This is a genomic window from Neoaquamicrobium sediminum, from assembly GCF_040970315.1.
GTDB classification, from domain to species: Bacteria; Pseudomonadota; Alphaproteobacteria; order Rhizobiales; family Rhizobiaceae; genus Aerobium; species Aerobium sediminum.
Genome location: NZ_JAZHFV010000008.1, coordinates 1 through 57671, shown reverse-complemented (window position 1 = coordinate 57671; position 57671 = coordinate 1). Strand labels below are relative to the sequence as shown.

At 61.0% G+C, this 57671-nt stretch carries 51 protein-coding genes and 2 pseudogenes (1 of these 53 running past the window's edge); 29 read left to right on the top strand and 24 right to left on the bottom strand.

Annotated elements, in window-relative coordinates; all coding sequences use genetic code 11:
* Positions 1-302: the beginning of a thermonuclease family protein gene (locus tag V1479_RS21950; RefSeq protein WP_368804752.1), read on the bottom strand. Its footprint begins 367 nt before the window's first position; the window shows 302 of its 669 coding nt (coding positions 1-302); its start codon is at positions 300-302; its stop codon lies off the left edge, out of view.
* A gap of 77 nt (positions 303-379) precedes the next feature.
* Entirely contained in the window at positions 380-982 is a 603-nt protein-coding gene (locus V1479_RS21945; RefSeq protein ID WP_368804751.1) for a hypothetical protein, read from the bottom strand.
* 25 nt (positions 983-1007) lie between these two features.
* On the opposite strand from V1479_RS21945, the gene V1479_RS21940 reads away from it, so the two are divergent.
* The 13 genes from V1479_RS21940 to V1479_RS21880 are packed head-to-tail and all read left to right on the top strand — an operon-like array spanning position 1008 to position 13858.
* Positions 1008-2003, top strand: a complete 996-nt coding sequence (locus V1479_RS21940) for a lytic transglycosylase domain-containing protein (RefSeq protein ID WP_368804750.1) — start codon at positions 1008-1010, stop codon at positions 2001-2003.
* A 51-nt stretch (positions 2004-2054) separates the two neighbouring features.
* Positions 2055-2351: a TrbC/VirB2 family type IV secretion system protein gene (locus tag V1479_RS21935; RefSeq protein WP_368804794.1), complete on the top strand. Its 297-nt coding sequence runs from the start codon at positions 2055-2057 to the stop codon at positions 2349-2351.
* Between the two features lie 2 nt (positions 2352-2353).
* Positions 2354-2653 (top strand): VirB3 family type IV secretion system protein, encoded by a 300-nt coding sequence (locus V1479_RS21930; protein ID WP_368804749.1) that lies wholly within the window; start codon positions 2354-2356, stop codon positions 2651-2653.
* Positions 2654-2655: 2 nt separating this feature from the next.
* Positions 2656-5070, top strand: coding sequence for a VirB4 family type IV secretion/conjugal transfer ATPase (locus V1479_RS21925; RefSeq protein WP_368804748.1), 2415 nt, complete (start codon positions 2656-2658; stop codon positions 5068-5070).
* Positions 5067-6143 carry a lytic transglycosylase domain-containing protein gene (locus V1479_RS21920; RefSeq protein WP_368804747.1) on the top strand — a complete coding sequence of 359 codons (1077 nt, stop codon included), beginning with the start codon at positions 5067-5069 and terminating at the stop codon, positions 6141-6143. Before V1479_RS21925 ends, V1479_RS21920 begins: the two co-directional genes overlap by 4 nt.
* A gap of 15 nt (positions 6144-6158) precedes the next feature.
* Positions 6159-6857 (top strand): type IV secretion system protein, encoded by a 699-nt coding sequence (locus tag V1479_RS21915; protein WP_368804746.1) that lies wholly within the window; start codon positions 6159-6161, stop codon positions 6855-6857.
* Positions 6857-7075, top strand: coding sequence for a hypothetical protein (locus V1479_RS21910; protein WP_368804793.1), 219 nt, complete (start codon positions 6857-6859; stop codon positions 7073-7075). The genes V1479_RS21915 and V1479_RS21910 overlap by 1 nt, the downstream gene beginning before the upstream one ends.
* A gap of 9 nt (positions 7076-7084) precedes the next feature.
* Complete coding sequence (locus V1479_RS21905) at positions 7085-8095, top strand: TrbL/VirB6 family protein (RefSeq protein WP_368804745.1); 1011 nt, start codon at positions 7085-7087, stop codon at positions 8093-8095.
* A 44-nt stretch (positions 8096-8139) separates the two neighbouring features.
* Complete coding sequence (locus tag V1479_RS21900) at positions 8140-8835, top strand: VirB8 family type IV secretion system protein (protein WP_368804744.1); 696 nt, start codon at positions 8140-8142, stop codon at positions 8833-8835.
* On the top strand, positions 8832-9644 hold the full coding sequence (gene virB9 / locus V1479_RS21895; protein WP_368804743.1) for a P-type conjugative transfer protein VirB9: 813 nt from the start codon (positions 8832-8834) through the stop codon (positions 9642-9644). Before V1479_RS21900 ends, virB9 begins: the two co-directional genes overlap by 4 nt.
* Complete coding sequence (gene virB10 / locus V1479_RS21890) at positions 9641-10864, top strand: type IV secretion system protein VirB10 (RefSeq protein WP_368804742.1); 1224 nt, start codon at positions 9641-9643, stop codon at positions 10862-10864. The genes virB9 and virB10 overlap by 4 nt, the downstream gene beginning before the upstream one ends.
* Positions 10845-11876: a P-type DNA transfer ATPase VirB11 gene (virB11, locus tag V1479_RS21885; protein WP_368804741.1), complete on the top strand. Its 1032-nt coding sequence runs from the start codon at positions 10845-10847 to the stop codon at positions 11874-11876. The genes virB10 and virB11 overlap by 20 nt, the downstream gene beginning before the upstream one ends.
* Entirely contained in the window at positions 11873-13858 is a 1986-nt protein-coding gene (locus V1479_RS21880) for a type IV secretory system conjugative DNA transfer family protein (protein ID WP_368804740.1), read from the top strand. Before virB11 ends, V1479_RS21880 begins: the two co-directional genes overlap by 4 nt.
* Positions 13859-14212: 354 nt before the next feature.
* Here the strand turns inward: V1479_RS21880 and V1479_RS21875 are convergent, their stop codons facing one another.
* Together V1479_RS21875 and V1479_RS21870 are read right to left on the bottom strand one after the other, a co-directional pair.
* Positions 14213-16405: a relaxase/mobilization nuclease domain-containing protein gene (locus V1479_RS21875; protein WP_438620804.1), complete on the bottom strand. Its 2193-nt coding sequence runs from the start codon at positions 16403-16405 to the stop codon at positions 14213-14215.
* 227 nt (positions 16406-16632) lie between these two features.
* Entirely contained in the window at positions 16633-17028 is a 396-nt protein-coding gene (locus V1479_RS21870) for a plasmid mobilization protein (RefSeq protein WP_368804738.1), read from the bottom strand.
* Positions 17029-17298: 270 nt separating this feature from the next.
* Here V1479_RS21870 and V1479_RS21865 point away from each other — a divergent pair, with 270 nt between their 5' ends.
* The 4 genes and pseudogenes from V1479_RS21865 to V1479_RS21850 all read left to right on the top strand — a co-directional run.
* A complete protein-coding gene (locus tag V1479_RS21865) occupies positions 17299-18000 on the top strand; it encodes a ParA family protein (protein WP_368804737.1) in 702 nt (233 codons plus the stop codon).
* Positions 17997-18350, top strand: a complete 354-nt coding sequence (locus tag V1479_RS21860; RefSeq protein ID WP_368804736.1) for a hypothetical protein — start codon at positions 17997-17999, stop codon at positions 18348-18350. The genes V1479_RS21865 and V1479_RS21860 overlap by 4 nt, the downstream gene beginning before the upstream one ends.
* A 176-nt stretch (positions 18351-18526) precedes the next feature.
* Positions 18527-19030 carry an XRE family transcriptional regulator gene (locus V1479_RS21855; RefSeq protein ID WP_368804735.1) on the top strand — a complete coding sequence of 168 codons (504 nt, stop codon included), beginning with the start codon at positions 18527-18529 and terminating at the stop codon, positions 19028-19030.
* 236 nt (positions 19031-19266) lie between these two features.
* Positions 19267-19515, top strand: a pseudogene (locus V1479_RS21850) (WGR domain-containing protein); the annotation flags it as partial.
* 50 nt (positions 19516-19565) lie between these two features.
* On the opposite strand, the gene V1479_RS21845 reads toward V1479_RS21850, so the two are convergent.
* The 7 genes from V1479_RS21845 to V1479_RS21815 form a co-directional block, all read right to left on the bottom strand.
* The gene (locus tag V1479_RS21845; protein WP_173194210.1) at positions 19566-19877 is read right to left on the bottom strand and encodes a DUF736 domain-containing protein; all 312 of its coding nucleotides are present in this window, start codon (positions 19875-19877) and stop codon (positions 19566-19568) included.
* Between the two features lie 748 nt (positions 19878-20625).
* Positions 20626-21555, bottom strand: coding sequence for an ArdC family protein (locus V1479_RS21840; RefSeq protein WP_368804734.1), 930 nt, complete (start codon positions 21553-21555; stop codon positions 20626-20628).
* 275 nt (positions 21556-21830) lie between these two features.
* Positions 21831-22016, bottom strand: a complete 186-nt coding sequence (locus V1479_RS21835; RefSeq protein ID WP_368804733.1) for a hypothetical protein — start codon at positions 22014-22016, stop codon at positions 21831-21833.
* A gap of 509 nt (positions 22017-22525) precedes the next feature.
* Positions 22526-22780: a type II toxin-antitoxin system prevent-host-death family antitoxin gene (locus tag V1479_RS21830; RefSeq protein WP_368804732.1), complete on the bottom strand. Its 255-nt coding sequence runs from the start codon at positions 22778-22780 to the stop codon at positions 22526-22528.
* A 105-nt stretch (positions 22781-22885) separates the two neighbouring features.
* Positions 22886-23473, bottom strand: a complete 588-nt coding sequence (locus tag V1479_RS21825; protein WP_368804731.1) for a hypothetical protein — start codon at positions 23471-23473, stop codon at positions 22886-22888.
* 630 nt (positions 23474-24103) lie between these two features.
* Positions 24104-24634, bottom strand: a complete 531-nt coding sequence (locus V1479_RS21820; protein ID WP_368804730.1) for a UCP036055 family protein — start codon at positions 24632-24634, stop codon at positions 24104-24106.
* 14 nt (positions 24635-24648) lie between these two features.
* On the bottom strand, positions 24649-26385 hold the full coding sequence (locus V1479_RS21815) for a ParB/RepB/Spo0J family partition protein (protein ID WP_368804729.1): 1737 nt from the start codon (positions 26383-26385) through the stop codon (positions 24649-24651).
* Positions 26386-26789: 404 nt separating this feature from the next.
* Between V1479_RS21815 and V1479_RS21810 the strand changes: the two genes are divergently transcribed.
* Together V1479_RS21810 and V1479_RS21805 are read left to right on the top strand one after the other, a co-directional pair.
* The gene (locus V1479_RS21810; protein WP_368804728.1) at positions 26790-27140 is read left to right on the top strand and encodes an antitoxin Xre/MbcA/ParS toxin-binding domain-containing protein; all 351 of its coding nucleotides are present in this window, start codon (positions 26790-26792) and stop codon (positions 27138-27140) included.
* 2 nt (positions 27141-27142) lie between these two features.
* The gene (locus tag V1479_RS21805; protein ID WP_368804727.1) at positions 27143-27643 is read left to right on the top strand and encodes an RES family NAD+ phosphorylase; all 501 of its coding nucleotides are present in this window, start codon (positions 27143-27145) and stop codon (positions 27641-27643) included.
* A gap of 13 nt (positions 27644-27656) precedes the next feature.
* Here the strand turns inward: V1479_RS21805 and V1479_RS21800 are convergent, their stop codons facing one another.
* The 5 genes and pseudogenes from V1479_RS21800 to V1479_RS21780 form a co-directional block, all read right to left on the bottom strand.
* Positions 27657-32759: a helicase-like domain-containing protein gene (locus V1479_RS21800; protein WP_368804726.1), complete on the bottom strand. Its 5103-nt coding sequence runs from the start codon at positions 32757-32759 to the stop codon at positions 27657-27659.
* A gap of 87 nt (positions 32760-32846) precedes the next feature.
* A pseudogene (locus tag V1479_RS21795) lies at positions 32847-33243 on the bottom strand (DUF3085 domain-containing protein).
* An 8-nt stretch (positions 33244-33251) separates the two neighbouring features.
* Positions 33252-33854, bottom strand: coding sequence for a DUF1419 domain-containing protein (locus tag V1479_RS21790; protein WP_368804725.1), 603 nt, complete (start codon positions 33852-33854; stop codon positions 33252-33254).
* 127 nt (positions 33855-33981) lie between these two features.
* Positions 33982-34944, bottom strand: a complete 963-nt coding sequence (locus V1479_RS21785; RefSeq protein WP_368804724.1) for a DUF3991 and toprim domain-containing protein — start codon at positions 34942-34944, stop codon at positions 33982-33984.
* 627 nt (positions 34945-35571) lie between these two features.
* The gene (locus tag V1479_RS21780) at positions 35572-35880 is read right to left on the bottom strand and encodes a hypothetical protein (RefSeq protein WP_368804723.1); all 309 of its coding nucleotides are present in this window, start codon (positions 35878-35880) and stop codon (positions 35572-35574) included.
* Positions 35881-36074: 194 nt separating this feature from the next.
* Here V1479_RS21780 and V1479_RS21775 point away from each other — a divergent pair, with 194 nt between their 5' ends.
* Together V1479_RS21775 and V1479_RS21770 are read left to right on the top strand one after the other, a co-directional pair.
* Positions 36075-36671, top strand: a complete 597-nt coding sequence (locus tag V1479_RS21775) for a helix-turn-helix domain-containing protein (RefSeq protein ID WP_368804722.1) — start codon at positions 36075-36077, stop codon at positions 36669-36671.
* Positions 36664-37899, top strand: coding sequence for a type II toxin-antitoxin system HipA family toxin (locus V1479_RS21770; protein WP_438620790.1), 1236 nt, complete (start codon positions 36664-36666; stop codon positions 37897-37899). Before V1479_RS21775 ends, V1479_RS21770 begins: the two co-directional genes overlap by 8 nt.
* 120 nt (positions 37900-38019) lie before the next feature.
* Here the strand turns inward: V1479_RS21770 and V1479_RS21765 are convergent, their stop codons facing one another.
* Genes V1479_RS21765 through V1479_RS21755 form a run of 3 tightly spaced genes read right to left on the bottom strand, consistent with a single transcriptional unit; the run spans position 38020 to position 43473 of the window.
* A complete protein-coding gene (locus V1479_RS21765) occupies positions 38020-41277 on the bottom strand; it encodes an error-prone DNA polymerase (protein ID WP_368804721.1) in 3258 nt (1085 codons plus the stop codon).
* Positions 41274-42797, bottom strand: a complete 1524-nt coding sequence (locus tag V1479_RS21760) for a Y-family DNA polymerase (RefSeq protein ID WP_368804720.1) — start codon at positions 42795-42797, stop codon at positions 41274-41276. Before V1479_RS21760 ends, V1479_RS21765 begins: the two co-directional genes overlap by 4 nt.
* Positions 42712-43473, bottom strand: coding sequence for an ImuA family protein (locus V1479_RS21755; protein WP_368804791.1), 762 nt, complete (start codon positions 43471-43473; stop codon positions 42712-42714). The genes V1479_RS21760 and V1479_RS21755 overlap by 86 nt, the downstream gene beginning before the upstream one ends.
* Before the next feature lie 194 nt (positions 43474-43667).
* Between V1479_RS21755 and V1479_RS21750 the strand changes: the two genes are divergently transcribed.
* A complete protein-coding gene (locus V1479_RS21750) occupies positions 43668-45737 on the top strand; it encodes an ATP-dependent helicase (RefSeq protein WP_368804719.1) in 2070 nt (689 codons plus the stop codon).
* A 140-nt stretch (positions 45738-45877) separates the two neighbouring features.
* Here the strand turns inward: V1479_RS21750 and V1479_RS21745 are convergent, their stop codons facing one another.
* The 5 genes from V1479_RS21745 to V1479_RS21725 all read right to left on the bottom strand — a co-directional run bounded on the left by V1479_RS21745 (position 45878) and on the right by V1479_RS21725 (position 50556).
* Entirely contained in the window at positions 45878-46279 is a 402-nt protein-coding gene (locus V1479_RS21745; protein ID WP_368804718.1) for a GFA family protein, read from the bottom strand.
* A gap of 34 nt (positions 46280-46313) precedes the next feature.
* Positions 46314-46925: a cysteine hydrolase family protein gene (locus V1479_RS21740; protein WP_368804717.1), complete on the bottom strand. Its 612-nt coding sequence runs from the start codon at positions 46923-46925 to the stop codon at positions 46314-46316.
* Positions 46926-46940: 15 nt separating this feature from the next.
* A complete protein-coding gene (katE, locus tag V1479_RS21735; RefSeq protein WP_368804716.1) occupies positions 46941-49061 on the bottom strand; it encodes a catalase in 2121 nt (706 codons plus the stop codon).
* A gap of 96 nt (positions 49062-49157) precedes the next feature.
* Complete coding sequence (locus tag V1479_RS21730; RefSeq protein WP_368804715.1) at positions 49158-49655, bottom strand: YciE/YciF ferroxidase family protein; 498 nt, start codon at positions 49653-49655, stop codon at positions 49158-49160.
* Between the two features lie 325 nt (positions 49656-49980).
* A complete protein-coding gene (locus V1479_RS21725) occupies positions 49981-50556 on the bottom strand; it encodes a DNA-3-methyladenine glycosylase (RefSeq protein ID WP_173194162.1) in 576 nt (191 codons plus the stop codon).
* Between the two features lie 441 nt (positions 50557-50997).
* Between V1479_RS21725 and V1479_RS21720 the strand changes: the two genes are divergently transcribed.
* The 7 genes from V1479_RS21720 to V1479_RS21690 form a co-directional block, all read left to right on the top strand.
* Positions 50998-51624: a flavodoxin family protein gene (locus V1479_RS21720; RefSeq protein ID WP_173194160.1), complete on the top strand. Its 627-nt coding sequence runs from the start codon at positions 50998-51000 to the stop codon at positions 51622-51624.
* Between the two features lie 70 nt (positions 51625-51694).
* Positions 51695-52204, top strand: coding sequence for a 2Fe-2S iron-sulfur cluster-binding protein (locus V1479_RS21715; protein ID WP_173194158.1), 510 nt, complete (start codon positions 51695-51697; stop codon positions 52202-52204).
* Entirely contained in the window at positions 52201-53178 is a 978-nt protein-coding gene (locus V1479_RS21710; RefSeq protein ID WP_173194156.1) for an FAD binding domain-containing protein, read from the top strand. The genes V1479_RS21715 and V1479_RS21710 overlap by 4 nt, the downstream gene beginning before the upstream one ends.
* A 3-nt stretch (positions 53179-53181) precedes the next feature.
* A complete protein-coding gene (locus V1479_RS21705) occupies positions 53182-54471 on the top strand; it encodes a xanthine dehydrogenase family protein molybdopterin-binding subunit (RefSeq protein WP_368804714.1) in 1290 nt (429 codons plus the stop codon).
* A 546-nt stretch (positions 54472-55017) separates the two neighbouring features.
* Positions 55018-56226: a TnsB C-terminal domain-containing protein gene (locus tag V1479_RS21700; RefSeq protein WP_368804713.1), complete on the top strand. Its 1209-nt coding sequence runs from the start codon at positions 55018-55020 to the stop codon at positions 56224-56226.
* A 13-nt stretch (positions 56227-56239) separates the two neighbouring features.
* Entirely contained in the window at positions 56240-57121 is an 882-nt protein-coding gene (locus V1479_RS21695) for a TniB family NTP-binding protein (protein WP_080919224.1), read from the top strand.
* On the top strand, positions 57118-57671 hold a 554-nt coding region (locus V1479_RS21690; RefSeq protein WP_368804712.1), incomplete at its 3' end, for a TniQ family protein. The genes V1479_RS21695 and V1479_RS21690, both read left to right, overlap by 4 nt.

The window sequence follows — 57671 nt, the reverse complement described above, 5'->3', positions numbered from 1 at the left end:
AACCAAGCCTTCGCCAACGGACCGCAAGGCACCGGCTTAAGGATCGCATTCTCGCCGTGCCGGCGCGCATCGTAGGACCATTGGGGAAGTTCACACGTGTCGATCGAGGCCAGGCGCACCTCCAGGCCGTTCTGCGGAAACCACAGAGTATGCCCATCGACGATTGTTGCGCGGCCGGAGATTTCGGTCACATGGCCGCGGTAGGGAACTGAACCGATCCCGACCGAAGGTTCTCGACTGCCCTGCAACAGATCAGCCGCATGGGAAGCACCGGTAAAGGCGATCACCAGCAGCGCGAGCATGCCGGACCTGACGCCGACGGCTCGCGTCATGGCATGGACTCCCGCCCTGCCATGCGCTGGAGAGGGGGGAGGGACGTTCATTGCGCAGCGACCCTCGGGTCCACCCACATGCCGTAGCCGCGACGACCGATAGCCTCGGCCTCCTTAAGGTCGGGGCGCGCCAGCGACCCGTCAGGGCGCTTGGCGATACGGTGACTGCCGAGCGAGACCAGTTCTTCCTCGAACATGTCGATCGTGTCGAGGCTGCCTGGATAGTGATAGTAGCCATAGCAGGTGACATTCTGTACGGACCCGCCGCTCTCGCTGACAAAAGCCCTGCAGAATATGACCCGCGGTGACTGCAGAAGGGTTTCCAGCCCGCGTCGAGCGTAGTCGTCGCAGGTGCCCGCAAATTCCTCCTTCCGGTTGACCATGTCGCCCTCACACGGCTCGATCCCGAACAGGCGCACGGTCAAATTTGCGTCGACGCGAAAAGCGGTTGCCGAGATGGCCTTGAAGCCCGACGCGGAGGCATAACCTTTACGCTCTGACACCTGTCCATGACCGTCATAATATTCCATGACCAGCACCGTCCTTCCCGGCGCCGCCAATGAGCGAATGTACGCCTCGTCCACAGGCTCGGCCGCATAGGCTGGCAGAAGCGCGTTAATCGCCAATAGGCAACAGGCTGTTCGTCTCATTGAGAGTCGGCTCCAACGTCTGATCGTGCCCGACATTGAAACGCCTCTTTGGCGATTGCAAGAAAAAATCACAACCAAATTGACATTGTTTTTTATCTCGCCTATCGATTCCCCCATTCGACGTCCAGTTCCGGGATGCAACATGGCGAAGCAGCCATCATCACTCTCCGCCGCGCCGCTTATAGCGGCGACCATCATCACAGGTGGCCTTTCGCTTGCTTCGGTTCACGCAATGCCGGCCGAGGCTCTGGTTGAACCCTCGACAGGCCTCGTCCCGGCAGGCGCAGTTGCATCGCAAGGTCGTGAGCTGCCGTCGCCTGACACGGTTGACGAGGCGCGCTGGGCAACACAGCAGGACGACTACGTGCTGAGCGAAAGCGGTCATGTCGTTCGTAGAGGCGAGCCGGCGGGTGCCGGGGAAGCGACGTCGACCGGCGCGACCGGCCCGGAGGATCTTCACAACTATTTTGGTGGTGGCGCTAACAGCTATTTGCAGTGCGATCATCCACCGGTGTCGCCTGAACAAATCGCCCGTCTCGTCATCGAGGCGGCACAGCGACATCAGGTCGATCCCCGATTTGCCATCGCTGTCGTAACGGCCGAGAGCCGGCTCGAGCGCCAGCACAGCTCGGCAACCGATGCGATCTGGCCTATGCGGCTCCGACCTGAGACCGCCGAGCGGTTCGCCGTCACCGACATCTGCGACGCCGCGCAAAGCATCGATGTCGGGGTGCGCTACCTGCGCCAACTGACTGACGAGTTCCACAGTCCGCTGCTTGTCGCTGCCGCCTACCACGCTGGCGAGAGCCGCGTGCGGGAGCATCGCGGCATTCCCCCAATGCCGGATACCGTCGAATTCGTCGCCCAAGTCCTCAATGCCAAATTGAGCCTTGCGGGCAGCAGCCCGACCGCATACGCGCTGCCGCCCTCACCGAATGAGGGCCACGGTTCTGGGGATGCCAGCGGGGTCATCACATTGCGCGAGCGCCGACAGTGGGTCGGCGGGGTCATGCATTTCTAGCCGGAGGTCACCATGAACGAAATTTCCAATTTGATGACGACCCGGGTCGTGATGCGCCCGCTGGCGATCAGCGCGATCCTGATCTCCAGCCTCGCCATGGCCGAACCCGCCTTTGCGCAGAGCTCCAGCGCCTTCGCACCGCTCGAGACCGCCGTGCAGATGATCGTCGATTTCATCACAGGACCATTCGGACGCCTGCTGGCGATCATCGCGGTCATCGCGCTCGGCTTCCTCGCCTTCGCAGGGCGGCTGTCCTGGTTCACAGCCGGCGCGGTCGTGCTCGGCATCGGTCTGGTCTTCGGCGCACCTGCGATTGTCGACGAGATGATCGCGGCGGTTGGAAGCTGACCATGGCCAAGTTCGCCGACGAGAAACCTCAACTGACGCCGCTGATCATCGGCCTGACCCGGCCACCCATGATGTGGGGCATCCCGCTGAACGCCTTCTACATCATCGTCGGCTTCACGCTGATCGCCTTCCTTGTGAGTTCGAGTTTCTGGTCGGTACTGATCGCACCGCTGATTTACCTCGCGCTGTTTGCGCTTTGCACGAGCGACATTCGCGTCCTCGACATTGCTCAGGTGGTTGGGCGTCGAACGCCGCGAACGCGGAACAGGCTGTTCTGGCGCACAAATTCTTTCGGACCATGATCATGCTGAGCGTCGTTGCCGAGGAATTGGGGTTCGGGCGAGAAAGCCGGCGCGATCGGCCGATGTCGTCCCACATCCCGTATCTCCGCCATGTCGCCGATACGGTGATAGGGCTCGAAAGCGGCTCCATCGCATCCGTGATCAAGCTGGACGGACTGTTTTTCCAGACGGAGGATCAAGCCGAGCTCAATATGCGCGCCGTCGTGCAGAACACGATGATCCGTGCGCTCGGCTCCAGCCGCTATGCGCTTTGGTCAACGGTCGTGCGCAAGGAAGTCAAGCCGACGATCGGCGGCAGCTTCTCCGACCCGTTCTGCGCGCTTCTTAACGAGCGCTACATGGCGTCGCTGGACGCCAAGCGCATGTTCACCAACGAACTCTATTTGACGATCGTTCGCTCCGGCATGCGCGGCGCGCTTGGGGCCGCCGAGATGTTTTCTCGCCTTCTTGATCGGTCTGCCGGTGCCGACGTGCGACAGCAGCGTATGCACGAGCAAATCAACGAGCTCGAAGAGGTCGTTGGCAACGTCACGCGAGAGCTGCAGAAATATGGTGCCCGGCCGCTCGGCATCGTCTATCGCAACGGCGAACCCTACTCCGAACCTTGCGCCTTTTTTAACACCTTGCTGACCTGCGGCCTCGCGCGCGACATGCGTCTGCCGCGCATGGGCATCCGCAATTATGTCGGCACATCGCGCCTGCACTTTTCCAAGCGCACGATGCAGGCCCAGGGGCCGACGGACGCCGACAACCGTTTCGGTGCAATGCTCTCGATCAAGGAATATCCGCCGTTCTCCGGGCCCGGCATGCTCGACGGTCTTCTGCAGAGGAACCACGAGTTCATCTGCACACAATCGTTTACGCTCGCCGACAAGCCGATCGCCCAGGAGCGCATCTCTCGCCTGCAGCGTCAGATCCATGCCTCGGATGAATCAGGCAGCACCGTCGAGACCGACATTGACTTTGCGCTGAACAGCCTGCTCAACCAAGAGGCCGTGTTCGGCTATCACCATTTCAGCCTGCTTTGCCTGTCGCGCGAGCTCTCCGAGCTCGACAAGGCTGTAGCCGAGCTCGGCTCCTGTCTTACCGACATGAACATCAACTGGCTTCGAGAAGACCTCAATCTGGAGGCGTCCTTCTGGGCGCAGCTGCCAGGCAATCATGCCTACATCGCGCGTTCCTGCATGTTGTCGAGCGCAAACTTCTCCGGGTTCTCGTCGCTGCACAATTTCGCGACGGGGCAGGGTAGCGGGGTCCACTGGGGCTTGCCGATCTCGATCCTGGAGACGACGTCGCAGACGCCCTACTGGTTCAACTTCCACCAGCGTGACATCGGCCATTTTCTGGTGACCGGTCCGACCGGGTCCGGCAAGACAGTCGTGCTGACATTCCTGCTCGCCCAGGCGTTCCGTATTTCGCCGGAACCAAAGGCCGTCTTTTTCGACAAGGATCGTGGCGCCGAAATCTTCGTGCGCGCCGTCGGAGGCGCCTACGAAGTGCTGCAGCCAGGCGTCGCAACCGGCTTCAATCCGCTGCAACTCGAAAACCATGCCGCCAACCGCGAATTCCTGCATCGCCTGCTCAAGGCCATGCTCGATCCGTCTGACGACAGCGGCTTTTCCCAGGAAGAAGATGACACGCTTGAGAGAGCAATCGGCCGCATATGCCAGGAACCGGTCGAGCAGCGCACGCTCGCCAACCTGTCCGGTCTCCTGATGGGTCGGGCGCGATCCGACGCCAACGATCTCCAGTCACGCTTACGCCCTTGGTGCGAGGGCGAGAAGGCCTGGCTCTTCAACGCACCGCGCGATGTTCTGTCGTTTTCCGGTCGGAGAATCTTCGGCTTCGATATGACCCACATTCTCGATAACAGGGAAGTGCGTACGCCAGCGCTGATGTATCTCTACCACCGGCTGGATGAGTTGCTCACCGGCGAGCCGGTCATGATCTTCATGGACGAGGGCTGGAAGCTTCTACAGGACCCGCTCTTTTCCAGTTACATCGTCGACAAGATGAAGACGATCCGCAAGCTCAACGGGATCGTCGGTTTCGGCACCCAGTCCGCGGCCGACATCGCCCGTGCGCCGCAGTCCCATACACTGATCGAGCAATCCGCGACGACCCTGCATTTTCCCAATCCGCGCGCCGATGAAGAAAGCTACGTCCGCCGCTTCGGCCTGACTGAAAAGGAATTTTCGTTCATCCGCAATACGCCGCCAGAGCGGCGCAACTTTCTGATCAAGCATGGCAACGACTCCGCCATTGCCCGCCTCGACCTATCCTCAATGCCGGACCTGGTACGCGTGATGTCGGGTCGTAAGGAGACGATCGAACAGTGCGCGGCACTGCGCGAACGCCTGGGCGACGATCCGGCGAACTGGTTGTCCGAATTCTGCGGATGGTGGCGTGCGGCATGATCAGGCTGAACATCCTTCCTTTGGCTCTCCTGCCGGCTATCGCCGTGTCGCCCGCCTTCGCAGATATTCCGACCCTCGACGGCACGGGCCTCCACGAACGGGCCGATCGCGACCGCAAGACCGGCGAGATCGAAAAGGTCGACGAGGCCCGTTACGTCAACAACCAGAGCGTAACGTGCTCAATGTACCGGCATGGCCCCAAGGGCGATCCGATCGGCGCGGCGAATGCCAATCCGGCGATTGTTGGAATGGTTCGGAGGATCGCACGCGAGGAGGGAATAAACGAGAACCAATTCCTGGCGCTCGTCTATCAGGAAAGCCGATTCAATCCGTGCGCCCACTCATCCGCCGGCGCGATCGGACTGGCCCAGCTGATGCCGGGCACAGCCGGGGATCTTGGCGTCGATCCGCACAATATCGAACAGAACCTTCGCGGTGGCGCGCGCTACTTCAAGCAACAGCTGCGCCGCTACGACGGCAATATCCTGCTGGCGCTCGCAGCCTACAATGCCGGCCACGGCAATGTGAGCAAGTATGGCGGCATTCCTCCGTTCAACGAAACGCGAGGTTATGTGGCGAGCATCACGCGAAAGTGGCTACCGGCCTTTGGCGGCTCCGACAAATCGGGCATTCCGCTGAATTACGGCGGCGGCAGCGCTTATGAAAGCGCCCGTGCCAGCACGATCAACGCAATGGGCCTGACTGCAGCGGTCGCGGATGGATCCAACGACGTTTTGTCCTGGCTGCACCAGTTGGGAGCGATGGGAACCGGCACGATTCAGGACAGCTGGGACCACAACTCCGGAGCGCGCGGTGCCAATGTCGAACTGATGAACCGGCTGATCCAGCTGGGAACCACATTCGCGGATCTCATCAATTCCAACAACGCGATCACGCTCGGCGACATGTCGGGGGCGAACCGCTCGACCGCCTACCTCGGCCAGGAAGAGGACGATGAACGACCGGTCGCCGGCCAATGCGAAGCGCGGCAAGGCTTCGAATGGGATGACGCTGCCAAGGCCTGTGTACTGCGTATCGACGGGCAGGCCGAACTGCTTCTCGAAACACACTGATTGAGGGAGGTCAAAGTGAAACGAGCACTGGCTATTCTGACGCTGATCGGCACGGCCTGTTCACCGGCTGCAGCCGACATTCCGGTCATCGACAAGACCAACTATGCTGTCGCGCGCGACACCGCCGAAAAGACCGCAAAAATCCTCGACACCAACAAGGAGATCCTCACCACGGTCGAGGACACGCTCAAGGCAGTGACCGGGGAGCGCGGCAGTGATGCCGGTCCGCTAAAAGACATTGCCATCGGCAACGGTTTCAGCGTGTCGTCGATGCCTTCCTTCAACGACCTCCTGAAAGGCGGGACTGCCGATTTCGGGTCGCTCGATCCCAAGATCGTAGAAGCCGCCACGCTCTTCATCAACGGCCTCCAGCTTGTGCGTTCGCTGTCCGGCAAGGAGGACAGGTCGCTTTCCAGCGACAAGTCCTACGAAGAACTCATGAAGACGGTGATAGGCGTGTCGGCGCTGATCAACGGATCCCAGGAGGCGGTCGAGGCGCGTCGCTCCGCGCTCGAAACTGCGGGCGGCGAGATCGGCAAGGCTGAGGACATCAAAGGCTCAATCGACCAGAACACCCAACTTCAGGTTCAGACCGGGCTCACTCTCAATGAGATGATCGGCGTCCTCAATGCAGGGGTGCAGTCCCTGCATGCCGAGAACCAGCGCAAGCTCACCGACATGTCGAACACCCGCAAGGCATTGCGCTACGAATGATGGGCCGTGGATGGATCTTGACCGCTGCAATGCTCTTTGTGGCCATCGTCACCAGTGGATGCGGCACGCCGCGCGAAAAGACCGCGCCGTGCAAGAGGCCTGCGAACCTTGCGAGCTACGCGCCGGTAGGTGAATGCGGGGCCATTCACTCGCTCAACAACGACCGGGCCGCCGCGTTGGCGGCGATCCGGGAACTGTCGCCGGCGGACGACGAATAGGGCAGGGCGGTGGAAGACTTCATTGGCCAATTGCTGGATCGCATCGACGCGTCGGGACAGAACTTTTCACAGCGCGCCTATGAGGCACTGAGCCAGGACCTGGAGCCGCTCCTTCGCCTTTTGTTCATTCTCGTCGTCCTGTTCTATGGCGTTAGGCTCTTTCTTGGAACGTCGCGTCTCAGCGTTGCCGAAATCATCGGCAGGTTGGTACGCGGCTTCGTCATCCTGGTGCTGGTCGGCACCTGGTCGAATTTCAACGCCCTCCTTTATGAGTGGTTGACTGAGGTCCCTGAGGCGGCGGGTCGAGCTATTCTGTTTGCCTCCGGCACCGGCGTCACCGAGCCCACCCATGGGCTTTCCCAGATATGGAAGACGGCCAATGTCGCGGCCGCGGCCTTTGCCGAGCAGGCCGGCTATCTGTCGGTACTCCCGGCTCTGGTCGGCATGATCATCATGGTGTTTGCCGGCGTCTTCGTTGCAATTGCCCTCGGCATTCTCGTGCTGGCGAAAGTGATCCTTTGGGTGTTGATGGGCACTGCGCCGATATTCATTTCGTGCTTCTTTTTCGATGCAACACGCAACTACGCCATTGGTTGGCTGAACCAATCGCTGCTCTACGCGATCATCCCGCTGTTCGTTTATGTCATCGCCGCTTTTCTGATCGCCGCGATGGAGCCGGAACTCACGGCGATCGACGCTATCTCAGGCAATCGGGAACTGAAGCTCAGCGACTTCGCAGCCTTCATATTGTTGTGCGTCGCCGGCGCATTTGTCCTGTTCCAGGTCCAGACGCTTGCGCAGGGAATTGTCGGAGCGTTTGCTACTGCGATTGGTCATGAGTCTCGCCGTCACGCCTACCGCGGCGTCTACCTGAGCCGCGAGGCAATCGGGCAGTCCGGCCGCCAGACGCAGACTGCGTTGCATCGCGTCCAGGCCCGACTGCATACGCCGCCTCCGAACGGCGCGGGCGCCTCCATGCAGCGCGCGATCGCATCCAACGGCACCCCACCACAAACATGACGGCCAGTCGAGGCTTGACCGTGAACGGCAGGGATTGAACAGGGATGGCTGAAAAACCCGAGATCGCGCTGCGCTCCTATTTCCAACAGGGAGACGTCTGGGAGCAGGAGATATTCAAGCGCGCAAAACGTTCGGCGCGCGTTGCGTGGTTCTTCTCGATCGTCTTTGCCGGAATTGCCTTGCTCAGCCTTGTTGCGGTCGTGCTGATGCTGCCCTTGAAGGACTTCGAGCCCTACATCGTCACCGTCGACCAAACAACGGGCTATATCGAGGTCAAGTCAGGGCTGACACGGCCGGCCAATTTGACCGAACAGCAGGCTGTTACACAGGCCAATGTCGTGCGGTACATCCGAGCGCGGGAAGGCTACGACCCGTACGCCATCAAGGAGAATTTCGGGATCGCGGCGCTGCTCTCCACGGACGAGGCGGCACGCGAGTTGCAGGCGCTTTACAGCGCAGCAAACGCCAAAAACCCCGCCAAGGTCTATGGACGGCTGAAGCGGGTGCTGGTCGATATCAAGTCGGTGACCTTCCCGAACGCCAGCACGGCGATCGTCAGATTCTCGACCAACGAACGCAGCGACACGGAATCGATCGTCCGCCATTGGATTTCGGTCGTACGCTTCCGCTACACCGATACGCCAATGCGCAACGACTGGCGCTTCGAAAATCCGCTCGGCTTCCAAGTCTACGCCTACCGCCGCGAGCAGGAGACAGTGACCTCAGAGGATGCCCGATGAGGCGCCGCTTGTTCGCAACCGCGCTCGCGCTGATGAGCCTGTGCCTTCCCGCATCTGGCGCACAGATGCCCAAGGGTGGCAAGCTCGACGCCCGCGTGACCAGCGTCACCTATCAGGAAAACAACGTCGTCCAGGTGCACGCCACCTACGGCATCTCGACCATGATCATTTTCGACGAGGAAGAAAAATTCGAAACGATCTCGCTCGGCGACACGGAAAGCTGGCAGGTTGTGCCCGCAGAGAAGGGCAACATTCTCTTCGTCAAGCCGATTGCCAAGGATGTTGCTACCAACATGAATGTCGTGACCGACAAGCGTATCTATTACCTTGAGCTGCATGACTTCGCGCCGGACGCCGACCGCAAGGTTTTCGGAATCCGCTTTCACTATCCTGAGAAGGAGCTGAACGCCGCGCTGCGGCGGGAGGCCGAGCAGCGCGCCGCATGGCCCAACATCTCCCGCATCGACAAGGCCAAGGTCAACATCGACTACTCGTTTTCCGGCGATGCGCGGCTGAAGCCGCTGATGGTCTTCGACGACGGCAAAAAGACCTTCTTCAAGTTTAGCGCAAGAGTGCCTGCGATCTTCGCGGTGAACTCCGATTTTTCCGAAACGCTGCGGAATTTTCGAAGGGAAGGGGACTACATCGTCGTCGATGGCACTGCCACGCAATTCACCCTGCGTGACGGCGATCAGTGGATCTGCATCTTCAATCTCAGGGTGCCGGATTTTGGTGCGCCCGACCCTGCCATCCTGGGACCGGTCGAGGATAACACGGCGACACGACGGCTCAGGAGCGGCAACGGATGAAGCGCTCCCCCGAACTCGAAGCGTTGGCCGGCAATGATGATCCCGTCGTCGCGGACAGTTCCGTGCGCGGCAAGCACCTGGCAGGCGGTGCAATCGTGATCCTCATCGGACTGGCGGCGGCCTATCTTGTTCTCGCCAGTGAGCGGACACCGGTGCGCGATATGCTGGAAGGGGACGAGGAGTTCAAGACGACGACATTCCGGCCCCCGTCCTTCGTCCGCGAGGGCGATGACGAGCCTGACCCGGAACTTGCGGCGCCGGAGATTGTCCGGGTTCCACCACCTCCGCCGCCGCCTTCGACGGAAGACGTCGACACGACGCGGTTTGATGTTCCGCCGCCGCCTGCGCCCGATGCGTTGCCTACGCCCCCTGAAACGGCAGAAGTGGCTGCGGAAGAGTTTCCCTCACGCTTTCAGTCGGACCTGGTGGTGATTGATCGTTCCGACTCTAGTGGCGGCGGGACTTTCACAGCTGGAGAAGGTGAGGGGCTCACTGTCGCTGGCGAGGATCGCAGCAGCAAGTTCCTTTCTGCCGCCGTCGGACTTGGCGACCGCGGCGCCAAGGCGAGGAAGATCGAGCGGATCGACGCGCTGGTTCCTGAGGGAACGCTGATCCCCGGCATCTTGGAGACAGCGATTATCAGCGACCTGCCAGGGCAGGTAAGAGCGATCGTTTCGCAGGATGTCTATTCCTTTGATGGCCGCAGGGTGCTGATTCCGACCGGCACGCGGCTGATCGGGGAATACCAATCCGAGATCATGCGCGGCCAAACACGAATATTCGTCGTTTGGACGCGCATGCTTCGCGATGACGGCGTCTCGGTCCGCCTGAACTCGATCGGCGCCGACAGCCTCGGGCGGGCCGGTTTGCCCGGACGCGTCGACAAGAAATTTCGCGAGCGATTTGGCGCCGCCGTCTTGTTGTCCATCGTCGGCGCCGGCGCCAGTTACCTGACGGGCTACGGCAGCGAAGCTGCAGGTGGAGCCGGCGACGAAGCGCAGAATGCGGAAGAACGCGCCCGGGAGACAATGGCTCAGACATTCACCGATATGGCCAATGAGGCTTTGACCGATTCACTGCGGATCCCGCCGACAATCAGCGTGAACCAGGGTGAACGTATCTTCGTCTTCGTCCGGCAGGATCTCGATTTCTCCGCGCAATACGAAGACCCCGTCACCGAGGCATTGAGAGATATCCGTCGTGAACGTGGCCTTCCCTGAGCTCACCGCGAACAACCGACACTATTTTCTGCATCGAGCGCTGGCTCCGCTGAAGCGATTTCTCGACGATCGCGCCGTCGTCGAAGTCTCGGTCAATCGGCCGGGTCAGGTCTATGTCGAGCGGCTCGGCTCGGCCCACATGGAATTTCATGCGGTTCCCGAGCTCACGACAGCTGAGATCATGAATATCGGAGAGCGTGTCGCTGCCAGCACCAACCAGTTCATCAGCCCCGCGAGCCCGATGCTGAGCGCGGCCCTGCCGACCGGTGAGCGTATCCAGGTCGTTCTGCCCCCCGCAGCGCCCGATGGCGGCACGCTGTCGATCCGCAAACAGGTCGTTGGCGACTTCACTCTGGAGGACTATCTCGATCAGGGGTCGTTGGATGAGGTGGCGGTCGCGCTGGGCGGCCTCAGCGAAATCGAGCAGGCTTTGATCGACCATCTCTCGGTCAGGAACATCTATGGTTTCATTCGCACGGCAATCGTCAATCGCGTGTCGATCCTGATCAGCGGCGGCACGTCCAGCGGAAAGACGACCTTTTTGAATGCCTGCCTCAAATCCGTGGATAAGCATGAACGCGTCATCACGCTGGAGGACACGCGTGAGCTCTTCCCGCCGCAGAAGAACGCCGTCCATCTGCTTGCGTCGCGCGGCGACCAGGGGACAGCCAGCGTGACGATCCAGTCCTTGCTTGAGGCCTCGTTGCGTATGCGGCCCGATCGGCTATTCGTCGGCGAAGTCAGAGGCTCTGAAGCCTTTGCATTTCTGCGCGCGATCAACACTGGCCATCCGGGCTCGATGTCGACGGTTCATGCCGACACGCCGCTCGGCGCCTATGAGCAGCTCGCCATGATGGTGATGCAGTCCGGCCTGTCAGCCGCCTATCCGAAGGCCGATCTGATCTCATACATTCAAAGTGTCATCCCGATCGTCGTTCAGTTGCGCAGGGAAGGGGGCCGACGGGGCGTCTCGGGGATCTTTTTCGCACGCGCAAGAGCGGAAGCGCCGTGACCGGCCCGCTGCGCTTCATCTATCTCGGCTTCTGCATTGCTGTCGCAATCGCAGTCTGGGTGTTGGCCTACGGTCTCGGATTGCAGTTGCTCTACGGCGACGGCCGTGTCTTGCAGACGATCATCACCACCAATCCGCTCGTGCCTTTCCATCAGCTCATCGCGTATAGCGACAGCGGCAGTCTGCGCATGATTGCCCTCGGCGCGATTGTTCCTGCTGTTCTCGTTGCCAGCATCGTCGCCGTTACCGGTCTGCGCCCGACGTCGAACCCGCTCGGGGATGCACGCTTCCAGACGGCAATGTCCCTGCGGCAGGGCAGGTGGTTCCGCCGAAAAGGCAAGATCCTTGGCCGCTTCGGTCGCAGAATCCTTCGCGTCGATGATGATCGCCACCACTTGATCATCGGGCCGACCCGGTCGGGGAAGGGGGCTTGTTATGTCATTCCTAACGCGCTTTGCCACGAAGGCTCGTTGATCGTCACCGACCTCAAGGGCGAGATTTTCGCGAGCACGGCAGGCTACCGCAAGTCGAGGGGTAACCAGGTATTCCTGTTCGCACCCGGATCTGGGCGGACCCACCGGTACAATCCGCTCGATTTCATCCGTCCTGATCGCGGCGACCGCACCACCGACATCCAGAACATGGCAGCCATTCTCGTCCCGGAAGTGACCGAGTCAGAGAATTCGATCTGGCAGGCGACAGCCCAGCAGGTCATCGCCGGTGTCATCAGCTACATCAGCGAGAGTGTCTGGTACGAGGGCCGGCGCAATCTCGGCGAAGTGACAGCCTTCTTCAACAGCGGCGTCGATCTGCAGGCGCTGATGACGCTCATCAAGAAGCGCGAGCCAAACCTGTCCCGCTTTACCGTAGAAAGCTTCAATGCCTACATCGCCCTTTCAGAGCGCGCTGCTGCGTCGGCGCTCCTCGATATCCAAAAGGCGCTGAGACCATTTCGCAATGAGCGCGTGGTCGCCGCAACTTGCGCTACAGATATGGATCTGCGCGCGCTGAAGCATCGACCGATCTCTATTTACCTCGCCCCGAACGTCACCGATATCACGCTTCTGCGGCCTCTGCTCGCTCTCTTCGTACAGCAAACCCTCGACGTGCTCTTGCTAGAGCATCGTCAGCCATCGGTGCCGGTCTTTTTCCTGCTCGACGAGTTTCGTCAGCTCAAGAAGATGTTGGAGATTACGGCCAAGCTTCCCTATGTCGCCGGCTACAACATCAAGATGGCCTTCGTAATCCAGGACATCAAAAATCTCGATGAGATCTACGGCGAAACCTCACGACACTCTCTGATAGGCAATTGCGGTTACCAGCTCGTTCTCGGCGCAAATGACCAGGTGACTGCGGAAGCGGTCTCGAAAAGCCTGGGCAAGCGAACCGTGCGCTACAAAACCGAATCCCGCACGATCGAACTGATGGGTCTGCACCGCCGCACCAAAGTCGAGCAACTACGCGAGCGCGATCTCATGATGGCGCAAGAGATCAGGCAGATGCCGGGAGACAAGATGATCATTCTGGCAGAAGGACAGGGGCCGCTCTTTGCGGACAAATTGCGGTTCTTTCGGACCGCACCCTTCAGGGCCTTGGAACAGTTTTCCCGTGCCAACGTGCCGGTTGTGCCAGCGACAGAGTTCATGCCGACGCGGCCGATGCCCGCCACCACGACCGGATACGTCGGGGAGGAAGTGCATCCCATTGACGGAAAAGCTCGGCGGACGGCGTCCAGCCGGCAAATGCGCAGCGGTGAGGTCCTGAAAAACGGCTCATCAGAGCTTCCGCTACACGTCGGCACCCATCAAGCCGGCGAGCACAGAGAGCACCTCAAAGCCATCGAGAGGCGCTTCGTGCCGGCAGCACGCAGGTTGAGAACGCTGGTGACGGCACACTCAAAACCATCCAGCGATTGTGGATGGTCCAAGATCTTTGACGAGACCATTCCGGATGAGGTGGCTGACGGGATAGGTACCAGCTGACCCACGTCGTGAACGAGAGCGTACTCGAAATTGAGGCCAGACGGGTTGGTACCACTTCCCGAGCATGAGCTATAGATTACTCCTCTATGGCTCATAGAATCTCCAGTTGTAAGTTATGCGGCGCGCTCTGGCCGCCTTCTTGGCCAGCGACAACTCGGCATCAGTTACATATCTGCGTCAGTTCCATAATTCAGCTTATGCGACTTTTGCGAGTAGCGTCCGTTTAATAATGCGCCACGTGAGCCAGTTAGCCCAGATCATCGCCTTCGCCCTGACCAGCTCTTGAAGGCGATCTTCCGGGCCGTTCGGCGGCAGAAGCTGCGTGTGAGGCCGTTCATCCTTCATACCCGCCTCCTACCGTTCACGATCGTCGCGATCGCGCTCGTGACGCTGTTCAATCTCGTGTTCGATCTGGCGCAGTCGCGGCACATGCTGCTGAGGCGGATCGGGTCGGACGGGTTCGGCCGCGGACCTCGTGGGGGCCTCTTGCTGTCCGTGTCCGTCGCGCTCTTCAGACGCGCGAAGAACGTCCAAATCCGCCTCACGGACCTGAGCTGCCTCGATAGCTCCCAAGGGCGATCCGTCTGAATCCTTGTCGTCGCCCACCACGGACGTCTGACCGGCGAAATGGTGTTCGTGGTCGACATTTCGATTGGCTTCACGCCGCGCAAGTTCGATCGCCTCGATGGTTCGTTGCAGTTCCTGGTCCGACTTGGCGACCTCGCGCATATATTGGTTGTCGCCATCGACGGCCATTTCCGCCGCGCGGTTGATTTCACGTGCGAGACCATCCTGATAGCTGGCGCCATAGGACCGCGGCAGTTCTCCGGCATCGATCCTGGACAGTCCTTCCCGATAGCGCTCGACCTCGACCAGGACCTCATTCGCCCTCTCAACCGCGACGCGGCCATGTCGAGCCACCGCCGCTTCCCAGTCGGTGTCGGATCTATCCGGTGGTTCGTGCCTGTGATCCTGAGGCTGCTCATCCCGATGTCGATCAGATTGCCGTTCGCTGACCTCGAGATATTCGCGCCGGATTTCGACCACCTCACGCGCTGCGGCCGCAACCTCATCGAAGTCCGCCTGCTCAGAAGGCTCGAGCGACCGCTCGACCGACGCAAGGACCGCTGCCACCCGCTTTTCGTAGGCTTCGAACTCCGGACGTGTCATCTCGCGCATCTGTCGATCCTCACCGTTTAAGAGTTGATAAATCTCTATCATATTGGCTTGATTTTTGACAGTTTGATCCGTTCCTATCTCAAAAACATGATCTGTTTGATTAATCTCAGCCAGACCTTCCAGGCGTGCCGCTTGCAGACTTGCAAACGTCCCCTCGGACATGCCCGTCTCGGCATTGGCCAGATCGTTCCATGCCTCCGCTGCCCGAGCCGCGTACTGACGGCTGCGGTCGGTGGTGGCGAGGTTGATCTCGTTGGAGCGCTTTGCCTGATAGCGGGCGTGTGAGGCTTCGCTCGTACCTACATGTTCGGTTCGATCGCGGTAGCTGACCGGGCGGACCTGATTGCGACTATAGGCCGGAGCGCTGGCGAGTTCCCGTCGATCGGTCAGCTCCATGTCGAGGCCTTGTTCCCGCGCCTTCTCCGCCATTACGGAGCGCCATTCCCGGAACAGCTTGGGGCTGGTGACAATGCGATCTCCGGTCTCCGATCGCATTGTAATGATGGCATGGGCGTGGATGTGAGGGCGCTTGCCACCTTCGGCAATTTCCTTCGGGTCGAGCGACGGATCGTGAACGGCGAACACATAACGATGCCCCGCGAACTGCTCGCCGAGAAACTCGCGCACGGCGCTTTCGAAGGGGGCCGCATCCGTGCCGGCCCGGGCCGAGACGATCAGGTGCATGACGTCCCTGCCCTTTCGACTGTGCAGTTCCTTGCGCCACTCCTTCTGGACTAGATCGCCAGCCTGCGTCGCATCTCCGATCAGCCGGCCGGTCTCGTCGCGAACCTCCCCGCCGACTGACGCGACCAGTTCCCGAACCCGCGCGGTGCCCCATTCGACACCGTTGCCGTAACCATGAAAGCGAAACCGTGCGTCAACGTCCCTGCCGGCTTCGCTGTCGTGATGGCGCTGCTGCACTATCTCCGCAGCTTTTCGGTCCCCCGTCAGCCGCTCGCCTTGCCCGCTGCGCAAGACAACGACACCGTTCACCTGGATCTCACCCGGATTTCGTTCGCGCGCCGAATAGACGAATCGTCGGTCGCCAAACCCCGACACCAGGATATGGCGCAATTGATCGTCCTGGTCGAAGTCCTGCCGCAGCGATGCCGCATCGATTGCGACCTGGAAAACGGCAAGATCCCGGCTTGCCGCGCGATTGTCGAGCAGATGTTCCCACTCGGCCCGCTGCTCGGCGAGCGCGCCTTTGCCCAGCACACGTTCTCCGCGCTCGTTCTCGACGGCAAGCTCCCCGCCCCGCGACGCGTAGCTCATCATCGCGCCGGCGCGGGCTCCGCCGCCATAGGAGGCAAGCTTCACCACGGCCGGCTGGCTGCCGCGCGCCAGGGCCGCAAATCGCGTCCGCATCGAGCGGTCGGTCGAGCCTACGCCCTCGCACGATTGCCGCGGCTGTCCGCCGCCACGCCGCCGCGGCTGCCCCACGCCACGTGCACCCTCGTCCAGCGGCCGCGCTACCCCTCCCCTTTTCGGTTCATCCCAGTCGTAGCTATCGATCCGACCAAGCTGCATCTCATGCACATGCATGGCGCGGCGGCGCTCCCACTCCGTCTCAAAAGCGCCTGGAAAGAACTCCATCACGCACCTTCCCTGCGTCGACGCGCTGCCGATCGCCGGGTCAATTCCGCGAGCTCGAAAGCGAGCACTGTTGTCACCCCATGGGCATCCTTGATGCTGCCTGTCAGGTCTCCTTCGTCGGGCACCTTTCCAGTGTTGATGGCGCGGGCGATTTGATTGAGGTTCCCGCCGATCACACGGATGCCGTCGGCGAGTAGGCCGAGCACGGCCCGATCTCCTTCTGCGAGGAAGGGCCGCACACCGGCGCCCTCCATGCCAAGTGACCGGACGAAGGCCGAAACAGTCATGTCTGCAGACCTCGCGGCCATCTCGAGGGCGTCGAACTCGGCCCGCGAGAAACGGATGTGAACCACCCGGTCCTTTCTGTTCGACTTTGCGGAGAGGACGCGAGCCATCGCTACGCCTGGCCTTTGATCGTGGTGATCGCGGCCGCAGGCCGCGGATCGAGGGCTTGTTCCTCGATCGTCAGGAAAATGTATCACATTTTTCCGTATCCTGCCAACTCATATAGCATTGATTTTTCTCCTTCTGGATAGTTTGTCCATTTTTCAATGTTAATATGATTGTGTTTTTCCATCCTTCGAGTATTTCTAGTGCGATGTGAATCCACGAGCACACCGACATGGATTCCTGTGCGAGTAGAAACACATTCCATGGAGCTACCGATGACCGTCGTGATCGCCGCCATCAACGGGAAGGGAGGTGCTGGCAAAACGACCGCGCTGATGAACATCGCCGGTGAGTACGCACTGCGCGGAGGACACGTTGCCATGATCGACATGGACGCCCGCAACAACCTGATGCGGTGGTGGACCGACTGTCAGGAGAAGGATGCGCAGCCCGAGGGCATCCACGTCTATAGTCACAAGACGGCACGAGGGTTCGAGCGCTGGATGGACGAACACGGCCCAAAGTTCGATCACGTGCTGATCGACACGCCTGGCGAGGACACATCGATCGTCGACCCGGTGATTGCTTCGTCGGATCTGGTGATCTCGCCAATCCAGCCGTCGAAGCGTGAGGTGCTAGGCGCCATCGATAGTTTTGAAAGCGTTCGGCGTATCAACAACGTTATCGGCAGCGAATGCAGGCATGGCGTGTTGCGAACGCGGATCACCGTAACCGTTCGCCACACCGAACTCTACCGCAAGATCCGGCCGATCATCGAGGACAAGGTCGGAACCTATTTGTTTCGCACTGAAGTGTTTGAGCGCAACGTGTACAAGGATATTCATAACGGCATCGGCACATTGCAGATGCTGGAAGTGACAGAGGCGATCGCCAAGGCGCGGCGGGAGATCCGCGCGCTGGTCGAAGAAGTTGACGCACATCTCGAAGGCGCGTCGAAGTCGGAGCGTGCGGCGTGAGCGGTAAGGAAAATCTGTCGCTCGAGGAATTTGCCATCGCCCCTCGAAAGCCACGCTCAACCCCGACGCTGTCGGGGCCGGAGCAGGTCGAACGCCCGGTTCCTATGGAAGTGATGTCGGAACGGGCAACGGAAGCAGTCGAAGTGCAAGCGGTGACGTCGAGTGGGGCGAGCAAGGCGTTACGACAAATGAAAAGGGCTCGCATGAAGGGTGCACGCCACTTCGTGAACGTCAATCTGGACCGTGACACGAAGCGCCGGCTGAAGCTGGCATCCTTCAACCTGGAGACGTCGATGCAGGCCCTCATGGAGAAGGCTATTCAGCAGTATCTGGACGCGAATGGATTTTGAGAGAAAGGTGTGTCGCGCGGGGGCTTCCAGCACGTGACAAGTTGAAGTCGCATCTGGATTTCTGCTAGAATCACTGTGGTTTTGGATCTGATTTTTCGGGTCTGGGGTAATTTCGTGGAATCTCGCGGCTCTTTTTGACGGGGTTCAGCAGTGAGCGGGTTCGAGCGAGCCAGTCTATGGCGATCAAGGACATAAAGACATACATCGACAAGCGCGGCCTCGTCGAAACAAGCGATTCCGAGGTAGACAAGCCGATCTGGCGCAGACCGGGCTTCAACGGGATTCGCAGCCTGTTGGAAATGGAGGAGGAGCTCAGTCGCTTCCTACGGGAGCGTCGCGATGGGCTGAATCTCAATCGTGAGCAGGTCGGCATGATGGTCGGTCTGCATCATGAGATCTACGCCCGACATGAGCGGGCTGGCGCCAAGCTTAGGGTGACGCGGCTACTTCACCTCGCCGAACTGCTCAACTTCTCTCCGGTGGAAGCGGTGTATGCGGCGGCACCCCATATGTTCGGCGAGAGCGCTGAAGAGGCCGAGGTCAAGATGAAGCTGATCAGGCGAATGCTCGATCTCCCATCGTCGACCGCGCAACATCTCTTGATGATCATCGAGCAACTGTCGTCTGACAACCGGTCGGAAGACTCGAACCGACCGGCGGACGCAAAGCGTCCGGAGTGATCGGACGCAGGAGCCTTGCCGGAGGAACCGACGTGAGGTGCGAGGCGAATCGTCACCTAAGTCTCCGTCGGAAATGAAGGATCAAGGCGGCTTGCATCGCCTCGATCATCCCCGTCATTTGCGGCTGGCTTCCCCCATAGCCACCTCGCGATCCATCAATCTGATGAATCGAAACACACCGTTCGATTCAAACCTGTCATTGGACACGGACTCGACGTCGGGCGATTCTTTCGTGGATGATCGCGCAGTCCTATCGTGTCTATGTAGAACGCCGAGAAGCGGGCCGGAATATGGCTCGCTTCTACGCGCTTTCGATCGAACAGACACTTTTCGGACAGCCCTGTCTTGTGCGCCGTTGGGGCCGCATTGGAACGTCCGGCCGCATGATCCAGCAAAGCTTCGAGCGTGAAGACGAGGCCGTCGATCTGTTCCTTTCTCTCCTTCGCTCAAAAAGGTCGCGTGGCTATCGACCACCGTCCGCCTTACGGCACGCTGATGCGGCCTCGCCCGGGGGGCGAGGCCGCTTTCGGTCGGATCAGTCCCGGTTGGGTCGGGACCAGATTAAGGAGGGTCCTTCAGCTCCCTCCACCTCAACCAGGGTCGCGTAGATCGGACCGGGGAAACTCGGGTCATCCAACTTCACCGAGAGGTAGTCACGACCACTTTGTTCTGAATGTTTCTGCCAAGCCGCCCCGAGCTCCACATTGCCCGAGAAGATTCGGAAGTGCGGGCCGTTCTCGGAAGGGTTCTCGATACGTTCAAAGCGCGCCTTGACGTTAAGAGCGAGGGTCTTGATCTGACCGGTGAAGCCGTTCTTGGTGGAAGTGAAAGTGCCGATATTGGCCATTGTCCTATTCCTTTCCGATGTTTCGGGCCGCGCCCATCGCGGCCTCGATGGTTGTCGAAGAGGCCGGGAACGAACGGCGCGCATCCCCCGGGGTCCACGTTGCGATTGCGCAACGGGGTGGGCTCGCAGGGACCGCAATGAAATGGAGGACGGCGGAACGGGGCTTTCTTGTTTCGCGAGGAGTGGCGGCGCAGCCGGCAGGGGGAAGAAAGGCCCGGTCCGCCGTTGCGGCAAGCCGAGCGAGGCGAAGCCGGTTGCCGGTCAGACATGCCAAATCGAGGACGCATTGGGCGCGCACCGTGAGAGACGACAGAAAAAGGAATAGGCCAGAACGTGGCAAGCATGCCCACTGCCACCCGTGACCGGCAGACAATCGGTAGACCGTTCTCGGCAGCGTCCAAGGCAGCTTAACAGCTGGACCGGGAACTCCCACACTCATGGGCGGCCATCTGACTATTTCCAGCCTGAAGACGCGAGACTGGCGCGAACTTGGCACGCATCAGCCGGAATGCGGCGTTTCACTGACAACGGAGCGGCTGTCGCGGCGGTTCTGCGTTGGCACCGCGTCAGGTGGGCAGGCAGGTGCCGCAGATGCCCTGTTGCTCCAGGCCCTCGTCTCGATCAATGGTGACGGGCATTCGCCAGATTCAGGGACGTGGATCAAGCGTCACACTGAACTACAGCGACAAGCGATAGCGCGTGGCAGAGGGCGATTCGCCCCCTGCTCTTGCATTCAGGAAAGGGAGCGTCATGCCCCCTTCCCCTCTTCGAGGGCTTGCGCCGGCTGCAGGCTGTGAAGATATGCCACCGCTCGTTGGGCATGAGCGGCTGCCTGAAAGATCGCTCGCTTGTCATCCTTGAGCACCCGCAACCAAGAATGAAGGTAGCTCGCGTGATCCGGCCTCGGCTCGAGCTCCGGCACGATGCCGAGATCGGCGCACAGGAAGCAGCTCCCGAGCTCAGCAATGAGTTCTTCGCGGGCGCGTTCGGTGCGATCCTTATGGTAGCGCGAAAGATCGCGTCCTACGCAGTGTTCTGGCGCCGTCCAGTGGGTTGCCTCGTGGCAAAGGACAGCCACGTAGGATTCCGCGTCCCGGAAGCTCTCGAAAGGTGGCATCTGGATGTGGTCGCTTGCGGGGGCGAAGAAAGCCTTTGAGCCTCCATGACGGATCACCGCGCGGGTGTGTTTGAAGAAACGGTCGGCATGCTCGATCCGCGAGACCGGGTCGATAATCTTGTCGGGACGATGGTAGTAGTGTTCGGGAAGACCGTCGATCTGATCGCAATTGAAAACGGTGTAGGTCTTGAAATACGGGATATCCCGCTCGACCTCGTCGCCGCGAGCGTCAGTCTCGGTTTTAGTGAACCGGCTGGCATAGACTACGGTTGCGCCGGTTTCGCCTTGGCGGACTTGCGCACCGATTTGTCCGGCCTGCCGGTAGGTCATCCAAAGGGGCGCCTCGAAACCACGGTTCAGGCTTTCCGACCAGAGCAGCAGCACGTTGATGCCGGTATAGGCCTCCCCGGTATGCCGAAGCGGTCGCGTGATCCGGCCTTCGAGTCCACCCGCGCTCCAGGGTTTCATCCAGGGGCGGACGCCTTTTTCCAGATCCGCGACGATCGTCTCGGTGATCCGCTCGTAGATGTCGGCGCGCGGGCTCTTCTCTTTCCTTTTCATTTTCAGGCCTCCTGATTTCAGGACCACGCCGATCGCGGTCCGTCACGAGGTCCGATCACGGCGGGGCTGAAGGCAGGTGCGGCACCCGAGCCGGGGCCCCGTGCGCGCAAAGCAGCGGGGTGGCGAAGGGCCGAAACGCAGAGGAGGACGGCGAAGCCGTTGCTGCTGCGGCCGGCTCCGCCCGGACCCTTCTCGGGACGGACCACGACCGGGGCAGACGCGCAGCGGAAAGGCGGCGCAGGGCGCCGCCGCCAGGGGGTGAGAGAAATATTAGGTCAGTGGACCGAGCGACCGCCGGTGTAGGGGTCGTATTCGAAGAGGACGACGATCTCAGCATCGTGGACTTCGTCGGCGGGAAGGACGCCGTATTCTTCGTCGGACTTGAAGAGTACGATCGGGGTCATGAGGATGCGGGCGAGGTTCCAGGCGTGTTTCTGGGCGAGGGAAAGATCGTGGTGCATGTGAGGGCTCCATCGTTGGAGCGGGCCAATCCCGCTCTTGATGGCTCCGTCGGTGTGCGGCTTAGCGGACGCGATCACCGCGCAGGCCACAGCCAAGCGGCCGCCGCTTGCGAGCGGACCCTTTAGGGGTTGATCGTGGAAGTCCGCGCCGCACCAGGAATGCCATATCTCCAAGAGGGGGAATGGGTTGCGTCCGAGATGAAGTACCGGTCATGTCCGGTCTAAGCGGCTGGGTCGAGGCTGGACATTCAGGGCGTCACTCCGGACCGGTGCTCACAGGCAAATGACGGTGCGGGAGACGCTAGGCCAATGTGCCGGCACTTGATTTCAGGTGTATTCAGCGCGAGTTGGCCTTCAAGAGGCTTGAAGAGGTAAGTGCAAAAAAGACGACATCGGGATTGCCGGGCGTCTTGATGACGATGCAGACCGGGCGAGGTTTCCGGCCGGATTCCTCACCCTTCTCCGCCTCGCGATGTCAGAGATTATGAAATTCGACGTCGCCGCCCTGTTCAAACATCGTTCTTGTCAGGACCGAGAATGGCATCGATGCCGGAGATCAGCTCCACATGGACATCGTTAGGGGCTTCATGCCGGGAATATGACTTCGCCGGGCTCGGCTCGCCGCGCATGCGGTGATAGTCGCGGGCGGAGACAATAACGAGCTTCTCCTTGCCATGCTTGGTGAGCACGACCGGTTCGAGCATCGCAGCCTCGAGGATTTCGCCTGAGGAGCGGTTCATGTCGGAGAACGTGAACCGTTTCATCGCAAGCCTTCATCATTTTACGTAAAGTAGGTAATTTACGTTGTGTTCTCAATTCGGGTTTCCGCCGCGACGAGCGGAGGCGGAGCCGAAGCTCCGCCGAGCGGCTCAGCCAAGCGCCGCCATCTGCAATTCGGCCGCCTTGCGGTCGACGGATTGGCCGGAGGTTTCTACCTGCCGTTCAAAAGGCTTCCAGGCTTCCCCGACGATTTCTTCGTAAGCGGTGACCACACCTTCGGCTGCGCAGCGGAGCGCATGGGCCTGAATGCCCATGTCGGCGGCGAATTCACGTTTGCGTTGGGCATTGCTGTCGAACCCGGCAGGACCGTCAAGGTCCTCGTCGCGTGTATCGTTGGCCGACTTCGCGGTTGCGTCTCGCGCTTCAGAGACTGCCCGGGAATAAAATTGTCCAGCGCCGTGGGCGGAACCGACATAGGAGCCGACGATGCGCTGGAGATGGATTTGCATGGCCCGGTCGCCAAGGCCTTCGTTCAGAGATTCGGCCGTGTCGACGATGATCTTGCGGTGGAGATCGCAGATACCTTCGCTATCGATGACCGGCAGGCCGAAACTTTCGGAGATGAGGGAGGCCTGGGCGCTGTCGGGGCAGGCGAGCCGGACCATTTCGAGGGACGCGCCCTTCCGGAGCTGGACGATCTTGCCGGATTGACGGGAGGGACGAGCGTTGCTGGTCATGTGAGGTCCTTTCCTTCACGATTTGACCGAAGGCTTGAGCCGGCCCCTGCCGGCCCTCCCTTCGGGCGCGGGCAAAAAGAAACTGGCGGAAAGACGGGGGCTTCAGGGTCCGTACGGACCGGGACGAACGAAGCTGTCCTGCGGGCGAGCAGGGCTTATCAAGCCCTCGCGCAGCCCGCGGGGCCGGTTTGGTGAGGATGGTGCGTGCGGCCGCACCGCGGCGCGTCAGCGGCCTTGAAGGCTCCGGCCGCCGGTTTACGACCGCGACCAGAACCGAAGGGAGGCCGTCAGGGGTGGCATTTCATTGGCGCCCATTGTGAAGGAAACGACCGTGGCCCGCCGCACACGCTCCTGCCGTCACAATGCGGCATGCACATCCGCTTTGGCGGTCATCCCGTTGGTAATGGCCTTTGCCCTACGACGAGAATTGACCACTACTGTCGTAAGAGCTTTCGGTTGAGGGCCTCGATTTCTCCTCGCCGCTCGACGCTCCACTGGTCGGCGCAGGCCCTGAACATGGCTCCATACGATCGTGTCCAGCGCGATCACCCGCGGAGATGTCTTCGGGCCTTCGCCTTGGCTGTCGTGGTCATGCGTTCCGCCCTCGCCGATATCGGACGTTCGATCCGATCAAGATGCGCCCTCGTCTGGCTGAGCGCTGCTTTCATCCGAGAGAGCAGGTCGGTTTCCCTTGGGCACGCACGCTGCTCTCCCGACATCGGGGCCCAGCGCCGTGACTTCCCGGAGCTCGGCTTCGGGATAGCCGTGCCTGGTGAGCCAGTCTTCGGCGGCGATGCGGTTTGCGGCGAGATGGACCAGCTCCCCAAGATCACCAGGCCGGCTCATCACGACGACCGACCCGGGTACCGGCTGCTCGCGCACGGTAAAGTCCCGCGGTGAGTTCACGTCGAAAGTCTTGTGGACCCGCATGACGATTGTGCCGTTGGACCCGTAGTCGCCCTCATGCAGGGTGAAGGATGCCGGAATCGTGTGGGCACCACGTTCGACGGCGGCGCGCTTGCAAATCAGCCGGCCGGCCCCGTTGCGGGTATTCCAGTCGGCGAGCTTTCTGCGATGGCGCTCCGGTGGCCGCGGCGTGCCGTCGGAATAGGCGATGATCGCGCCGATCGGCGCATGGTCGAAGATGAGCTTGGCGGACATGGTGTCCTCCTCCTTTATTGAGTGAAAACGAAAACGCCGCCGGACGATGCCGGCGGCGTGATGTGCATTCGGAAGGGAAAAGACCCTCTATTCGGCGGCTTCTCGGAAACCTTCGGAGACGGATCCGGGTCGATGTCACTCTCCTCCGCTTCGTCGACGGAACCGTCGGCATCCTCGGCGCACTCGTCCTCGGTGAACTCATTGTGGGCCTTCCAGTCGGCCAGTTCGTTGGCGTCAGGCGCGAACAGCGCGGACCCGTGCACGAAGCGTTTCTCCTGGAAATGCTCGACAAGTGCTGCGCGGGTCTCGCGAACCTTGTTGCGCGGCAGAACCGAGGTATCCGCGCATGCGGCCTCGAGCGCCTGCCGGGACAGGCACAGAAGGAAGTCCTCCGTTCCCATATTGGGCAGGAAGCTGTCGGCCCCGACGACGGCGCCGGCGATCCGCGAGACGATGCCGCTGTTCGACATGTTGCGGCGGCACGACAGCACCTCGATCAACACCGAGCGCACGGCAGCCCTGAGTGTTTCCGTGTCGAAGGCGAGATTACCTGTCTCATCGACCAGGGCCGCGGCATGGGATGCGATCTGGCTCCGGAACGAACTCGAATTGCCTGATCCGGTGTCGACGCGGACGTTCTGACCGGCGAAGGCGACAACGAGCAGCGCCATCAGCGTGTCGTCCTCGATCGGCGCATGGGAAAGCGCTTCATGTAGCGCGTCAGTGCGGAAATCGCCGATCATGTCCTGGCCCTTCTGGGTGACGTCCGGGCGCTGCGCCGGCGCGACGACACCACCCTCGCCACCCTTGTCTTCCGCCGGCTTCGGTTCGGGCATCCGGTAGACGACCGACTGCACCTTGCCCTCACGGTCGAGATACAGCGCCGTATGGTCGGACTTCTTCGGCTTGCCGTAGACGCGCTCGGCCTTTTTCGGCAATTCCGGCTGACCCCAGTTGTTGGACTCGGTGATCAGGCCGTTCTTCGGAAGATTGTTGGTCATCCACTCCTGCTGAGCGCCAAGGAAAGCCTCGACATCGGTCGTATAGCGGCTGTCCTCATCCGCGGGCGCGAAGAGATCTTCGACCCAGGAGATCCCGTAGGCTTGCGCCAGGTCGTCGTCGAAGCTGGCGTCGCGAGCATACATGCGGGTTTTTGAGAGGCCATTGGCGACTGACCACCACGAGGTGGTTTCGTTCTTCTTTGGCTTGTGGGCTTTCCAGACCTCCTTTTGATCGGCGATCGAGGCGGCGGCGATGGTCCTCAGCTGCCGCTCGTCCGGCATGTCGCCCTTGGCCATCTGGTCCAGCATGGCGCGAAGCACATTGGCGAGAAGCCGGAGCTTCTTGATCTGGCGGACCGATAGGGACAGCGCCGCGGCGATACCGTCCTCGGTCCAGCCGAGCGCGACCAGCCGCTCGATGGCCCGCCACTGATCGACCGGGTTGAGCGGTTCGCGGGCGATGTTCTCGACCATGGAGCGCATCGCGCCGCCATCGGCGGCCGCGTCCGTCACGATGACCTCAATTTCCTTGAGCTCTGCGGCAATCGCACCCCTCGCCCGGCGATGGCCAGCCTGGATGATGAAGCCGTTGCCGCCATCGGCTTCGGGGGACACGACGGGCGGCTGGATGATGCCGACGGCCTTGATTGTCGCGGCCAGCAGCGCATCGCCCTGCGGTGTGGATTTGGACTTGCGGGCATCGTCGGGATTGTCCTTCAGCGCGCGCGGATCGATCTTGATGATATGCATGGGAAGCTCCTGTTCACGATTGTGGGCCCGGCATGCCGCCGGCTCCCTTTCTCGTCTTCTTCTCGAAGACATCCCCTTGAACCGCGGAGAGGGCGGGCCGGGGCAACTGCGGCCGAGCATCCCTGCCCGGCCGGACAAGCGGGGCTAACCAGCCCTGCGAAGAACGACGGGCCGTGATGGCGCAGGCGGCGGTTGAGCGAATGCGCCACCGGTCAGACCGCTCTGCGAGCGGTCTTTCCTTCCTTCACCTTCTCACATTTTCCTTCGGAGTATTCGCGCGGCCCCGTGACGGCCGCGCCCGGACGTCAGCCTTGTCGCGCGGGGTGCACCGGATGTCCCTTGAATGCCACTAATATTGACGCTATATTGCGTCATAATCTCTGGCAAGAAATGGAAATAACATCATGGGCCTCGCGGCATATTCGGATCAGGGCCTGTTCGCGCCGAGCAAGATCGCCAAGGCTTTTCGCACGACGAGCGACGAAATCGCCCGGACCGTGGGACTGGGCAAGGATGCCGTTCAGCGAAAGGACCGGGTGCGTTCCGACAAGACTCAGCGCCGCCTGCGCGAGATGGTGGAGATCATCAACAAAGTCGAGCCGCGCTTCGGTTCTGCGCTGATGGCCTATGCCTGGTATCGCTCAGAACCGCTGCCGGGATTTTCAGGGCAGACGGCCATGCAACTGGTGCGTGACGGGCGGGCGGGAGAGGTGATCGATTTCATCGACGCGGTCGATGCCGGCGTTTACGCCTGATCGTGGCCTCGACCTTTTCGGGCAAACTCTACCGGGCGCTCAATCCGGTCTTTGCGCGCGAGCCGATGTCTGGACGCGGGGCGGAGCTCTATGGCGGCCGGTTCAATCCCAAGGGCGTGCCGGCGCTGTATCTGTCGACATCGGTGCTGACCGCCCTGCGGGAGGCCAATCAGGTCGGCGATCTGCAGCCGACCACCCTCGTTTGCTACCGTGCCGAAATCGAGACGGTCTTCGACGCATCCGACCTCGCGGCCCTTGAAGCTGCAGGTTTCGAAGAGACCGCTCTGGCCGATCCGGCCTGGCGCGACCAGATGCGAACAACGGGAGAGGCGCGCACGCAGCGCTTCGCTCGCGAGCTGATCGCAAAAGGCTTTAGCGGGCTTCGGGTGCGCAGCTTCGCTAAGGGAAGCGGGCCGGACGACATGAACCTGGTGCTCTGGCGGTGGGGCACGAAAGCTCCGTCGCGGCTCGAATTGATCGACGACGAGGACCGGTTGTCGTAATGAGCGTGGCGCTTTACGCCGTCGCCAAGGCCTTCTTCCCCTCTTCCAGGACTTCACCCGCCAGATCGGCGTCGATCGTTTCAAGCAGCCGGCGTTTCTCCGAGAGCTCCTCCACGAAACAGAACTCGCCGCCCTGCCGGGATTGGTAGGATGCCAGCCGGCGCTTCGCGTCCCCAAGGCGCAACCGGTAGTGCGACCGCTCGTCCTCGAAGCCGGACAGCACATGTTCAATGCGCGAGACCGCGCCGAGCGCCGTGACGGTCAGGGCGAGATCGACATCGGTCTCCGCCCCGGTACGTGCGAGCGCGACGTCGTATTGGAATTCGTCATTTCCGAAGCGCTTGCCCGAAAAGACGAGTTCGAAGCCGCCGATCGCGGCAATGGGTTTCTCGTCCTCCTGCCGCAGATGCACGAGCGTCATGATCTCCTTTATCAAAGCACGGCCCGCAGGCTTGCGCTCGGAGAAGGACTGTCCGGCAACGGTCATGGCGAAGGCGTCGCCCGCTGTCGGAATTCTGCGCTCAATGTCCTTGCCGATCTCGGCGATCCGCCGCGTGTCATGTTCGATATCGCGTTCGGCATTGCGGATCTGACGACGGACGGCGAAGAGATCGTCGCGATGCGCGGCCCGCAAGCGTTCGAGCCTCGCAATGTCAGCCTCGAGGCCGGCCCTTTGCATCAGGCGCTGATCGCCGGAAGCGATCGCCTTGGCCCTGGCAAACTGGTTGGCCTGGCCCTCACCCACATCTTCCAGCCTGCGCACGGAGGTGTCGCCGGAGAGCGCCGCGGCAATGAACCGGGCCTTGCGCTCGTTGTTCTGCCACATCTGCGCGTCCATCGAACCTTCGGTGGCGTAGGCAAAGATGTCGATCTCGTCGTGCTGATTACCCTGCCGTTCGATGCGGCCTTCGCGCTGCTCGATCTGCGAGGGGAGCCAGGGCACGTCGAGATGGTGGAGCGCCTTCAGGCGAAGCTGGGCGTTGACGCCGGTGCCCATCGTTTCCGACGATCCGATCAGGAAGCGGACTTTGCCGGCATTGACGTCGGCAAAGAGCCGATGCTTGGCCTCGGTCTTCTTGTATTCCTGCATGAAGGCAATTTCCGAGGCCGGAACACCGAGCCGGACGAGTTCGTCGCGGATCCAGCGATATGCGGAAAAGCCTCTGCTTTTCTCGACGCTGATCGTGCCGAGATCGGAGAAGATCATCTGGACTGCGCCGGGCAGATCGAACGGCTTGCCCTCACGATTCAGGTAGGTGTTGGAGCTGGTCGCGCGCCAGATGCGATAGGCATTGGCAATCAGCTTGTTGATCTTGTTGTCCGGCTCATTATCATTATCGGGATCGACCAGCCGGAGATCGATCGCGGCATGGCGGCCGTCGGTGATGACCGAAAGCAGTATGTCGTCGCCGGGCTTGGCGGGGCCCTCACGCTTTTCGATCGCCTTGATGCGCGCCTCGAGCACGTGCTGATAGAGCTTGAAGTCATACGTCGGTTTGGCGGTGACGATCTGGCGCTTGCCGGTCGAGACGGCGGGGATTTTCACATACTTCTTCAGGTCCTCCGGCAAGACGACGTCGGCGAACGAGCGGAACATGGCGATCAGTTCCGGCACATTGACGAAGGTCGCAAAGCGCGAGACGGGCTTGTATTTGCCGGATGGCTGCAGTTCGAGCTCGGTCGCCACATCGCCGAAGGTCGAGGCCCAGGCATCGAATTCGTGCAGCCCGCGTTCCTTGAGCGCCGCGAGGCCGAGGAAACGCTGCACCGAGAACATCTCGCCGAGCGTGTTGGTAATCGGCGTGCCGGAGGCGAGCACGAGCGCCCGGCCCGGGTTCTTCGTCTCGATGAACCGGGACTTCACATAGAGGTCCCAGGCGCGCTGCGATCCGTTCGGATCGATGCCTTTCAGGGTCGACATGTTGGTGGCGAAGGAGAGCTTTCTGAACTCCTGCGCCTCGTCGACGATGATCTGGTCGACGCCGATCTCGGAAATCGTCAGCAAATCGTCTTTGACCGAGCCGAGCGCCTCGAGCCGGTCGCGCAATCCCTCCTTCAGCCGCTCCAGCCGCTTGCGTGACACCCGGTCATCGCTCTCGACCCGGGTGAGCAAGTCCTCATAGAGCGTGAGCTCATCTTCGATCATCTGCTTTTCAAAGGCAGCAGGTACAGCGATGAACTTGAACGCCGAATGGGTGATGATGATCGCGTCCCAGGTCGCCGTCGCCGCGCGCGACAGAAAGCGACGTCGCTTGTCTTTGGTAAAGTTGGTCTCGTCAGCGACGAGGATGCGGGCCGTTGGATAGAGCGCGAGGAATTCGCGGGCGGCCTGGGCCAGGCAATGGCCGGGCACAACCAGCATGGCCTTCGATATCAGGCCGAGACGCCGTTGCTCCATGACTGCGGCGGCAAAAGTCATCGTCTTGCCGGCGCCGACGGCATGGCCGAGATAGGTGGCGCCCGACGAGATGATCCGCCAGATGCCGCGTTTCTGGTGGCCATACAGAACAAAGGCGCCAGAGGCGCCCGGTAACTGGAGATGGTCGCCGTTGAAGGATCGTGGCGCGATGTTGTTGAAGGTGTCATTATAGACCCGCGCCAGCCGGTCGGTGCGGTCCGGATCGGACCAGACCCATGTCTGGAAGGCGGTCTTGATCTTGGTGAGCTTTTCCTTGGCCGCCTCGGTGTCGACGACATTGAGCACACGGCGCTCGCTGTCGCCGTCTTTGACCGTGTCGAAGATCTGCGGGATGCGGCTGTTGAGAGCATCGGCGAGCAGTTCGCCTGCGTGCCGTCGCTTGGTGCCCCATTCGGACGTGCCCTCGGCGCGACAGGCGAGCATGCGCGCATCGACCGTCCAGGTAGCAAGCTCCGGCATGTGACGAATGCGGATGTCGGTCCCCATCGTCTCCTTGACGAAGTCGACGACATCACTTTCCGGAATCCAGGGCGCACCGAGCCGCGCGGTAATCTCGGATGGGCTGAGATCGGCCGGCTGCACCCCCTCGAGCGCCTCGACATTGCGCTTGTAAGCCGGATCGATTTCGGCGGCAGCCTCAGCGATCGCCAGCTTGTCGCGCACGGGGCCGGAGAGATAGGCGTCGGATGTCTGCCAGGTGCCAGCCGCCGGATCGCGATAGATCGCGCTGCCGAGTTCCTCAATGACGATGTCGCGGTCCTCGTGCAGCAGCTCGGCGATATGATCGATGTCGACATGACCGCGCTCGTTCAGGACGACGGCGAGCGCATCGGCGGCATTGGTGATTACGGGCGGTGACGGCGGGGCGATGACCCGCTCGGAAAAGAGCGGGCCGGGCTTCGCGGTATCCGTATCGAGATCGTAATTCTCGATGGAGGCGAGGAGCCAGCAGTCGGGGTCGTCAAAGAAGGGCTGCAGGTTCGGGCGCCGATGCGTTTCGCGGGTCTCTCCGGTCGCCTCGTTTTCGGCGATCGACACCTTGGTGTGATTGATCGGTCCGAAATCCCGCACGAAGCTCGACCAGGCGATGCGCAGCTTGACCTGCAGATCGCGCCACGGCCGATCGGTCTCCTGGGCCTTGAGGATGGCGCGCACGGCGTCTCGGATCGGGATCAGCTTTCTGACGATGTTGATCTGCTTTTCGGAAAACCCCTCGCTCGACCGCCCCTTGCGGACCCGCACCGGCGCGGGCTTGCCGTCGAGAACCTGCATCAATCCTTTCGAAGCATCGAAGTAGAAACTGCCCTCGCGGACATGGGCATCCTCGGGTTTGGCTATATCGGCGAGCGTCCCGCCAAGCTCGCGGTTGAAATCGATCGCGGCGGGCTCGCCGTCATAGATGGCGTCGGGAAGGCGGAGTATGGCAGTGTTCAGATCGGCCTCGAGGTCACCGTCGCCCCGCAAGCAGGTATAACGCTCGCCGTAGGGGCCAGCGGTGGTCGCATGGCGGCCGAGCACATGATCGGGATGATCTGCAAACCAGCGATTGACGCGGACCGCGTCACTGTCCTCGCCAGGGGGAATGACCTCGACCTGGTCCATCCATCTCGCCTCGCCCTGCGGCTCGCCCGGCTTGCGCTTGCGAAAGAACAGAATATCGACAACGACATCGGTGCCGGCATCTGCGCGAAAACTTCCTTCGGGCAGGCGGATGGCGGCGAGCAGGTCGGCGGATTTGGCGATGTGCTCACGCGCCGTGGCCTCCGCCTTGTCCATCGTTCCCGACGAGGTGACGAAGGCAGCGAGCGCCCCGGGTTTTAGAAGATCAATCGACTTGGCGATGAAGTAATCATGTAGTCGCAGGCCGAGCGCGCGATAGGCGCGATCGGAGCGGACTGTTCGGTCCGAGAAGGGCGGATTGCCGATCGCCAGATCGAAATGCGCTGGCAAATCTGTGCGCGCGAAATCGCCCTCGATGATGCGTGCGACCGGCTGCAAGAGGCGGGCGATGCGCGCGGTGACCGGATCGAGCTCGACGCCGGTGACGAACGATGCATCGCGAAACGCTTCCGGCATAAGGGCTGGGAAGAGCCCCGTTCCGCTTCCGGGCTCCAGGACGCGGCCGCCGCGCCAGCCGAGCCGTTCGAGCCCCTTCCAGATCGCCCGTATGATGAACTCGGGCGTAAAATGCGCATATTGCGTACAGCGGCACAGCGAGGCGTACTCGGCCTCGCAGACGGCTTCCTGCAATTGTTCGCCGAGGTCTTTCCAACCCTTGCGGAACCCATCCTCGCCGGGCCTGGTGAAGATGGTGTTGGCGAGATCGGAAGCACCGAAGCCGGTGAACTTGATGAGGCGCGCCTGCTCTTGCTGCGTCGCGGGCCGGTGCTCGGCTGTGATTGTGGTGGCGAGTGAGATGGCGTCGAGGTTATCCTGCGCGCGGGACTTCCAGCCTTTGGAAAGAGAACGGCCGGCGGAAAGATAGAAGTTGCTGCCGCGCTCGCCTGCTCCGCCGACATTCTCATCAGCAGACTTCTCCCATGCCGGCGACTTGGACGAATCCACCACTGGCGGAAGGTCGATCTCGCCCGTTTTTGCTTTGGGACTTTCAGAAAAGGTGGTGACGCCAAATCCAAGCCCGGAGGACAAGGCCGAGCTACCGAACATATCGAGGGTGAAGGGATCGTGGTCTGACATTGGTGGTTTCTCCCATGATGTGGGCGCACGAAGCCGCGCCGTCGGGAAAGCCAGCGGCGCCGGAGGCGTGCGGAATTGGAAGTGCGGTTAGCGGGTGATCAGCGGGAACGAGATGTCGTTCTCGGTGAGCCGGATACCGAGAGGTGATCCCGAAGCTCCGGTTGAAGCTCGGGACCAGCAGATCGGCATCGGTGAATTCGATGCCGTCATCGCCGCCGAAGTGCCGGCGCTTGTAGTCGGACCAGTCGGTATCGCCCTTCGGGTGGCATTCAGTCGAATAAACGACGAACGGTTTCTGCCCCGCGGCAACCTTGCCGTTGGAGATGATGTAGACGCCCTCGTCGCCAACGAACCAGAAGCCGGGCTTCTCGCCCTCTCCCGGCCGGGTGCCATAATAGGGATTGCGGAAACCGCCATTGGTGGCGGCATCGTCTTCGCCGCGCGCGATAGCCTTGCGCACCGCAAGAATCGGAAATGTGAACATGGCCCACCTCACGCGGCTTCAGGCAGCGGCAGGTGGCGCAGGTGCACCGGCAGCTTCTCGGAGACCTGCTGATCGGTCAGGCTCTCCAGCAGCTCGAACCGTGCGCCCGGTTTGCCGTAGACGATGACCGTGCGCTTGCCCCGATGTTGGGACCGGAAGTCCGCGCCGGCATAACCGCGATAATCGTCAAGGGTGGTGCTCCAGATGTGCTCGATGCGTTCGTCGCGCGTCATCGCCTTGACCGGGCGGCGTTCGCGCTCGACGATGGCATCGCGCATGTCATGAACGGAACGCGGATCGAACAAATCGCAATAGGCGTGGAAGTAGCGTTGCACGCCGTTGATGCCGAGTGTGTAGAAGACGCTGGTGATGCTGCCGGTCAGGAATTCGCGCATGGCGAACATTTCGCCGCGCATACAGAGCGGCGGCAGGATTTCGAGCATGTAGTCATGTTGAGCCTGCGCGATTTCGAACCATTCGCCGGCGTAAAGCGCGCCGTCATCATCCTGCCAGCGGTCAGGCCGCCCGGCATGGCGGTCGAAGAGCCTGAACATCTGGTGGCGGTCGGCGATGCCGAAATAGATTTTTCGGATTGGTGCAAGAGAGGTCATGGCGGGCTCCTGTGGGGCCTGTCTCGGGCTGGAGCGCGGTGCACCCTGTCGGCATCACCATCTTCTTCAGCCCTTCCGGACCCCTTCCCGAGGCCGCCTCTCCGTCCGGCCGGGTCAAGGGCCGGCGTCAGCCGGGCGGAGCTTCACCCTTGAGGCGGACGGCGGGCATGCGGCAGCCATCCCTTCCATCCTTCTTTCTTCGTTTGGCCTTCAGATCCTCGTTCCAGTCCTCCAGCTCCGGTCGCAGCCGCGCGAACTGACAACCGGCATCGCGCGCGAGCGCCTCGAGCCTCGCGGCAAAGGTCTCCCCTTGCGCATTGTTGTCGGTGGCGGCGACCAGGAGGGCGTCTGCCCGAATGGCGAGATCGAGCAAGGCCTCTGAACTCGCCGGCGACCAACCGCCCCCGGTGCTCAAATAGCGCGTGTCAGGCCGCTGTTCCTCGAGTGCGGCAAGGCTCATGGCGTCGATTGCGGCCTCGACGACGCACAGGCGCAGCGACGTTGCCGCACCGAACGCAAAGAGCAGTTTGGTGCCGCCGGAGGCAAAACCGCGCCAGTCGGGACCACGCTCTTCCCACCCGGTGACTATTCCTGATGGATCCCGGTGGGCAGCCCACATGCTACCCTGTGGGCCTTCGCGAAGAAGGTCCTCGGCGACTGCCGCGCGCATTACGGGATCGGGTAGCGCCCGCTCGTCCTGCAGGTAGCGCCAAGTCGCCGAACCGGGCCATGGCTTGCGCCGCGCCGACCAGCGCTCGGGAACTGAGAGGTCGGTCATGCGCTCACGCGATTGCCGTAGCCACTGCGGTTGCGAAGGGACGAAGCCGACGAGGTCGGCAACGACATAGAGCGCGGCCGCAAAGGGCAGGCCGTCAAGATGCTCGACGAGGCGGAACACGTCGCCCTTCGCATCCGACAGCGGATCGAACCAGCCCTTGCCGTCATGAATGACAATGATGATCTCTTCGCCGCGGCGGTATTTGACCGCGCGGCGGGTGCTTTCCTTTACGTCGACCGCAAAGCCGGCGGTTTCCAAGACGGCCTCGCAGGCGACCTTTTCTCTCAGCTCTTCCAGGTCTGCTTTTTCCATTCCCTCTCCGCGTTTCGCGCGGTCCTCTGTCCGGTTTTCGCTCCCTATTCCTTAGGGGCGGCAACCCGGGGGCCGCGAAGAGCAAGGCAGGACAAGGGCGCGTCTGGCAAGCCGGCATTTGTGCCGGATCGCATGTTTCGCGGCCAGAGGCGGCGAAGCCTCCCTTGCCGGCCGCCGCGCGCAAGCGGCACCAAGGTGTTCTCGCAGTTCTTTCCAATCCCCTCTGTAGCGCCGCGCATCAAGGATGGCAGCCCGGATGGGGGGAAGACCGCTCGCGGGCTTCAGCTTTGCCAACAGCCCGGCCCTTAGAGCGATGCCAAACATCAATTCAACGTGGCCGACAAACACGGACACAAGCTTGGTTACGATAACTGAGAATTATCAGGGCCTCAAAAGCGCGTAGCAATCGCCAGCGCTCTGTCGGGTCAGGCCTGTTAATAGCCCGTGTGTTCTGGCTACTGACCAAAGATTGTATTTAATCTTTGGTCAGTAGCTGCCTATCGTGCCGTCAACAAACGGCAGGCCAGTTCCCGGTCGCCCCAACGTGTCGAAAAGGTGTCGGAGACTTCGAACCAGCCTCCGTCGTTGCCGGCACCGTGGTTAGCGCCCATGCATGAACATTGGCACTCATGACCGAGCGCTTCCTGGCATGCTCTCGCGCAGATCTGCTGCTCGCGGTAGGGCTGAATGATGGATCTTGCCATATCTGACCAGCGCTCGATCGACGAAGTCATTGAACCAGGATTTCGGCAACTCCCAGTAAGCTTCTGTGCCGCCGATCCATTCGGGAGCAGTTCGCCGCCCGTTCTGAAGCCAGTGCCGATTGTCGTCGGCGAATGGTAGTCGCACGCGAATGCGCTCGCCTCGCCCCGTACGGCGCAGCACAACAGGTATTTGCTTCTGCTTCCAGACATAGGAGAGGGTGAGCTGATCCATCAGCCGCACCAGACAGCTGATGCCAGTTAGATCGGCAAGCCAAGCGCGATGCGCATTGCGCATCAAAAATCGATATCGAATAAAACATCATTATCCAGTTTTGATGTGCCATAAAACATCACATTGAGAGGGCGCCGACTCTTTGATATCGTAAAAGACATCAAGCAAGATAGATGATGCAGAAATAAACATCGATGAAATATGAAACTCAAGAGATTGCCGACCGCCTACGCGAAGCCAGAGAAGCCAAACAGCTCAGCCAACGCGAATTGAGCCGGTTAGCTGGCGTCCCGCAAGCGCAGATTTCGCGGATTGAATCCAACAGCGTTGATCTACGCCTATCGAGCCTCGTCGCGATCGCCAGCGCATTGGATTTGGAGATCGCCCTGGTCCCACGCAAGGCAGTGCCTGCAATCAAATCGATCACGCGTCAGACGACGGATCGAACCGTGATCCAACCGCCCGCGATCGGCAAGGAAATGCAGCAACTGCAAAAGGCGGTTCGCGCCCTTCAGATTGAAGCGCCGAGCCTGCCGGAGCTGGATGAGCTGCGCAAAGCGACGGCATCACTCCAGCGCCTCCAGATTGATACCCGGTTTTTAGATAGCCTCCGCTCCCTGCGCCAAACGATTGACCACGCCAAACGGACGGAGCACTGGAAGGGCATATTGGATGCGATCAACAGCATGAGAGCGCTCCGCAACCAGATCGCCCATTTCGAGCCAACGAGCGAACAAAGGAATGCGAACCGTCCAGCCTACTCATTAGATGAGGAGGACGATAATGCCTGATGTATCCGTTTTGAGTGTGCGCCTCTATGGCGAAGAAATCGGCACGATCACCCATGTCGGAAACGAAAAGACACTTTTTGCGTTCAACGATGCCTATATTGAGAACTGTGAGAGACCGACCCTCGGCCTGCAGTTCAAGGATAGCCTCGGCGACCTGATCACTGATTTTCGGCCATTCAAGATCAGGCTGATGCCCTACTTCTCGAACCTCCTGCCGGAGGGTCATCTGCGCCGATACCTGGCTGAGAAGGCAGACATCCATATCGACCGCGAGTTCTTCCTCTTATGGGTGCTCGGGCAGGACTTGCCCGGCGCGATCACCGTCGTCCCAGCGGACGGTGAAGAATGGCCCGACGAAGCACATAACATCCTTGAAGGGGAAGCCGCGAAAGAGGCTGCCGAAGATGCCATGCGATTTTCATTGGCGGGCGTGCAGCTCAAATTCTCGGCGGTTCAAAGTGCGAGCGGCGGCTTGACGATTCCGACAAGCGGCGTCGGCGGCAATCGGATCGTCAAACTCCCCTCACGCGAGTTTGCCAACCTCCCGGAAAACGAGTTCTCGATGATGAGCCTTGCCAGGATGGTTGGGATCAACGTGCCAGCGATCGGGCTGATCGATGTGCGATCGATCGGAAACCTGCCAGACGGGATTGAGAAGATCAGGCAACAGGCTTTCGTCATCGAGCGCTTCGATCGCAATGAAGATGGCAGCGTCACACATATCGAGGATTTTGCGCAGGTCTTTAACGTCTATCCTGAGGACAAGTACAAGAAGGCCAGTTACCGCAATCTGATATCGGTGATCGCCTCCGAATCCGATCAGGATGATGTGGCCGAATTTATTCGCCGCCTGACATTCAATGTCCTGATCGGCAATGGCGACATGCACCTGAAAAACTGGTCGCTGATCTATCCTGATCGCCGCAACGCACGCCTCTCTCCGGCCTATGACTTCGTGTCCACGATTCCGTATATCGCGAACGACAAGTCCGCGCTGACCTTCAGCCGGACGAAGGAGTTCACCGGTTTTACAACGGACGAGCTGGCGCACCTATCCGCAAAAGCCAAGCTGCCCAAGAAGCTTGTGCTCGACACAGCCAAGGAAACCATCTCGCTCTTCATGGAGCGATGGGAGACCGAAAAGGCCAACTTGCCCATGCATAAAGATGTGGTCGAGATCATCGACAAGCATCTTACGACTTTGCCGGTTGTCACCGGCAAAGAGTGAAAGGAGGCGGCCTAAGCCGCATCCTCGATATCACGATGATTGGAAGCCAGAGACATCAGCCAATTGCTGGCCTCAGAGGCTTTGGACGCTGCAGTGAAGACCGCCTTCTTGTCGGATTACCTACCGAAAATCCCGCGTTTTCACCTTGATCTCATCAATGTGGCCGTGTGGATCGAACATATCCCGCGGCTTCGGGGTGCCTCGCGGATCTGGTGCCGGCGATCCGCGGTGAAATTCATCCCCGCGTCCATGAGGAAGCGGGAACGCGTTTTCGCCTGATCCGACGCTGGCGAGTTCCGCCGACAAATCGATCAGCTCGTGCGCTACGATATGCACGACTTCGCCCTCACGCTGGACCCTGCCCTTCACACCTATCATCCCAGAGCCCAGCACGACGCGACGAAATTTCTCCAAGACCTTTGTCCAGACCACGAGGTTGGCAACGGCGGTCTCGTCTTCGAGTGTGATAAACATGACGCCCTTTGCCGATCCGGGACGCTGTCGCACCAAAACGAGACCAGCCACGTGGACCCAGCAACGGTCGGGACTGGCAACTGCCTTGGCACAGGTGATGATGCGGCGGCCGGCCAGTTCCGCGCGCAGAAATGAAACCGGATGCGCGCGCAACGTCAGTCCGAGATGGCCGTAGTCCTCAACCACCTCCCTTCCCGACGTCATTGGTCGCAGCGAGACAGCGGGCTCGGATTGTTCGGGAACGATACCGGCTTCGCGCATAGCTGCCGCGGCAAAGAGCGGCAACGGTTCATCTCGCAGAGCCTTGATAGCCCAGAGCGCCTCCCGCCGGGCGAGGCCGAGCCCTGCCCGGAAGGCATCGGCTTCGGCGAGCTCGACCAGAGCGGCAACAGGAATGCCGGCCCGGCGCCAGAGGTCGTCGACCGACCGATAGGGTTGATCTTCCCGGCAGGAGATCAGTCGCGCAGCTTCAGCATTGCCTAGGCCCTTGACCATGCGCAGGCCAAGTCGGACGGCAAAGCGGCCATCGTCGCCGGTCGCCTCGAGCGTGCAATCCCAGTGGGACGCATTGATGCAGACGGGCCGGACCTCGACGCCATGTTCCCGCGCGTCGCGCACGATCTGGGCCGGCGCGTAGAACCCCATGGGCTGTGCATTGAGCAATGCGCAGCAGAACGCGTCAGGATGCCAGCATTTCATCCAACTGCTGGCATAGGCAATGAGGGCGAAGCTCGCCGCGTGGCTTTCCGGAAAGCCATATGAGCCAAATCCTTCGAGCTGCTTGAAGGTGCGCTCGGCGAAATCGCGGTCGTAGCCGTTCGCAACCATGCCGGAGACGAGTTTCTCACCGAATTTCGAGACGCCGCCTGTGTGCTTGAAAGTCGCCATGGCGCGTCGAAGCTGGTCGGCTTCGCCGGCGGTAAAGCCGGCGCATTCGATCGCGACCCGCATCGCCTGCTCCTGGAAAAGTGGAACCCCCAATGTTTTTCCGAGCACGGCCTCGAGTTCCGGCTTGGGGTAGGTCACATCCTCCTTGCCTTCGCGCCGGCGAAGGTAGGGATGCACCATGTCGCCCTGGATCGGCCCGGGGCGGACGATCGCGACCTCAATGACGAGATCGTAGAATGTGCGCGGCTTGATGCGGGGCAGCATCGCCATCTGCGCACGGGATTCGATCTGGAATGTGCCGAGCGTGTCGGCCTTGCGGATCATCGCGTAGGTGCGGGGATCCTCGGCCGGAATGGTGGCGAGGTCGAGCCGGATATCCTTGTGCTGGGCGAGGAGATCGAAAGCGCGGCGCATGCACGACAGCATGCCCAGGGCCAGAACATCGACCTTCATGAACTTTAGAACATCGATGTCGTCCTTATCCCACTCGATCACCTGGCGGTCTTCCATGGCCGCCGGCTCGATCGGCACCAACTCGTCGAGCCTGTCGCGGGTGAGGACAAAACCGCCTGGATGCTGGGACAGATGACGGGGCGTGCCGACGAGCTGGTGCGAAAGCTCAAGCGCCAAGCGCAGGCGGCGGTCACCCATATTGAGGTTGAGACCTTCGGCGTGTTTCTGCTCCACGCCTTCCGACCAGCCCCAGACCTGCGATGAAAGCGTCTTGGTTAGATCTTCAGGCAGACCGAGCGCCTTGCCGACATCGCGCAAGGCACCCTTTGCCCGGTAGCGGATGACGGTGGAACAGAGCGCGGCGCGGTCGCGGCCATAGGTCTCGTAGACCCACTGGATGACCTCCTCTCTCCTTTCGTGCTCGAAATCGACATCGATGTCGGGTGGCTCACGGCGTTCTTCCGATACGAAGCGCTCGAAGAGAAGGTCGTTGCGGTCTGGGTCGACCGAGGTGACACCGAGCACGAAGCATACCGACGAATTGGCGGCCGACCCCCTGCCCTGGCACAGAATCCCTTTCGAGCGAGCAAAGCGGACAATCGCATTCACGGTCAGGAAATAGGGCGCATATTCCAGCTTTTCGATCAGCCGAAGCTCATGATTGAGATTGCCTCGCACCTTGTCGGGCAGGCCTTCAGGATAACGCTCTGCCGCACTCTCCCAGGTAAGCTTTTCGAGCGCCTGCTGTGGCGTCAGGTCGGGGAAGAGCTTTTCCTCGGGATACTGATAGGCAAGTTCGTCGAGCGAGAATGCGCATCGCTCCATGATCTCGACCGTTCGGGCAAGCGCCTGCGGATAGCGCGCGAACAGCCGGTGCATTTCTTCAGGGGGTTTGAGGTATCGATCGGCAAAGCGCTCGCGGCGGTGCCCGAGTTCGTCGATCGTGACATTGTGCCGGATGGCGGTCACGACGTCCTGCATCATCTGACGATCCGGCTCGTGGAACAGAACGTCGTTGGTGACAACCGGAGGCACGCGGGCGGCGGCCGCCAGGTTCGACAGGTGCCAGAGACGGAGCTGATCGTTCGGCCGGCGACGCAAAGTGAGCGCCATGTAGGCCCGGTCGCTGAACGCCTCGCGAAGGCGCCGAAGCTGTTGAGCGCATGTTTCGTCGGCCGCATCCGGCACCAGTACGGCGAGAAGACCGTCGCCATAGGCTACGAGGTCCTGCCATTCGAGATGGCACTGGCCCTTGCCGGCGCGCTTTTTGCCGAGCGAGAGAAGACGAGACAGTCGCGCATAAGCGGGGCGGTCGGTCGGATAGACCAGCACCGACATGCCGTCAGCGAGATCGAGACGGCAACCGACGACGAGACGAATGCCGGTGGTCCGGGCCGCTTCATAGGCCCGCACGATCCCGGCAAGCGAATTGCGGTCGACAATGCCGAGCGCCTCGATCCCCATCACGGCCGCTTGCGCGAACAGTTCGTCGCAACTGCTTGCTCCTCGCAGGAACGAGAAATGCGAGGTTACCTGCAATTCGGCATAGCGCGATCCGGTCATCCGAAGATTCCATGCAGGAACCAGCGCTGCGAACCGCTGTTTTCATGCTCGCCGTCGCCGGAACGGAATAGCCAGTAGCGCTCGCCGGTTTCATCCTCGACGCGGAAGTAATCGCGCACCGTGGTCATTTCAGCGTCGCGCTTCCACCATTCGCCGCGGATACGTTCGGGCCCGTCGGCCCGCTGCACGCGCCGGCGCACGCCGCGCCAGGTAAACCAGACCGGCGGATGATCGGGAAGCAATGCCATAGTCTCGATAGGTTCGGGACGCGACAGAAGCCGCGGCGGCCGTGGCCAGTCTCCGTCCCAAGTCGCGCCGGTCTCTGGCGCGAGCGGCGGCACACGCGCCACCGAGCGCTCAGGGACGTCGCTTTGTACCGGCACGAAACGGCAGAGCCGGTTCTCGCCGATGCGGTTGGCGAGTACGTCGATAAGGTCAGAAACATCCGGCTCCGGCGCCTGCACGAGCGATGTGATCGTCTGTCTCTGTCCGAGCGGCTCGGCCTCGATGGCGACCAGCACCATGCCTTCAATGCCGAAGCCGGGGTCGACGGTCTCGATCTTGTCGCAGAGCAGCCGGGTGAGACGTTTCTGATCCCGTACCGGTTGGGCGGTGCCGACGCGGATGAACTGAAGCGCGTTGTCGACGCGATAAAACAGCAGATCGAGCCGCCGTGCGCCAAGGCCGCGCTTCTCGAGCTCAAGGCAAAGCGCCTCGACCAGCCGGCCAGTATAGCGGGCGATCGTCTCGGCAGCGCCGATCGGCTCGCCAAAGACGCGGCGCACCTCGACCAATTCGGGCGAGCGAACGGGGTCGACGGGCTCGGCCAGGACACCCAGCGCCTGATCGAGCCGCCGTCCAAGCTCGGGTCCGAAGCGCAAGGTTATTGGGGCGCGGGGCTGATCCAGAATGTCGCCGATCCGCTCGAAGCCGAGCGTTCTGAGACCGGCAATGGTCTCACCTTCCAAACGAAGGGCAGCTAGCGGCAGCGGCCGCAGCATCGCTTCACTTTGCCCTTGTGGAATGACCAGCACCTCTCCTTTCAGGAACCGCGCTGCGGCGTGGGCGGCGCCCCAGCTGTCGGCGATCGCCGCCCGCGCCTCGACCCCAGAGGACGCGAAGCGCCGAACGAGGGAGGCGAGCATGGCCGCCTCGCCGCCATGCAGATGATCGGCGCCCGTGGTATCGATCACCAAACCGTCTGGCGGATCGACCATGACCACTGGCGATATACGTTGCAGAACCCAAAGCGCCAGCTTGTCGAGACCTTCGGCATCGGCGACCGGATCGGCGTCGATGACGATGAGGCCGGGCACAAGGGCCTGGGCCTTTGCGACGGCCATGCCGACACGGACGCCACGTGCCTGCGCATTGGCGTCGATGGCGGTGATCAGCCGTCGTCGGCCGGAGCGGCCGACAAGGACAAGCGGCGCCTCAGGCGGAGGCGACGCGTCGCCAGACTTCCTTCTGAGGCGGTCTGTCGGCCACCTTGGAAGGAAGAGCGATACGACCCTGTGCATCGCAGGCCTCCACTTCGAAATCTGCACTTTCTCCGGCTTTCGCCCGGATCAGCTCAACCAGCCAGCGAGCGCGACCGAGCCCCGGGACCGGCAATGGGACCGAGGGCAGGACGGAAACGCGCCAGCGCGTGGCACTGGCTGTGGGCTGACCGAAATCGCCAGCCTCCGTCTGCCGGCGCCAGCGGCGCATGGCGAGGCCGATGGTCCGCGACGATTCCGCGGCGAGTTGCAGGCGCCGCGATGCAGTCATCGACAGATGCGCGGTTTCGGCGATCACAGCGCCGAGACCGCCGTGTCGCAAGCCTTCCTCAAAACAGTCGAGAAGCGCCTTCTCGTCACCTGTCTCGACATGGATCACGCGGTCTGGCGCCAGGCCCGCCTGCGCGATAGCGGGAGCGAAAAGGTCCGCGCGTGTGACGATCCACAACACCTTGCCCCGGGTTCGCGCAGCAATTCCGGTAACAAACAAAGCCGCCGCCGCGCCGTCGACGGCTCCATTGCCGCCGCCAGCGATTTCATGCAGTGCCCCCAATGCCAACCCTCCCCCTGGAAGCCTGCGATCGATGTCGGCGAGGCCGAATGGCAGGACTTCGCGCACGCGGCCTGCGCCCCCTTCCAGGTGCGCGATACGCTCCTGAAGCTGGGCGATGACAGGGTTTGCCGCGCGATCGGGCATCGTCAATCCAGGTCTCCTGAGGGCTTTCCAACGCCCGGAGGCGCTGTTATGTTCATTATTTGTTCCGTTTTGGAAAATGAGTCAATCGGGCTCTTGGTGGAGTTTTTCGGGACGGGGTGGGGAAGCTACGGCAAGCATCAGCGCAGCACTCAGCGATTGTCGTTGTAACTGAGGGTGATAGGGGGCGAGACGGCATGAATGCGGCGCATCTGGAAAAACTGAACGACGGTCAACGTGCCGCGGTCGTCCACGGCATCGGCCTCCCTGACGGCCGGGTCGGAGGGCCGTTGCTGATCATTGCCGGTGCTGGATCGGGTAAGACCAACACGCTCGCGCATCGCGTTGCCCAACTCATCATCGCCGGCGCCGATCCGCGGCGCATCCTGCTGATGACGTTCTCGCGTCGGGCCGCGAGCGAAATGGCTAAACGGGTGGCACGAATTTGTGCCAGGGTGCTCGGTGACAAGGCCGGCGTTCTGACCGACGCGCTCACCTGGTCCGGCACATTCCACGGCATCGGCGCTCGAATCTTACGGGAATATGCGGTCGAGCTCGGCCTGGATCCGCAATTCACCATTCATGATCGGGAGGATTCGGCGGATCTGATGAACCTGGTTCGTCACGATCTCGGATTCTCCAAGACGCAGAACCGGTTTCCAACCAAGGGAACGTGCCTCTCAATCTATTCGCGCGCCGTCAATGCCGAGGCATCGCTCGAAGACGTACTGCGCGCCAGTTTTCCATGGTGTGCGGCCTGGGGGAAGGAACTGCGCGGGCTCTTTGCGGGCTATGTCGAGGCAAAGCAGATCCAGAACGTGCTCGATTATGATGATTTGCTGCTCTACTGGGCCCAGACCATGGGCGATGTCACATTGGCTGGCGAGATCGGCGGCAGGTGGGATCATGTTCTGGTCGACGAATATCAGGACACCAACCGCCTTCAGGCGACGATCCTCACGGGATTGAAGCCAGCAGGACGCGGCCTTACCGTCGTCGGCGACGACGCACAGGCGATCTATTCCTTCCGCGCGGCCACGGTCCGGAACATCCTCGATTTCCCAAAGGCGTTCTCGCCAGCGGCTGAGGTCATCACCCTCGACCGCAACTACCGCTCCACCCAGCCAATCCTTGCCGCCGCCAATGGCGTGATTGGTCTCGCAAAAGAGCGTTTCACCAAGAACCTGTGGACCGATCGGCCGTCAAACGAGCGGCCGAGGCTGATCACCGTGCGAGACGAAGCCGACCAGGCGAAGTTCGTGGCTGAAGAGATCCTGGCGAACCGGGAGAGCGGCATGCGGCTGAAAGATCAAGCGGTGCTATTCCGAGCCAGCCACCATAGCGGGCCGCTGGAGGTGGAACTCACGCGGCGCAACATCCCCTTCGTCAAGTTTGGCGGACTCAAATTCCTCGACAGCGCCCACGTGAAGGACATGCTCGCGGCACTGCGCTTTGCGCAGAACATCCGCGATCGGGTGGCTGGCTTCCGGCTGTTGCAGCTTCTGCCCGGCGTCGGACCGGCGACGGCGCAGAACGCGCTGGATGCGATCGCGGAGAGCGCCGATCCGATAGAGACGCTCGCCCGCCTCCCCTGCCCTGCCCGCGCGCAAAGTGAGTGGCCGGGCTTCGTGGACCTCATCGCGGGTTTGCGTTCCGGCACCTCCGGTTGGCCCGCCGAGATCGCGCAAGTTCGGGCCTGGTACGAACCTCATCTTGAGCGGATCCATGAAGATTTCGAGATGCGCCGCGCCGACCTGCTCCAGCTCGAGGACATCGCTGCCGGCTATCCTGGCCGCGAACGGTTTCTCACCGAAATTACACTCGATCCTCCGGATGCCACTTCAGGGCAGGCCGGCGTGCCGCTTCTCGACGAGGATTATCTGATCCTGTCGACGATTCACTCCGCCAAGGGCCAGGAATGGGGTGCGGTTTTCGTTCTCAATACAGTTGATGGCTGCATCCCTTCCGATCTGGGTGTGGGGACGTCCGACGATATAGAGGAAGAGCGGCGGCTGCTTTACGTTGCAATGACAAGAGCAAAGGACAGCCTTAACCTGGTCGTTCCACAACGCTTCTTTACCCATGGCCAGTCCTCAACAGGTGACCGCCACGTCTACGCCTCGCGTACAAGGTTCATACCCGCCCATCTCGTCGATCTGTTCGAGCGACGCGCGTGGCCCACGGTCCCATCCGGCTCAAACTCCAGTATCGGGCCGAGAAAAGTACGTCTGGATGTTGGTGCTCGGATGCGCGGTATGTGGCGTTGATTGAAACGGTGGCCCGGTAGCCGTGTTTGCGGTGAGACGGTCTGCAGCCGGTGTCGGCAGCGCCTCCCAGCTGTCGATTGGCAAACCTGACGCTAAGATGATGTCACGGTCATCCCGAAAGTAGATCCGCGCCCACCACGCTACCAGGTTTCGGTCGTTTCCTCCTCGGGCAGCCCGCGGCTGCAGTCGATCCATTTGAGCCGACCTTCTACTCCATAGTGTGATTGAGGAACGAAATTGTCCGGTTGATCGACGGTACCTACGAGCAATCGAATGCGGCTGTCGTCGTCATATTGGAGATAGAGGGGTGTGCCACAGGTGGGACAAAACCCGCGCGTGGCAATTGGTGAAGACCTGTAGCTAGCCGGCACACGGCTCCATTCCACAATTTCGCTTTCGACTCTGACGAGTACCGCAAAAGGCCCGCCAGTGGCGCGGCGGCACATGCTGCAATGACAATAGCCAACATGCGAAGGTTTGCCGTTCACCGTGTAACGGCAAGAGCCGCACAGACAGCCTCCGCTCCATGACTCTGGCTGCATTGGTTCAACTCCAGATTTGACGCACAGGGCTTCTTCAAAGGCGCCAGTCGTCGAGAATTTCCTCAACCGTCGCCAATTCGATTTGTTCGCTGAACCGGCTGCGATAGACCCGCATAAGCGCGTCATGGGTTTCATCGGCGGAGCTGCAGATGGCGTCGGCTACGAGCACGACGCGGTATCCGCGATCGACGGCCCCAAGTACGGTGGCGAGTACACACACATCGGTTTCGCCGCCCGTGATCACGATGGCGTCCGTTTCTGAACCGCCCAAGAGACGGTCAAGTGCACCTTCCGTCCAGGGGGAATATACATGTTTATCGAACACCCGAGCCGGTGGAACGAAACGGGCTAGGTTCGGAACGATTTCCACCAAAGCCGGGTCAATCTTTTCAAGCGTCACGTCAGCCCAACGGCGGTAGTAGCGCGACCAGCTGCCAGGCGCTTCCTCGGCTCGTTTGACCGGAATGAAACGCGTAAAGATTGTCGCTGGAGCGTGTGCTTCTGTCAGCGCTTCAATGACAGGCACGACACGTTCCATCCATGGCACTGCCCATGGTGCTCCCGCCTCGAACAGGCCCTGCATATCCACGCAGAGATGGATGCAGTTCCTGCCGAGTGGTCCATGGATCAGGCCCTGCGCGCTCATCGCGTTCTCACGGCTTCAGAGCTTTACCGCCTCTTCCCGCGCCCAAACCCGAAGTTTTCGGCAGGCCGAGACGAATCCAGCGGCTTCTTTGGCAGCGGAAAGCGGAATCAGGCCTTCATCCCCACTGTCCACCGGGACGGCAGCCTTGATGAGAAGTGCAGCAGCGGCATCCGTATAGCCGATGTATTTCAGGTGGGCGAAGGCGTCGGCCACAAAGTCTCGAGCGGCGGCTTCCCCAGCCAACCGTTCGGCGCCGGCTTCCGACACGATGATCGCGACCGCATCGAACAACACGGACGGACCGCCGTCGATCATGTGATCTGCCTCGATTATGCTCCCGTCGGATGTCTCCACGCCGCCGATATACGGCGCGACGATTTCCATTGTCGCGCCCTCTTTCTTGAGCGCTGTGGAAAGTCCCTTGATGAGTTTTGTATCGGCTCCATCGCTGACTAGAACGCCGACCTTGCGACCGGCAAAGCTTGCCGGACCGTTCTTGATGATGCTCAACGCGTCCGAGGCGGGCAGGTCATTGCGAGGCGAGACCGCAGCCTCTGCGGGCTCAGGTAGCTTGCGCATACCCAGTTTCTCGGCGACAGATTCAGCCAGTCCTTCATCGATGTTCAGGAGATGAGAGACCATCCGCTCGCGGATAACAGGGGTCTCTACCTTTGAGAGTTCAAAGGTGAGCGCCATGACGATGTGTTTTTGCTCGTGAACAGTCTGGCTGATGAAGAACTGACGTGCCTGACTGTAGTGATCGGCAAAGCTTTCGGCACGCAGTCGGACCTTGGGTCCATTGACGTCGTCGACGAATGATCGAAACCCGCGCTGCGGGCTTTCGCGCGGACCTTCCCCCCACGAGTTCGGTTGGTAATTGGCGCGGCCGCTCGGATTGCGCATCGCCATGTGTCCGTCCTGCTGAAAGTGATGGAACGGGCATTTGGGTGCGTTAATCGGCAGATGGGTGAAGTTGGTCGAGCCCAAGCGCTTCAGTTGCGTGTCCAGATAGGAGAAATTCCGGCCCTGTAGCAGCGGGTCGTCCGAGAAGTCTATGCCGGGCGGAACATTCTGGGTCATGAAAGCGACCTGTTCCGTGTCAGCGAAGAAATTGTCGGGCATGCGATCGAGCACAAGACGACCCACAGGTACCGGCTCGACGAGCTCCTCGGGAATCAGCTTTGTAGGATCGAGAACGTCAAACTCGAAGCTGTCGGCAAAATCCTGATCGAAAAGTTGGACGCACAGTTCCCACTCCGGAAAGTCTCCGGCTTGAATCGCGTCCCACAAGTCACGCCGGTGAAAGTCCGGATCGGCGCCGTTTATCTTGACCGCCTCATTCCAGACGACGGATTGCAGGCCCTGTTTGGGTTTCCAGAGAAACTTGACGAAGGTGGATTCGTCCTTGTCATTGAGGAACCGGAAGGTGTGAACCCCGAACCCTTCCATAAACCGAAAAGAACGCGGGATCGCGCGGTCGGACATGACCCACATGATCATGTGCATCGATTCCGGTGTGAGCGAGATGAAGTCCCAGAAATTGTCATGCGCCGATTGCGCTTGGGGGAAAGCGCGGTCGGGTTCTGGCTTCACGGAATGGATCACATCGGGAAACTTGATCGCATCCTGAATGAAGAAGACCGGTATATTGTTGCCGACGATGTCCCAGTTGCCTTCCTGGGTGTAAAGCTTGACGGCGAAGCCTCGCACGTCTCGCGCCAGGTCGAATGAACCTTTAGACCCAGCCACCGTCGAGAAGCGCACGAAAGCCGGCGTTTTCTCTCCGGCGCGCTGGAAGATATCCGCGCGCGTGTATTTCTTGAGTGATTCATAGGTCTCGAAATAGCCGTGAGCGCCGTAACCACGGGCATGGACCACGCGCTCGGGGATACGCTCGTGATCAAAATGAAAGATTTTCTCGCGGAAGTGAAAATCTTCGATCAGACTTGGACCGCGCTCTCCATATTTGAGGGTGTTCTGGTCGTCCGCCACCGGCGCGCCCTGCGCGGTTGTCAGTACCGGTGTATCGCCTTCTGCGGTCTGATGAAGTTCGCCGCCATGTCCGCGCATGAGTGATTGGTCGTGGATCGTGGCCGCATGAGGCTTGCGGCTGGATCGGCCTGAGTTCTTAGCCATGGTGCCTGGCTCCTGCTAGCTGGCGAATACCGCGTTGACGTCCTGGTCAGAAAGCGACAAGGCCCGGGAGCGATCCCGGGCCTTTGGAACTTCTGATCAGGCAGCCTTTGCGCGCTGATTGGCGGAGGCATCCGCCAACTTGGTTAGGTCGGCGTCGGTTTTGGATTCTTCCTGCAATGTCTGATCAAGCAATTTTGCCGCATCAGCCATGCCCAGTTCGGTTGCCCAGCGCTTCAGCGTGCCGTACCGGGTGATCTCGTAGTGCTCGACGGCCTGAGCCGCAGAGATCAGGCCTGCATCAAGGGCATCGGTGTCCTTGAATTCTTCCATGATCTCTTCGCCCTCGGCGACGATGCCCTCGATGGCATCGCATGTCTTTCCGCGGGGCTGCTTTCCGAGAATCTCGAACACCTGCTGGAGGCGTTCAACGTGACCTTCCGTTTCCTCGCGATGCTTCTCGAAGGCGGCTTTCAGATCGTCAGACTTCGCGGCGCGCTTCATCTTCGGCAGCGCCTTCAGGATTTTGCGTTCGGCGTAGTAGATGTCCTTCAGGGTATCGTGGAACAGGTCTTCGAGCGTTTTTTCCTTGGCCATTTTCGCGTCCCTTTCACAGCATGTGTGGATAGGTGGAAGCCCACCCGAGCTTGATTGACCGGTGATAAACAACAGACATGGCGTAGTGTTCCCCGCGCTCAGAAAACTTTATTGCGATGGAGAGGCGAAGCGAGCAGGGCCGATGAGACCGCCTTGCCGAACGCTATTCGTTGACGACGTTCCTCCGCGCTAGAATGCGCCCGCTCCTGCTCGATGAAGACGGGCGCCGAACGCTCCGGCCATCATAGTCACCGCGTTCAAGCAGGCTGCAGTTCGAACTAGATGTTAGGCGGCGAAATCGCTGCTTGGGCCGAGAGACCCGTAGTCAGAAAAAACGACGGCTGAGATACGGTGAGCCGGCGAGGCCAAACCGCCAGGGGTTGGTGGTTGCGCGCGTGATGCCGACACGAGGACCACAAATGACATCCAGATGAGGACGGGCGGCGCTCAGGCTGAATGGGCTTTCGAACAGGGACGCCCCATCATGGGTGCGATCGATCGCCAAGGCCTGACAAAGCCGCCCGGGCCCCGATGCAAGCAATCGCATGGAATCGACGGAGCGCCTCGCCTTCATGACATCGACCCCGCAGATCGGCTCTATCGCCCTCAACAACACCGCGCTTCCGGGACGGCAAACGGCGTTCAAGCACCAGTGCAATCCATACGAGCGATACACGTACGCCCTACCTGGAGGACCGAACATCGTTGCATTTCGCGCCGTTCTGCCGCGATGACTGTGAGAGGCCGGATCGTCCGGCGTGTACGCCTCGGTCTCGATGATCCAGCCACCCACTCCTGCGACCAGTAACTCAAAGCCAATCAGCTCGCGGGCGACCTCTACTGCATCGCGCTCAAAAAACTCATGATTCAGTCCCGCTTGCGTCTTTATTTGATCGCTCATTTTTCTCGCGCTGTGCCTCGAACAGAAGGATCATCGACCTGCGCCTCAGGCTCTATGGAGGCATTGACCATCGGCGTTTCCGCTCGCCGGTCCTACTCCAGCATTCCCACCAGCACCTTCGCTGATAATTTCGGAAGCTTTGCGAGGAACGTCCAGGTCGATCTTCCGTTAGTCGGATAGACCGACACGGAGCCCAGTTATGTCTCGCGGAGACAAATCGAAAATTACCGACAAGCTGGAGCGCAAGACAGACCATGTTGGGGAAGGCTATCAGATGAAAAGCCTTCCGGACAACAAACGCGATAGACGCGTTTGGTCGACCGATAACAACGAGGGAGGCGGCCAAAAGCCCGGATCGGGTGCGGCTAGTTTGACAGGCGCTCCTGCCCCTCTCATGGGCGTCCCGCTCACACGCAACGCGCAAGCCGGGGAGCGACAATTATGATCAGCAAGCGGAAACTGACCGCCATCGCCTTCAACTGTTCGCTGAAACGTTCAGACGCGGAAGAAGAAAGTTCCACCGATAGGATTATCGCGCATCTGTTTTCCGCCTTCGAACGACATGGCATCGAAGGAAGCGTTGAGCGCGTGGCGGACTACAATATCCTTCCCGGCGTGACGTCCGATGAAGGCGACGGCGACGAATGGCCGATGCTGCGCGAGAAGATTATTGCGGCCGACATTGTCATCCTTGGCACACCGATTTGGCTCGGCCAGCCCTCCAGTATTGCCAAGCGGATACTGGAGCGGATGGATGCGTTCCTTTCCGAGACGGACGAGGACGGGCATATGCCAGCGTCTGGGAAGGTGGCGGTCGTCGCCGTCGTCGGTAATGAAGACGGCGCGCATCACTGTCATGCAGCGATATTTCAGGCGCTGAACGACGTCGGTTTCACCATCCCGGCCAACGCTGGCGTTTATTGGGTCGGCGAGGCCATGGGCGACGTTGATTATGTCGACCTGAAGCAGACACCGGACAATGTCGCCGCGGCGATCAACACCGCCGCCTCGAACGCCGCGCATTTGGCGTCTGCCTTGAAATCAGCGGCCTATCCTGCCGTGGAATAAGCAGAGCGGTCGTTCGATTATTGGGCACGGCACACGCGCGAACCATCCACCCTGGTGAAGTAATTCGGTTATGAGAACGCAACTTCGAATTAATGGCGAGAGCCATGAGGTGGAGACTGATACCCGCACAACACTGCTCGACGCGCTTCGTAATGACCTCGGTCTCACTGGCACGAAGAAGGGCTGCGACCATGGGCAATGCGGCGCGTGCACGGTGCTTGCCGATGGGCGCCGGATCAATTCGTGTCTTACACTCGCCTGCATGCACGACGGCGAGGAAATCGTTACGATTGAAGGTTTGGGCGCGCCAGGCAGGCTCTCGGCTCTCCAGCGCGCCTTCATACATCATGACGGATTTCAGTGCGGATATTGCACGCCCGGGCAGATCTGCTCCGCGTCAGCAATGCTTGGGGAGATTGAAGCGGGTTGGCCAAGCAGCGTGACCGCCGACGTTGCCGGGCGACCGGACCTGACGGCGCAGGAGGTCTCAGAACGGATGAGCGGTAACCTCTGCCGTTGCTCGGCCTATCCCAACATCATCGAGGCGATCCTGGATGTAGCGAAGGCAAAAGGCTCATGAACCCGTTTGTTTACGCACGAGCCTCATCGCTTGCGGAAGCCGCCAGGCTGGGTCTCGACAAAGGAACCTTTGTGGCTGGCGGTACCAATCTTCTCGATCTGATGAAACTGGAGGTCGTTGCGCCCGAGCGACTTATCGACATTAGCCGGCTGGATTTCGGTGGGATCGAGGAACGGCCTGACGGCGGACTTAGGATCGGGGCCATGGTGCGCAATAGCGACCTGGCTGCTGATGGGTTGGTCCGGGAACGGTACCCGGTTTTGGCAAAGGCCTTGCTGGCGGGTGCAAGCGGACAGATCCGCAACATGGCCTCCACGGGCGGCAATCTGCTCCAGCGCACGAGATGCTATTATTTCTACGACACCGCAATGCCCTGCAATAAGCGTGCGCCCGGAAGCGGCTGCCAAGCCATCGGAGGCATCAACCGATCCCACGCGATCTTTGGGGGTAGCGAGCACTGCATAGCCACGCACCCAAGCGACATGGCCGTTGCGCTCCGGGCGCTCGATGCCGCCGTCGAGATTGAGCGGGACGACGGCGCACGGCGTGTGGTCGAACTCGAAAGCTTCTATCGCCTTCCGAAGGACACCCCTCATATCGAGACGGTGCTGGAACCCGGCGAACTCATCACAGCTGTCTTGCTGCCGCCGCCTGCTGCGTTGCGGCAAGCCTACCGAAAGGTACGCGATCGAGCTTCTTATGCTTTCGCGCTCGTGTCTGTTGCAGGCATCGTGAGGTTGGAGGGTGGCCTTATAGAGAGCGCCGCGTTTGCCTTTGGCGGCGTCGCGCCGCAGCCCTGGAGAGACGAGACCTTCGAGCATATTCTCATGGGCAATAAACCGGGTCCTGATCTGTTCGCGCGCGCAACAGACACGCTCGTGATGCAGGCCGCTCCCACGAAGGACAATGCGTTCAAGGTATTGCTGCTCCAGCGCACCACCCAGGCAGTCCTTTCTGAACTCACAGGAGTTTGACGAATGGCGGCACATCACAAGATGGACGACCGTGTCGGCCGTGACCGATTGGAAGAGATGGCCCAGGGTGTTATCGGCGAGCCGCTCGACCGCCCCGAGGGAGAACTCAAGGTTTCGGGTCGAGCGACCTATGCAATGGACGGTCTGCCGGCTGGTTGTCGCCATGGCGTGCTCGTGCGTTCGACCGTAGCCAAAGGCAGGCTACGTGCCTTTGATGTCGATAGCGTCGAGAGGCTGCCGGGCGTCCGTGCCGTGATTGCCGACGACCGCTTTATCAAAAACCCTGCACAGGGCATGGCCGGAAAGGCACCCGCACAAGACACGCGCGAGATATTGTTCTTTGGGCAGCCGGTTGCGCTGGTCGTCGCCGATACATTCGAGCAGGCCCGCCATGGGGCACAGATCCTGAGGCAGGAGGTAGAAAGGGCCGAGGACGCGCCGGTCAGCCTTGACGATCCGACGGCCCAGCTCGATACGCCGAGCAATAAGCAGTCCTCGAGCGGTGACATTGACGCGGCGATGCGGGCATCACCGTTCACGATTGATGCCACCTATACGACGCCCGGACACGCAAGCGCGGCGATGGAGCCACATGCCTCGGTCGCTACGTGGGAGGACGAAAGGCTGACGTTACAGGCGAGCTACCAGATGCTGCGCTATAATCGCGCCGAACTCGCTGACGCTCTCGGGATCGAAGAGGACAACGTTCGCTTGCTCGCGCCCTATGTTGGAGGAGGGTTTGGCTCCAAGCTTGGGATTGCCCCTGAAGCTGTTGCCGCAGCAATTGCCTCCAAGGAACTCGGAACTCCGGTTGGTGTTGCGATGACGCGGCAGAATGAGTTTGAGATGGTTTTGCGGCGGTCAGATACCAGGCAACGCATTCGTCTGGCTGCCGACGAAACAGGCCGACTGATAGGGATAGGTCACGACGCGCTAGTGACCAATCTTCCCGGCGAAAAGTTCTCAGAGCCGGTAACGCAGGCGACGCCGTTTCTTTATTGCGGTGACAACCGCGCCATTGGCCATAAGATCGCACGCATACATCGTACGCCATCGGGGTCGGTTCGTGCGCCCGGTGAGGCAGTAGGCGTGACGGCCCTGGAGATTGCGATTGATGAGCTTGCCGCTGCCTGCGGTATCGATCCTGTCGAGTTGCGACGACGCAACATCCCCGACCAGGACCCGTCCAAAGAAATCCCGTTCTCCTCGCACATGCTGGCCAAGGCCCTTGAGACCGGCGCAGCACGGTTCGGTTGGTCGAAGCGCAACGCATCGCTGTCGCTCGGCACTTAATGATGAGAATCATGCTTCAATGATTTTAGATGCTTACGCCAGCACTTAATTTGCGAATGGGCAGTTAATTCGATAATGCGCATTGGCTTTTGTCACTTAATGTGAGAATGAGACTCGTGATGTTTTCCTCGCGAGCCTGCCATGAGAGATCGGATCCCTGATGAGATCGACGAAGCGCTTTGGGATGAAGCTTGCCGAAGGGCAGATGCGCTCCGTGAATTCCTGAGGCGCAATCCTGACGGTGCGACCGCGGCAAACGTTTCGGGGCTCGCTGCCGGGATGAATGTGAGTCAGGCGACGGCCTACCGGCTGATCAAGCTGTTCCGCGTCGGCGGGACCGTTCTGTCTCTTGTCGATCGCAAGCGTGGACGGCCTGTGGGTCATCGTACGCTGGACGAGAAACGGGAGGAGATCGTTAGCAAGACTATCAAAAAGTTCTACTTGAAGCGGACCCGACCGACGATCTCGCAGTTGGTGCGGGACGTGCAGACGAACTGCATTTCGGTCGGGCTGAAGCCGCCACATCGCCGAACGATCGTCGCCCGCGTGAAGGACATCGACCTGCAGAAGCGCGCAAATCGGCGTGGCGAACAGAAAATCGTCAAGGCGACAACGGCCGTCCCCGGATCATTCGAAGTCTCCCGTCCCCTGGCAGTGGTCCAGATCGACCATACCAAGGCAGACATCTTTGTCGTTGACGAGGAGACGCGGCAGCCGATCGGACGGCCATGGCTGACGCTGGCGATGGATGTCTGCAGCCGGATGGTGACCGGCTTTTATCTCACGATGGAGGCGCCGTCCCGCCTGTCCACCAGCATGTGCCTGCTACACTCCGTCTTCGACAAATCGGCATGGCTGCGGGAGCGCGAGATAACGGAGTCCTGGCCCGTCGCCGGTCTGCCGGACATGGTGCATGTTGACAATGGTGCCGACTTCCGAAGCCGGGCCTTCAAGCGAGGGTGCCAGGACGCGGGCATCGCGATCGAGTGGCGGCCACCCGGTGAGCCGCGTTTCGGCGGTCATATCGAGCGCCTGATCGGCACTCAGATGGGCAGGCTGCATCTCCTGCCCGGAACAACGTTCAGCAACGAACAGGAGTTGGGCGCCTATGACTCGAAGCGACATGCGGCACTGACTCTGAGGGAGCTCGAGCGCTACATCGCTCTCGACATTGTCGGCGCTTATCATCAATCGATCCACAGCAGTCTGGGTCGACCGCCGATCGCGGTGTGGCGGGAGCACGAGGGCGAAATCCCGCTTCGGTTGCCGCAAGATCGAATGCGCTTCTGGCTGACGTTCCTGCCGGAGCAGGAGCGGACGTTGATGCCTGACGGGATTCATCTGTTCAAACTGCGCTACTGGTCGCCGGCATTGAGCGCCGACGTCGGACGTTCTGACCGGCGCCTACTCGTAAAATATGATCCGCGCGACATGGCGCGCATCTTCGTCCGGCGGCCATCGGGAAACTTCGTTGAGGCCCGTTATGCCGACGTGACCCTGCCCTCGATAACGCTACACGAGGCACTAACCGCCCGGCGTACCTTACGTGCGAAGGGCCGTCGCGAAGTCGACACCCGCGCCATCGTCCGCACCGCCGTCGCGCAGCGGGAATTGGTCGAGGCGGCAACCGATAAGACGGCGGCTGCGCGACGCGGGAAGGCTTCTTCGAAATCGAAGGTGGATGATCGGGGATTGGGCTCGCTCCGCGGCGTCGACTCCAGCAAACCTGTACCCTTTGTTGAGGATACAGATTGAGCTGGAGTGAAACATGAGCGATCAAATCTCCCACCTGACCGCCGGCGCCGGCGCACTGCTTGCCGAAACGGACGAGCGGCGCATTCGCGCGATACGATCGCGCCGATGGGTGCTCTACCCACGCGCCAAGCAGGCGCTCGATCGGCTGAGCCGGCTTCTCGACCATCCACGCGGCACACGCATGCCTTCTGTCGCGATCTATGGCGACAGTGGCATGGGCAAGACCATGATCATGAAGCGGTTCCGGGACGAACACCCGCCGTGCTTCAACCCGGTGACGGGTACGCTGAAGACGCCCGTTCTGGCCATGGAGATGACGAGCCGGCCCGGCGAGCGGCGGTTCTACGCCGAACTGCTCACCCTTCTCGGCGCACCACAGAGGCCACGCGCCGATATCGCCCAGATGGAGCAAGCGGCGCTACGCATCATGGAGGCCATCGGTGTGCAGGTGCTGGTGATCGACGAGGTGCACAACATTCTCGCCGGATCTTATCGCGAGCAGCGCATTGTCCTGAACACGCTGCGTTTCCTCAGCAATCGTCTGCAGATCTCCCTGGTCTGCTTCGGCGTTAACGAGGCGCGCGAGGCGATCGGTGGCGACGTCCAGCTTGCACGCCGGTTTGAGCAGTTCACCTTGAGCAGGTGGGCGGCGAACGAGCAGTTCGAGACGCTGGTGGCATCGATCCTGCGCAATACGCCGCTGCGTCGACCCTCGGTGCTCACGCCGAAATCACTGCGACGGATTCTGCAGATAACCGAGGGCATCACCGCCAGCATCTTCCACATGATCAACGACCTCGCGGTTGACGCCATCGAACGCGGCCAAGAGCATATTGCAGACGAATCTGTCGAAAACTGGGAGCCGGAGTTCGAGGCCGAGGCGGCGTTCGCATGACGGAGACCGCGCCGCCACGGCAGTTGCCAGTGAGATTGCCGCCCTACCCTGACGAGCTTCTGTCGTCTTGGATCAGTCGCCATGCCGCCTTCTACGCGGTTCCGCCGCTCGTCATGCTCCAGCATTGCCTGCCGGAGGCCTCCTCATTGCGAGCAGTCGATCTCCATCTGAGCGGCGATCAGGAAGTCCGCCTCGCCAGTATTTTCGCCGCCAAACCGGCTGTTTTACGTCGAATGACCTTCATCAATGTGCCGAAGTCGTCGCATCGACTAATCGCCGCGAGGCCGGCACAGACCTGTGCACGTTGCAGCCCCGGTAGCGCGGAACCAGCGCCAATCCTGCGAAACCAGCTGCTGGGGTGGCGGATTACCTGCGTACATTGCGGAACACTACTACGAGGGTTCGGAAAAGGTGAACTTCGCTCCCCTTTCCGGCAAAATCACCGTGCGGCTCTGCGGGGTGAAAAGCTGCTCGACGACGAAGCCGAACGCGGCATTCGAACCTGGACATCGGCGACCGAAATCGCCCGGCTTCTGTTGATGCGGCGAGT

Excerpts from the sequence above, each read along its gene's own strand:
- V1479_RS21945 (WP_368804751.1), bottom strand. The coding sequence starts at position 982 with ATGAGACGAACAGCCTGTTGCCTATTGGCGATTAACGCGCTTCTGCCA.
- V1479_RS21935 (WP_368804794.1), top strand. The coding sequence starts at position 2,055 with ATGCGCCCGCTGGCGATCAGCGCGATCCTGATCTCCAGCCTCGCCATG.
- V1479_RS21930 (WP_368804749.1), top strand. The coding sequence starts at position 2,354 with ATGGCCAAGTTCGCCGACGAGAAACCTCAACTGACGCCGCTGATCATC.
- V1479_RS21925 (WP_368804748.1), top strand. The coding sequence starts at position 2,656 with ATGCTGAGCGTCGTTGCCGAGGAATTGGGGTTCGGGCGAGAAAGCCGG.
- V1479_RS21920 (WP_368804747.1), top strand. The coding sequence starts at position 5,067 with ATGATCAGGCTGAACATCCTTCCTTTGGCTCTCCTGCCGGCTATCGCC.
- V1479_RS21910 (WP_368804793.1), top strand. The coding sequence starts at position 6,857 with ATGGGCCGTGGATGGATCTTGACCGCTGCAATGCTCTTTGTGGCCATC.
- V1479_RS21900 (WP_368804744.1), top strand. The coding sequence starts at position 8,140 with ATGGCTGAAAAACCCGAGATCGCGCTGCGCTCCTATTTCCAACAGGGA.
- virB9 (WP_368804743.1), top strand. The coding sequence starts at position 8,832 with ATGAGGCGCCGCTTGTTCGCAACCGCGCTCGCGCTGATGAGCCTGTGC.
- virB10 (WP_368804742.1), top strand. The coding sequence starts at position 9,641 with ATGAAGCGCTCCCCCGAACTCGAAGCGTTGGCCGGCAATGATGATCCC.
- V1479_RS21875 (WP_438620804.1), bottom strand. The coding sequence starts at position 16,405 with ATGCGGACGCGATTTGCGGCCCTGGCGCGCGGCAGCCAGCCGGCCGTG.
- V1479_RS21870 (WP_368804738.1), bottom strand. The coding sequence starts at position 17,028 with ATGGCTCGCGTCCTCTCCGCAAAGTCGAACAGAAAGGACCGGGTGGTT.
- V1479_RS21865 (WP_368804737.1), top strand. The coding sequence starts at position 17,299 with ATGACCGTCGTGATCGCCGCCATCAACGGGAAGGGAGGTGCTGGCAAA.
- V1479_RS21855 (WP_368804735.1), top strand. The coding sequence starts at position 18,527 with ATGGCGATCAAGGACATAAAGACATACATCGACAAGCGCGGCCTCGTC.
- V1479_RS21845 (WP_173194210.1), bottom strand. The coding sequence starts at position 19,877 with ATGGCCAATATCGGCACTTTCACTTCCACCAAGAACGGCTTCACCGGT.
- V1479_RS21840 (WP_368804734.1), bottom strand. The coding sequence starts at position 21,555 with ATGAAAAGGAAAGAGAAGAGCCCGCGCGCCGACATCTACGAGCGGATC.
- V1479_RS21835 (WP_368804733.1), bottom strand. The coding sequence starts at position 22,016 with ATGCACCACGATCTTTCCCTCGCCCAGAAACACGCCTGGAACCTCGCC.
- V1479_RS21830 (WP_368804732.1), bottom strand. The coding sequence starts at position 22,780 with ATGAAACGGTTCACGTTCTCCGACATGAACCGCTCCTCAGGCGAAATC.
- V1479_RS21825 (WP_368804731.1), bottom strand. The coding sequence starts at position 23,473 with ATGACCAGCAACGCTCGTCCCTCCCGTCAATCCGGCAAGATCGTCCAG.
- V1479_RS21820 (WP_368804730.1), bottom strand. The coding sequence starts at position 24,634 with ATGTCCGCCAAGCTCATCTTCGACCATGCGCCGATCGGCGCGATCATC.
- V1479_RS21815 (WP_368804729.1), bottom strand. The coding sequence starts at position 26,385 with ATGCATATCATCAAGATCGATCCGCGCGCGCTGAAGGACAATCCCGAC.
- V1479_RS21810 (WP_368804728.1), top strand. The coding sequence starts at position 26,790 with ATGGGCCTCGCGGCATATTCGGATCAGGGCCTGTTCGCGCCGAGCAAG.
- V1479_RS21800 (WP_368804726.1), bottom strand. The coding sequence starts at position 32,759 with ATGTCAGACCACGATCCCTTCACCCTCGATATGTTCGGTAGCTCGGCC.
- V1479_RS21790 (WP_368804725.1), bottom strand. The coding sequence starts at position 33,854 with ATGACCTCTCTTGCACCAATCCGAAAAATCTATTTCGGCATCGCCGAC.
- V1479_RS21785 (WP_368804724.1), bottom strand. The coding sequence starts at position 34,944 with ATGGAAAAAGCAGACCTGGAAGAGCTGAGAGAAAAGGTCGCCTGCGAG.
- V1479_RS21780 (WP_368804723.1), bottom strand. The coding sequence starts at position 35,880 with ATGGATCAGCTCACCCTCTCCTATGTCTGGAAGCAGAAGCAAATACCT.
- V1479_RS21775 (WP_368804722.1), top strand. The coding sequence starts at position 36,075 with ATGAAATATGAAACTCAAGAGATTGCCGACCGCCTACGCGAAGCCAGA.
- V1479_RS21770 (WP_438620790.1), top strand. The coding sequence starts at position 36,664 with ATGCCTGATGTATCCGTTTTGAGTGTGCGCCTCTATGGCGAAGAAATC.
- V1479_RS21765 (WP_368804721.1), bottom strand. The coding sequence starts at position 41,277 with ATGACCGGATCGCGCTATGCCGAATTGCAGGTAACCTCGCATTTCTCG.
- V1479_RS21760 (WP_368804720.1), bottom strand. The coding sequence starts at position 42,797 with ATGCACAGGGTCGTATCGCTCTTCCTTCCAAGGTGGCCGACAGACCGC.
- V1479_RS21755 (WP_368804791.1), bottom strand. The coding sequence starts at position 43,473 with ATGCCCGATCGCGCGGCAAACCCTGTCATCGCCCAGCTTCAGGAGCGT.
- V1479_RS21750 (WP_368804719.1), top strand. The coding sequence starts at position 43,668 with ATGAATGCGGCGCATCTGGAAAAACTGAACGACGGTCAACGTGCCGCG.
- V1479_RS21745 (WP_368804718.1), bottom strand. The coding sequence starts at position 46,279 with ATGCAGCCAGAGTCATGGAGCGGAGGCTGTCTGTGCGGCTCTTGCCGT.
- V1479_RS21740 (WP_368804717.1), bottom strand. The coding sequence starts at position 46,925 with ATGAGCGCGCAGGGCCTGATCCATGGACCACTCGGCAGGAACTGCATC.
- katE (WP_368804716.1), bottom strand. The coding sequence starts at position 49,061 with ATGGCTAAGAACTCAGGCCGATCCAGCCGCAAGCCTCATGCGGCCACG.
- V1479_RS21730 (WP_368804715.1), bottom strand. The coding sequence starts at position 49,655 with ATGGCCAAGGAAAAAACGCTCGAAGACCTGTTCCACGATACCCTGAAG.
- V1479_RS21725 (WP_173194162.1), bottom strand. The coding sequence starts at position 50,556 with ATGAGCGATCAAATAAAGACGCAAGCGGGACTGAATCATGAGTTTTTT.
- V1479_RS21720 (WP_173194160.1), top strand. The coding sequence starts at position 50,998 with ATGATCAGCAAGCGGAAACTGACCGCCATCGCCTTCAACTGTTCGCTG.
- V1479_RS21715 (WP_173194158.1), top strand. The coding sequence starts at position 51,695 with ATGAGAACGCAACTTCGAATTAATGGCGAGAGCCATGAGGTGGAGACT.
- V1479_RS21710 (WP_173194156.1), top strand. The coding sequence starts at position 52,201 with ATGAACCCGTTTGTTTACGCACGAGCCTCATCGCTTGCGGAAGCCGCC.
- V1479_RS21705 (WP_368804714.1), top strand. The coding sequence starts at position 53,182 with ATGGCGGCACATCACAAGATGGACGACCGTGTCGGCCGTGACCGATTG.
- V1479_RS21695 (WP_080919224.1), top strand. The coding sequence starts at position 56,240 with ATGAGCGATCAAATCTCCCACCTGACCGCCGGCGCCGGCGCACTGCTT.